The organism is Duganella qianjiadongensis, assembly GCF_009857915.1.
GTDB lineage: Bacteria > Pseudomonadota > Gammaproteobacteria > Burkholderiales > Burkholderiaceae_D > Rugamonas > Rugamonas qianjiadongensis.
This window is the reverse complement of the sequence record NZ_WWCM01000001.1, coordinates 226937-284607: the sequence shown is the minus strand read 5'-3', so window position 1 is coordinate 284607 and position 57671 is coordinate 226937. Positions and strand designations below refer to the sequence as shown.

The 57671-nt window shown below is 60.1% G+C and carries 48 protein-coding genes, 1 pseudogene and 1 riboswitch (2 of these 50 running past the window's edge); of the genes and pseudogenes, 34 read left to right on the top strand and 15 right to left on the bottom strand.

Features of this window, described 5'->3' with window-relative positions; translation table 11 throughout:
• The 9 genes from GTP27_RS01285 to GTP27_RS01245 form a co-directional block, all read left to right on the top strand.
• Positions 1-285, top strand: the 3' portion of a protein-coding gene (locus GTP27_RS01285; protein WP_161037380.1) for a rhodanese-like domain-containing protein. 147 nt of this gene lie to the left of the window's left edge; 285 of the gene's 432 nt are visible here — the last part of the coding sequence; its start codon lies off the left edge, out of view; its stop codon occupies positions 283-285.
• 3 nt (positions 286-288) lie between these two features.
• Positions 289-1212 carry a serine O-acetyltransferase EpsC gene (gene epsC, locus GTP27_RS01280; protein WP_161037379.1) on the top strand — a complete coding sequence of 308 codons (924 nt, stop codon included), beginning with the start codon at positions 289-291 and terminating at the stop codon, positions 1210-1212.
• Entirely contained in the window at positions 1209-1466 is a 258-nt protein-coding gene (locus GTP27_RS01275; protein WP_161037378.1) for a helix-turn-helix domain-containing protein, read from the top strand. The genes epsC and GTP27_RS01275 overlap by 4 nt, the downstream gene beginning before the upstream one ends.
• Positions 1467-1544: 78 nt before the next feature.
• Positions 1545-2477, top strand: coding sequence for a family 2A encapsulin nanocompartment shell protein (locus GTP27_RS01270; protein WP_161037377.1), 933 nt, complete (start codon positions 1545-1547; stop codon positions 2475-2477).
• On the top strand, positions 2474-4222 hold the full coding sequence (locus GTP27_RS01265; RefSeq protein ID WP_161037376.1) for a family 2A encapsulin nanocompartment cargo protein cysteine desulfurase: 1749 nt from the start codon (positions 2474-2476) through the stop codon (positions 4220-4222). The genes GTP27_RS01270 and GTP27_RS01265 overlap by 4 nt, the downstream gene beginning before the upstream one ends.
• Before the next feature lie 261 nt (positions 4223-4483).
• Positions 4484-4996, top strand: a complete 513-nt coding sequence (locus GTP27_RS01260; RefSeq protein ID WP_202416470.1) for a rhodanese-like domain-containing protein — start codon at positions 4484-4486, stop codon at positions 4994-4996.
• Between the two features lie 12 nt (positions 4997-5008).
• Complete coding sequence (locus GTP27_RS01255) at positions 5009-5500, top strand: DUF6644 family protein (RefSeq protein WP_161037375.1); 492 nt, start codon at positions 5009-5011, stop codon at positions 5498-5500.
• Positions 5501-5531: 31 nt separating this feature from the next.
• Positions 5532-6005 (top strand): DUF6644 family protein, encoded by a 474-nt coding sequence (locus tag GTP27_RS01250; protein WP_161037374.1) that lies wholly within the window; start codon positions 5532-5534, stop codon positions 6003-6005.
• Between the two features lie 9 nt (positions 6006-6014).
• Entirely contained in the window at positions 6015-6617 is a 603-nt protein-coding gene (locus GTP27_RS01245; RefSeq protein ID WP_229633280.1) for a cytochrome c, read from the top strand.
• Here the strand turns inward: GTP27_RS01245 and GTP27_RS01240 are convergent.
• From GTP27_RS01240 to GTP27_RS01220, 5 genes are read right to left on the bottom strand one after another with little or no spacing between them, the layout of a single operon-like run.
• Positions 6607-7743, bottom strand: a complete 1137-nt coding sequence (locus GTP27_RS01240; protein ID WP_161037373.1) for an amidohydrolase family protein — start codon at positions 7741-7743, stop codon at positions 6607-6609. The genes GTP27_RS01245 and GTP27_RS01240 overlap by 11 nt on opposite strands.
• 10 nt (positions 7744-7753) lie before the next feature.
• Positions 7754-10369 (bottom strand): TonB-dependent receptor plug domain-containing protein, encoded by a 2616-nt coding sequence (locus GTP27_RS01235; RefSeq protein ID WP_161037372.1) that lies wholly within the window; start codon positions 10367-10369, stop codon positions 7754-7756.
• Positions 10370-10412: 43 nt separating this feature from the next.
• Entirely contained in the window at positions 10413-11366 is a 954-nt protein-coding gene (locus GTP27_RS01230) for a hypothetical protein (protein WP_161037371.1), read from the bottom strand.
• Positions 11363-12160 (bottom strand): hypothetical protein, encoded by a 798-nt coding sequence (locus tag GTP27_RS01225; protein WP_161037370.1) that lies wholly within the window; start codon positions 12158-12160, stop codon positions 11363-11365. The genes GTP27_RS01230 and GTP27_RS01225 overlap by 4 nt, the downstream gene beginning before the upstream one ends.
• Positions 12157-12585, bottom strand: coding sequence for a DUF6152 family protein (locus tag GTP27_RS01220; RefSeq protein ID WP_229633278.1), 429 nt, complete (start codon positions 12583-12585; stop codon positions 12157-12159). The genes GTP27_RS01225 and GTP27_RS01220 overlap by 4 nt, the downstream gene beginning before the upstream one ends.
• A gap of 327 nt (positions 12586-12912) precedes the next feature.
• On the opposite strand from GTP27_RS01220, the gene GTP27_RS01215 reads away from it, so the two are divergent.
• Positions 12913-14964, top strand: coding sequence for a TonB-dependent receptor (locus GTP27_RS01215; RefSeq protein ID WP_161037369.1), 2052 nt, complete (start codon positions 12913-12915; stop codon positions 14962-14964).
• Positions 14965-15178: 214 nt separating this feature from the next.
• Here the strand turns inward: GTP27_RS01215 and GTP27_RS01210 are convergent, their stop codons facing one another.
• Positions 15179-16801 carry a hypothetical protein gene (locus tag GTP27_RS01210; RefSeq protein WP_161037368.1) on the bottom strand — a complete coding sequence of 541 codons (1623 nt, stop codon included), beginning with the start codon at positions 16799-16801 and terminating at the stop codon, positions 15179-15181.
• Positions 16802-17626: 825 nt separating this feature from the next.
• Here GTP27_RS01210 and GTP27_RS01205 point away from each other — a divergent pair.
• Positions 17627-20380 carry a TonB-dependent receptor domain-containing protein gene (locus GTP27_RS01205; RefSeq protein ID WP_161037367.1) on the top strand — a complete coding sequence of 918 codons (2754 nt, stop codon included), beginning with the start codon at positions 17627-17629 and terminating at the stop codon, positions 20378-20380.
• A 129-nt stretch (positions 20381-20509) separates the two neighbouring features.
• A riboswitch (yybP-ykoY riboswitch) is annotated at positions 20510-20683 on the top strand.
• Positions 20684-20687: 4 nt separating this feature from the next.
• Positions 20688-21266 (top strand): TMEM165/GDT1 family protein, encoded by a 579-nt coding sequence (locus GTP27_RS01200; RefSeq protein ID WP_161037366.1) that lies wholly within the window; start codon positions 20688-20690, stop codon positions 21264-21266.
• 65 nt (positions 21267-21331) lie between these two features.
• On the opposite strand, the gene GTP27_RS01195 is transcribed toward GTP27_RS01200, so the two are convergent.
• On the bottom strand, positions 21332-21682 hold the full coding sequence (locus GTP27_RS01195) for a DUF3147 family protein (protein ID WP_161037365.1): 351 nt from the start codon (positions 21680-21682) through the stop codon (positions 21332-21334).
• Between the two features lie 48 nt (positions 21683-21730).
• On the bottom strand, positions 21731-22165 hold the full coding sequence (locus GTP27_RS01190; RefSeq protein ID WP_161037364.1) for an EamA family transporter: 435 nt from the start codon (positions 22163-22165) through the stop codon (positions 21731-21733).
• Between the two features lie 376 nt (positions 22166-22541).
• Here GTP27_RS01190 and GTP27_RS01185 point away from each other — a divergent pair, with 376 nt between their 5' ends.
• From GTP27_RS01185 to GTP27_RS01135, 11 genes are all read left to right on the top strand, one after another.
• Positions 22542-23666: a YjhT family mutarotase gene (locus GTP27_RS01185; protein ID WP_161037363.1), complete on the top strand. Its 1125-nt coding sequence runs from the start codon at positions 22542-22544 to the stop codon at positions 23664-23666.
• A 12-nt stretch (positions 23667-23678) separates the two neighbouring features.
• Entirely contained in the window at positions 23679-24377 is a 699-nt protein-coding gene (locus tag GTP27_RS01180; RefSeq protein WP_161037362.1) for a FadR/GntR family transcriptional regulator, read from the top strand.
• Between the two features lie 95 nt (positions 24378-24472).
• Entirely contained in the window at positions 24473-26029 is a 1557-nt protein-coding gene (locus tag GTP27_RS01175; protein ID WP_161037361.1) for an ABC transporter substrate-binding protein, read from the top strand.
• Positions 26030-26132: 103 nt separating this feature from the next.
• Positions 26133-27086, top strand: a complete 954-nt coding sequence (locus tag GTP27_RS01170; RefSeq protein WP_161037360.1) for an ABC transporter permease — start codon at positions 26133-26135, stop codon at positions 27084-27086.
• 33 nt (positions 27087-27119) lie between these two features.
• Positions 27120-27977, top strand: coding sequence for an ABC transporter permease (locus tag GTP27_RS01165; protein WP_161037359.1), 858 nt, complete (start codon positions 27120-27122; stop codon positions 27975-27977).
• 5 nt (positions 27978-27982) lie between these two features.
• Positions 27983-28903, top strand: coding sequence for a dihydrodipicolinate synthase family protein (locus GTP27_RS01160; protein ID WP_161037358.1), 921 nt, complete (start codon positions 27983-27985; stop codon positions 28901-28903).
• A 20-nt stretch (positions 28904-28923) separates the two neighbouring features.
• Positions 28924-29907, top strand: a complete 984-nt coding sequence (locus GTP27_RS01155) for an ABC transporter ATP-binding protein (protein ID WP_161037357.1) — start codon at positions 28924-28926, stop codon at positions 29905-29907.
• A 20-nt stretch (positions 29908-29927) separates the two neighbouring features.
• Positions 29928-30953: an ABC transporter ATP-binding protein gene (locus tag GTP27_RS01150; protein ID WP_161037356.1), complete on the top strand. Its 1026-nt coding sequence runs from the start codon at positions 29928-29930 to the stop codon at positions 30951-30953.
• Between the two features lie 6 nt (positions 30954-30959).
• The gene (locus tag GTP27_RS01145) at positions 30960-31646 is read left to right on the top strand and encodes an N-acetylmannosamine-6-phosphate 2-epimerase (protein ID WP_161037355.1); all 687 of its coding nucleotides are present in this window, start codon (positions 30960-30962) and stop codon (positions 31644-31646) included.
• A gap of 1 nt (position 31647) precedes the next feature.
• Positions 31648-32532, top strand: a complete 885-nt coding sequence (locus GTP27_RS01140) for an ROK family protein (protein WP_161037354.1) — start codon at positions 31648-31650, stop codon at positions 32530-32532.
• Between the two features lies 1 nt (position 32533).
• Entirely contained in the window at positions 32534-33625 is a 1092-nt protein-coding gene (locus GTP27_RS01135) for a sialate O-acetylesterase (protein ID WP_161037353.1), read from the top strand.
• 28 nt (positions 33626-33653) lie between these two features.
• Here the strand turns inward: GTP27_RS01135 and GTP27_RS01130 are convergent, their stop codons facing one another.
• Positions 33654-34802, bottom strand: a complete 1149-nt coding sequence (locus GTP27_RS01130) for an N-acetylneuraminate epimerase (protein WP_161037352.1) — start codon at positions 34800-34802, stop codon at positions 33654-33656.
• A gap of 346 nt (positions 34803-35148) precedes the next feature.
• On the opposite strand from GTP27_RS01130, the gene GTP27_RS01125 reads away from it, so the two are divergent.
• On the top strand, positions 35149-38109 hold the full coding sequence (locus GTP27_RS01125) for a TonB-dependent receptor domain-containing protein (RefSeq protein ID WP_161037351.1): 2961 nt from the start codon (positions 35149-35151) through the stop codon (positions 38107-38109).
• Between the two features lie 64 nt (positions 38110-38173).
• Positions 38174-38434 (top strand): annotated as a pseudogene (locus tag GTP27_RS01120) (transposase); the annotation flags it as partial.
• Positions 38435-38602: 168 nt separating this feature from the next.
• Here GTP27_RS01120 and GTP27_RS01115 read toward each other — a convergent pair.
• Positions 38603-39460, bottom strand: coding sequence for a substrate-binding periplasmic protein (locus GTP27_RS01115; RefSeq protein ID WP_161037349.1), 858 nt, complete (start codon positions 39458-39460; stop codon positions 38603-38605).
• A 233-nt stretch (positions 39461-39693) separates the two neighbouring features.
• On the opposite strand from GTP27_RS01115, the gene GTP27_RS01110 reads away from it, so the two are divergent.
• Complete coding sequence (locus GTP27_RS01110) at positions 39694-40389, top strand: SDR family oxidoreductase (protein WP_202416469.1); 696 nt, start codon at positions 39694-39696, stop codon at positions 40387-40389.
• Between the two features lie 3 nt (positions 40390-40392).
• Here GTP27_RS01110 and GTP27_RS01105 read toward each other — a convergent pair whose 3' ends face one another.
• The 5 genes from GTP27_RS01105 to GTP27_RS01085 all read right to left on the bottom strand — a co-directional run bounded on the left by GTP27_RS01105 (position 40393) and on the right by GTP27_RS01085 (position 46341).
• Positions 40393-40635, bottom strand: a complete 243-nt coding sequence (locus GTP27_RS01105) for a TIGR02450 family Trp-rich protein (protein ID WP_161037347.1) — start codon at positions 40633-40635, stop codon at positions 40393-40395.
• Positions 40636-40663: 28 nt separating this feature from the next.
• The gene (locus GTP27_RS01100; RefSeq protein WP_161037346.1) at positions 40664-41668 is read right to left on the bottom strand and encodes a sensor domain-containing diguanylate cyclase; all 1005 of its coding nucleotides are present in this window, start codon (positions 41666-41668) and stop codon (positions 40664-40666) included.
• Positions 41669-41677: 9 nt separating this feature from the next.
• A complete protein-coding gene (locus GTP27_RS01095; RefSeq protein WP_161037345.1) occupies positions 41678-43234 on the bottom strand; it encodes a S10 family peptidase in 1557 nt (518 codons plus the stop codon).
• Positions 43235-43362: 128 nt separating this feature from the next.
• Positions 43363-43599: a hypothetical protein gene (locus GTP27_RS01090; protein ID WP_202416468.1), complete on the bottom strand. Its 237-nt coding sequence runs from the start codon at positions 43597-43599 to the stop codon at positions 43363-43365.
• A gap of 255 nt (positions 43600-43854) precedes the next feature.
• On the bottom strand, positions 43855-46341 hold the full coding sequence (locus tag GTP27_RS01085) for a TonB-dependent receptor (protein ID WP_161037344.1): 2487 nt from the start codon (positions 46339-46341) through the stop codon (positions 43855-43857).
• 236 nt (positions 46342-46577) lie between these two features.
• On the opposite strand from GTP27_RS01085, the gene GTP27_RS01080 reads away from it, so the two are divergent.
• The 8 genes from GTP27_RS01080 to GTP27_RS23985 all read left to right on the top strand — a co-directional run.
• Complete coding sequence (locus GTP27_RS01080; protein ID WP_229633276.1) at positions 46578-47579, top strand: LacI family DNA-binding transcriptional regulator; 1002 nt, start codon at positions 46578-46580, stop codon at positions 47577-47579.
• Between the two features lie 85 nt (positions 47580-47664).
• Positions 47665-49989 carry a glycoside hydrolase family 65 protein gene (locus tag GTP27_RS01075; RefSeq protein WP_371865871.1) on the top strand — a complete coding sequence of 775 codons (2325 nt, stop codon included), beginning with the start codon at positions 47665-47667 and terminating at the stop codon, positions 49987-49989.
• Positions 49986-50627, top strand: coding sequence for a beta-phosphoglucomutase (gene pgmB / locus GTP27_RS01070; RefSeq protein WP_161037342.1), 642 nt, complete (start codon positions 49986-49988; stop codon positions 50625-50627). Before GTP27_RS01075 ends, pgmB begins: the two co-directional genes overlap by 4 nt.
• A gap of 36 nt (positions 50628-50663) precedes the next feature.
• Positions 50664-51929: an MFS transporter gene (locus GTP27_RS01065; protein ID WP_161037341.1), complete on the top strand. Its 1266-nt coding sequence runs from the start codon at positions 50664-50666 to the stop codon at positions 51927-51929.
• Positions 51930-51939: 10 nt separating this feature from the next.
• On the top strand, positions 51940-52950 hold the full coding sequence (locus tag GTP27_RS01060) for a substrate-binding domain-containing protein (protein ID WP_161037340.1): 1011 nt from the start codon (positions 51940-51942) through the stop codon (positions 52948-52950).
• A gap of 208 nt (positions 52951-53158) precedes the next feature.
• Positions 53159-54547: a branched-chain amino acid transporter BcaP gene (gene bcaP / locus GTP27_RS01055; protein ID WP_161037339.1), complete on the top strand. Its 1389-nt coding sequence runs from the start codon at positions 53159-53161 to the stop codon at positions 54545-54547.
• 204 nt (positions 54548-54751) lie between these two features.
• On the top strand, positions 54752-56977 hold the full coding sequence (locus tag GTP27_RS01050) for a formylglycine-generating enzyme family protein (RefSeq protein WP_229633274.1): 2226 nt from the start codon (positions 54752-54754) through the stop codon (positions 56975-56977).
• Between the two features lie 237 nt (positions 56978-57214).
• Positions 57215-57671: the 5' portion of a methyl-accepting chemotaxis protein gene (locus GTP27_RS23985; RefSeq protein ID WP_161037338.1), read on the top strand. Its footprint extends 1172 nt past the window's final position; the window shows 457 of its 1629 coding nt (coding positions 1-457); its start codon is at positions 57215-57217; its stop codon lies off the right edge, out of view.

Genomic DNA, 57671 nt, shown 5'->3' with positions numbered 1-57671 from the left:
GTGCCCGAGTCGCTGCACGTGCCGTGGGCGACGGGCACGGCCCTGACGCGCAATCCCCGCTTTGTGCGCGAACTGGAAGCCCGTATCGGCGGCAAGGATGCCGTTGCCCTGCTGTTGTGCCGCAGCGGCAAGCGCTCGGCGCTGGCGGCGGAAGCCGCTGCCAAGGCGGGCTTTACGGCCGTGTTCAATGTGCTGGAAGGTTTCGAAGGCGAGATTGACGATCTGCAGCAGCGCGGCAAGTCGGACGGCTGGCGCTTGCGCGGTCTGCCATGGGTACAGGATTAAAGCATGGCGACATTTGATATCAGCGGTATCGTGCAGGCCTTGCACGAGGCGCGCCATCACTGGCGCCGGATCCAGAGCCGTAGCAACGAGCCGGGCAACCGCGAGTTCCCCTCGCGCAATGCGCTGTCGGCCATCATCGAGAATCTCAAAGGGGTGTTATTCCCCATGCGGCTGGGTCCGCCTGATCTGCGTCAGGAAAGTGAAGACTTTCACGTTGCCCATACGCTCGATGACGCGCTGCATGCGCTGCTGCAGCAGGTCAAGCGCGAACTGGCCTACAACGCCACGCTGGTGGCCGGTGAACCGGTCGATGTCGATCAGCAAGCGCTGACGGCGGTCCGCAGCTTTGCGGCGGCCTTGCCCGCTATCCGCACGCTGCTCGATAGTGATGTGCTGGCGGCCTATCAGGGCGACCCTGCTGCGCGCAGCGTGGATGAAGTGCTGCTGTGCTATCCCGGTGTGCTGGCCATGATCCACTACCGGCTGGCGCACCAGTTATACGAACTGGGTCTGCCGCTGCTGGCACGCATTGTGGCCGAACTGGCCCATAGCGCGACCGGCATCGATATCCATCCCGGTGCCCGCATCGGCGCGGGCTTCTTCATCGACCATGGTACCGGCGTGGTGATCGGCGAAACGGCTGTGATCGGTGAACGGGTACGCGTGTATCAGGCGGTCACGCTGGGCGCCAAGCGTTTCCCGGCCGATGCGGACGGAAATTTGCAGAAGGGCCAGCCCCGTCATCCCGTAGTCGAAGACGATGTGGTGATCTATGCCGGCGCCACCATACTCGGCCGTATCACGCTGGGTAAAGGGGCGGTAATCGGCGGCAATGTCTGGCTCACCCATGATGTGCCGCCCGGCGGCCGCGTGGCACAGGCGGAATCGCGCGAAGGGGCGCTGGCAAACGGGATTGCGACGGCATGAGTACGACCCATAGCGGCCCTTGCGCGCTGGTCGGCAGCTTTGGCCGCAGCGTGCGCGCATTGCGCGAGGCACTGGGCTGGTCGCAGGAGCGGCTGGCCGAGAATTCCAATCTGAACCGTTCGTATATCGGTGAAATCGAGCGGGGTGTGGTGATCGCTTCCCTGCAGACGGTGGAAAAGCTGGCGGCGGCGTTGCAGGTCACGCCTGCCGACTTGCTGGCCCATGGCGCCAGCCGGGAAGGGCAGCAGGCCTGATGGCTATAGCCTGTTGAGGCGTGTTGTGCTGCGCCGCAAACTGTAATTGTTTATTAACTCAATGTGATAGGAGTAAAGATGTCAGCAACTGTAGGCGGAACCACGGCGCTGGGCGATAACGCAGCGCGGCAATTAGCCAATGCAAGCAAGACTGCGCCGCAGCTAGAAACCATCAGCCCGCGCTGGCTAACCCATCTGCTGCAGTGGGTGCCGGTGGAAGCCGGTATCTACCGCCTCAACAAGGTGAAGAATCCGGAAGCGATCAAGGTCACCTGCACTGCGCGGCAGGCCGAGAACCAGCTGCCGCGTACCTATGTCGATTATGAGGAGCATCCGCGCGAATACTTCCTCAATGCCGTCTCGACCATTCTGGATGTGCATACCCGGGTGTCCGACCTGTATAGCAGCCCGCATGACCAGATCAAGGAACAGCTGCGCCTGACTATCGAGACCATCAAGGAAAATCAGGAATCCGAACTGATTAACAATCCTGATTACGGTTTGCTGTCGCAGGTGACGGACGAGCAGCGCATCTTCCCGCTGACGGGAGCGCCCACGCCCGACGATCTGGACGAACTGCTGACCAAGGTGTGGAAAGAGCCCGCGTTCTTCCTCGCCCACCCGCTGGCGATTGCCGCCTTCGGCCGCGAAGCAACGCGCCGTGGCACCCCGCCGCCTACCATCAGCCTGTTCGGTTCGCAGTTCATTACCTGGCGCGGCGTGCCGCTGATCCCGTCCGATAAAGTGCCGGTGGCTGATGGCAAATCCAAGATACTGCTGCTGCGCGTGGGCGACAAGCGTCAGGGCGTGGTGGGGCTGTATCAGCCTGGCCTGCCCGGCGAGCAGAGCCCCGGCCTGTCGGTACGCTTCATGGGCATCAACAACCATGCGATTTCGTCCTATCTGATTTCGCTTTACTGCTCGCTGGCGGTACTGACCAATGATGCGCTGGCCGTGCTTGATGACGTCGAGATCGGCAAATACCACGATTATCCAGATACCTATAAATGAGCGATCCAACGTCCAATTTGCCGGAACCTTCCGGCGCGCCGTTCGATACGGCGCTACTGACGCGGCTCGCCAATGAACTGTTCAGTGCGGGCCCGTTCAAGACGCCACTTGGTGTGCCGGGCGTGCAGGGGCCTGCCAACGTGGCACCGGCAGGCTCGCCGCTGGCCAGTCCTGCCGGTCTGGGGCCGTCGGTGCCGGGTACGCCGATACCGCAGGGGCAGATACCGGGTACCAACCTGATCCCGGCGTCGCCTAGCCAGCTGCCGTCGCTGGCCAACCGGATTCCGGCGCTGGCGCCATCGGCGCAGGCCGGTAACGGTGTGCCGGACAAGGTGTTCAGTACGGTGCCTGCGTACGAGCCCCGTAGCGGCAGTGCCGTGCTGGGCGTGCCGGCGCTGGAGCTGGGTGGTGCGCGCCAGCTTGATGCGCCGTCGTACTACTTCCTCAGCGACTGGCACAGTCCTGATCCGGCATCTGCTGCGGCAGCACGTCCGGCGCCCGGCTCGCCCGTGCTACAGGCGCAGACGGCGGCGCCGCCGTTCGATGTGCATGCGGTGCGGCGCGACTTCCCGATACTGCAGGAGCGCGTCAACGGGCGCCAGCTGGTGTGGTTCGATAATGCCGCGACGACCCACAAGCCGCGCTCGGTGATCGAGCGTATCAGCTACTTCTACCAGCATGAGAACTCGAATATCCATCGCGCTGCGCATGAACTGGCGGCACGCGCCACCGATGCCTACGAGGGTGCGCGCGAGCGGGTGCGTGGCTTCCTCAATGCGCCCGATGTGCGGGAAGTGATTTTCGTGCGCGGCACCACCGAAGCGATCAATCTGGTGGCCAAGAGCTGGGGCGCGCAGCATGTGGGCGAGGGCGACGAGATCATCGTCTCGCATCTCGAGCACCACGCCAACATCGTGCCGTGGCAGCAGCTGGCCAAGGCCAAGGGCGCGGTACTGCGGGTGATACCGGTCGACGACAACGGTCAGGTGCTGCTGGACGAGTACCGCAAGCTGCTCAATAGCCGCACCAGGCTGGTGTCGGTAACGCAGGTTTCGAATGCGCTGGGGACGGTCACGCCAGTCAAGGAAATCGTCGCGCTGGCACACAGCGTGGGCGCGCGGGCACTGGTCGACGGGGCCCAGTCGGTATCGCACATGAAGGTCGATGTGCAGGATATCGGTGCGGACTTCTTCGTCTTCTCCGGTCACAAAGTGTTCGGTCCGACCGGCATCGGTGCCCTGTGGGCCAAGCGCGAAGTGCTGGAGGATATGCCGCCATGGCAGGGGGGCGGCAATATGATCGCTGACGTGACGTTCGAGAAGACCGTGTATCAGCCTATACCCAACAAGTTCGAAGCGGGTACCGGCAATATCGCCGATGCAGTGGGGCTGGGCGCTGCGATCGATTATGTGAACCGGATCGGTCTCGATGCGATAGCCCGCTACGAGCACGAGCTGCTGGTGTACGGTAGCTATCAGTTGCAGCAGATCCGTGGTCTGCGCCTGATCGGCACGGCGCCAGACAAGGCCAGTGTGATGTCGTTCGTTCTGGATGGCTATACCACCGAGCAGGTGGGCAAGGCGCTCAACGAAGAAGGCATCGCGGTGCGTACCGGCCACCACTGCGCCCAGCCTATTCTGCGCCGCTTTGGCGTCGAGACGACGGTGCGGCCTTCGCTGGCGTTTTACAACACCTATGAGGAGATCGACCGGCTGGTGGCGGTGGTGCGCAAGCTGGCGCACTAGTCCGGTAATTTGAGGTAAAGGACAGGCCCGTCACCGATCGTGGTGGCGGGCCTGTTTTTTATTCCACACAGAGCATGTTGTGCTGTTGATTTTGCAGCAAGGCGAGCCGCCGTCTGCTGGTTTTCCAACATGCGGACTTGCTGCTGGTCTGGCTAAATTTGGCACTTCGCCCGCCATTAAAGGCTTTCTACATATTTTCCGGAGACGGGCATGCAAATTGCGAACTAGAGATTTAGTTCAACTCGAAGAAGGTCTCTCATCATGAAAACTATTTCCCTCCTGCTGGCGCTTGCCGTCAGTGTTCCCGCCTTTGGTCAGCAAGCGTGGACGCATACCACCAAGCAGTTGCAGCGTAGCGAAGTTGATGCGCTACTGGCCCAGCCGGAGAAAGTGCTGATACTCGATGTGCGCCGTCCCGACGAAGTCACGGCTAAGGGTAGCTTCCCCGTCTATCTGAGCGTGCAGGCCAAGGACGTCGAACAGCAGCTGCCGTTCATCCCGAAAGATAGACTGATCATCACGGTGTCCAACCATGCCCATCGTGCCGGTGCGGTCGGTGATCTGCTGCTGGCGAAAGGCTATCAGGTCGCCGGCGCCACCGGCTCGGAAGATTACGAAGCACAGGGCGGGACGATCAAGCGGATTACGCCTCCTGCTGCACCAGTCGCCGCGGCGCCTGCTGCATCGGCTGCAGCACCGCGCACTGCATCGACTACAGATATCGATGCCGCCACTACTGCGCTGGCGCTATCGGCGCTGGCGGCGCTGCCCTGAGGTGAGATAGCTATGACTTTATTCGATATCGTCCACCTGATCCAGGAATCCGACAGCAGCACAGCGTTGCGCGAGTCGCAATATGCTTTTCCTTTGCTGGAGGCATTTCATTTGCTGGGGCTGGCCGTGTCGTTCGGCCTGATACTGCTGACGGATTTGCGCCTGACAGGGCTGCTGCTGAAGCGCATCCCGCTGGCGGATCTGTTGAACCAGCTGCGCTATTACATCTTTGGCGGCTTTGCGCTGACCTTTATTAGCGGTGGGCTGCTGTTCTGGGCCGAAGCGGAAACGCTGTACAGCAATCTGCCATTCTGGTTGAAAGTGGGATGCATGGTGCTGGCCTGCCTGAATGCGCTGTATTTCGAAGTGAAGTGGGGCCACCGCGCCAGCCAGTGGGCACATCAGGCCGTGCTGCCGCGCGCAGCGACGCGCGCCGGCTGGATTTCGCTGAGCTTCTGGACACTGGCCACCGTATTCGGCCGCTCGATTCCTTATTACCTCTAATTACCCCTAATTTTTACGAAGCATAACGACGATGACGTTTGTACAAATCCTTGGCTGGGTTCAGGACAGCTATCTGATTACGCAACTGCGTGGCGCTAATCATCTGGTGATCGAAATTACCGAAGTGCTGCATGTAATGGGACTGGTGAGTTTTCTTGCTGCCCTCGTGCTGGTAAATCTGCGTCTGCTGGGCTTGGGCCTGCGGGCGGTGCCGCATCCGCAGATCGCCGCGGCGGTTGCTCCGCTGCTCTGGGGCGGGCTGACCCTCACTGTGCTGACGGGGACGACGCTGTTCCTGTCCGGCCCCGTGCGGTATTTCTATAACAGTGCCTTCGTGCCGAAAATGCTGCTGCTGGGGCTAGCCCTGCTGGTGCAGCTGACGCTATATCGCAAAGTGACGCGCGCAGAGCAGGTGGCGCCGTGGCTGGCGCAGGGTAGTGCGGCGCTGTCGCTGTCGCTGTGGTTGGGAGTAGGTCTGTTTGGCCGCGCTATCGGCTATGTTTAAAGGAAAATTATGAAGTTGAAGTTAGTGGCAAATCTGCTTACCGTGCTGGCCATGCCAGCGTTGTTAAGTGCGTGTAATCAGGCAGCGCAGTCTGCTCCGCCGTCAGCAGCGGCCTTCCATCCCGATGCCTCGATACAGGAAGTGATGGCACATATCGTCGATCCGGCCGCCGATGCGATCTGGGCATCGGTCAAGAGCGAGACCACGGCGCAGGGCCTGAAAGAGTACCAGCCGAATACCGAGTCGGAATGGCTGGAAGTACGCCACCACACGATCAGTCTGGCGGAAGCTGCCAATCTGCTGCTGGTGCCGGGACGTCCGGTCAGTCATACCAAGCAGCTGGAAGATGCCCATGTGCCGGGTATCCTGACAGTAGAACAGGTGCGTAGCAAGATTGATCAGGATCCGGCGAAATTTGCTGCAGCGGCGCGCGAACTGCAATTGGCCGCGCAGGAGGCGACTGCCGCAGTCGATGGCAAGAATGCTGCCAGGCTGATGGCGGCGGGCGAGAAAATTGATGCCGCCTGCGAGCGTTGCCACAGGACTTACTGGTATCCGAATACGGAGCAGCCGAAATGGCCTGCTCCGCTCAAACCGGACGCTAAACCGTAATCCCTTTGCGTGCCAGCAGCTGACGGCTGTTGTCGATGTAGATCTGCTGACGCTGGGCCGGCGTCAGCACCTGATCCAGCGTGGCCAGTCCCGGCGCCGAATCGCCCCGATCACCCCCACCTACACCATAATCGGTGCCGAACAGGATGCGGTCAGCACCGAGCTTCTCAATCGCCAGCTTGACCCATGCACCATTGCGCGAATACGGCCCCGGATCGAGGTAGAGCCGGCGCAGACGCGCGAGCGGATCGTTCACACCCGCCTTATGGGCCGCTGGTACCAGCGTATCGATCAGATAGGGCAGGAAGCCGCCCAGCATGATGACTTCGACCGAAACATCGGGATAGGGATCAAGGAAGTCGGTCAGCCCCAGCGTGACGGCGCCCTGTGCCAGATGGCTGTTGCTGATGATGCTCCAGCGCGCGTATTCCGTATCGCTCGGGATGATCATGGGTGGCTGGCCGGGCAGCAGGGCACTGGCCGGTGCACGGTGGATGAAGAAGTGGCTGCCCAGGCTCTGTGCGGTGGCAAATAGCGGCGCCAGCGTCCGCGCGCTGTCCAGTGTAGCAAACGCATTGAGCGGCAAGGAGCCGCCGATCAGCCCCAGTTCCTGATGGGCGCGGCGCAGTTCCAGCGCGGCCCACTGCGGATCGGCCGCCGGTAGCGCCGCCACCGCCAGAAAGCGGCCCGGATAACGTCTAACTATGCCGGCCAGTTCGTCGTTGACGGCGCGGAACAGGGGACGCAGTTGTTCCAGCGGCAGGGTAGCATCGAAGCCTAGCGCCACAGTATGGGTGAGCAGCTGGCGGCTAATCCCCAGCTGGTCCATGTGACGCAGGCGTGCGGCGATATCCGATGCGCTGAAGGGGGAGGGTTTGCCGCCTGCGAACGAGGCGGTATCGAGATTTTCCATCACACTGATGCCATCGCCGGTGTCGAATACGCGCGGTGCCGTCTGGCGCTGGCGTAGGAAGCTGATTTCGGCGTTGGTAACGAAGTGCGCGTGCCAGTCCACCAGCACGCGCGCCGCTGGCAAACTGGCACTACTGGCGCGGACTGCCGCCGGTGCAGCGGCCATCATGGCCAGTGCACCGGCGCCGCGCAGGAAGCTGCGGCGATCCGTCATGGAGACTCCTTTACAGTTTGTAGCTCAGACCTGCATACACGAAGCGGCCGGAAGCCCCGTTCGGTGCAATGAAGGAGTAGGGGTTGATACCGCTGGCGCGGTTATTGGTCAGGTATTTGTCGGGATAGCGGTTGAACGCATTCTGCACATTCAGGTCCAGCTTCCAGTTCTTATTCAGTGCATAGGCGACACTGAAGTCGACATAGGTCTCGGGCGAGAATACCTGATCGATATTGCCGTTGGGCGAAGCCACGCCGGCCACGTCGCCGACGTTGTAGCGGTAGCGGCCGTAGCGGGTTACCGTGCTATCGGTGGTCCACGCACCAGTGCTATAGCGCGCGCCCAGTACCAGCTTGTTTTTTGGCGTGCCCGTCTCGGCATCGCGCACTTTGGCATTGCTGACAGCGAGGATCTGGCTGCCGCCTATGCTGACGAATCGATGCACGTTCGAGACGCTGGTATTGAGCAGACTCAGTGCTGCACTCAGTTCCAGCTGGCCGCTACCTGCGCTCAGGTGATGTTTGCCGATGATGTCCAGACCATCCGTGCGGCTATCCCACCCATTGGTGTAGTAGGACGCCTGCGTGAAGCCGGGCAGACCGGCCGCATTGAACGCGCTGGTGACGGTCGTGCCCTGCAGCGTCTCGGTCTGGATGATGACGTCGCGTACTTTAAGGCGGTAGGCGTCCACCGTTAGCGAGCTGGTGTCGGCCGGACGCCAGACGGCGCCGAGCGAATAGGTACGCGATCTTTCCGGATCGAGTGCGCGCGCGCCGAAGGCCAGAGCGGCGGGATCGTCCGGCCGGAACTGGCGCGTCTGACCCGGCGTCAGCGTGCCGCTGCCGGAATTCGACCAGTTGCTGGTGGTGCCCGTGCTCTGGAAGCCCAGTGCTGCCAGACTCGGCGCGTGGAAGCCCGAGCTAACGGTGCCGCGCAGAGCAAGCGCCGGCGTGAAATCATAGCGGCTATTGAGCTTGAAATTGCTGGTGCCGCCGAAATCGGAATAGTGTTCGTAGCGGCCGGTGGCGCCTACCAGCCACTGGCGGTTCAGACGTGCATCCAGTCCGGCATAGCCGCCGGCCACATTGCGGCTGACCTGGTAGGCGTCCTGCGGCTTGATGCCGGAAGTGGAAGAACCACTGATAGGAATACGCGTGGTGTCGCCGGCAAAGGCGGTGCCGGGGTAGAGCGAACCGACGGTCTTGCCAGCCAGCGGGCCACCTGTGTAGCCGGCTGCATCACCGAGGTCGCCGGTACGCCAGCGTTCATGGCGCGCCAGCAGGCCGGCCGAGATATTCAGGCCATCCTGCAGACCTTCCACATTCAGCACGTTGCTATAGTCGGCCGTGAGGCTGGTGGTATCGCTTTTCCACGAGCCCAGGTAGAAGTGGGTGGGGCTGCTGGCGCCATACGACGGGTTGGCGCTATTGTAGGTGTCGCGCGCCGTTTCGTTGGCGCCGTAGCTGAGGGCCAGATCGAACTGGCCGGCGCTCTCTGCATCGAAGCGCACACCGCCGACCACGGCGGCATCTTTGGCGTGGTAGCTCATCCAAGGCTGATAGCCATTCGGGTACAAGCCCAGCACATCGTTTTCGCCCAGTTTGGTGCCATCGGTTACTGTGGGATTACTGGTAATGGCTTTGACCACGCGTTCCGGATTAACCCAGTTATGCGACTCCTTGTCCGAATAGTTGGCCCAGCCGTAGGCGACCACTTTGGCGCTCAGTGGCAGTTCGGCATTGGCCAGCGCGCTCCAGTTGTCGCGCGAAGCCTGGCCCCACTGGCCATATTTCTTATCGTAGCTATCGTTGCGCGGGTCGCCGTTGGGGAACAGCTGGCGCCAGTCGGCCGCGCTGCGGTCGACATTGCTGTTCTTCAGCCGGTCGATGCTGAAGTTGGCAAAGCCGTCCTGCCCCAGCTTGACGCCGCTCCAGCCATTGACTGCCGTGGTATGGCCGCCGCCATCGCTATAGCCGCCACCGTGGGCGGACAGTTCGCCGCCGCTGCCGTTCTCGCGCAGGACGATGTTGATCACGCCAGCGATAGCGTCGGAGCCATACTGGGCGGCCGCGCCGTCCCGCAGCACTTCGACCCGCAACACGGCGCTCAGGGGGATGGTATTCAGGTCCACCACCGTGGCCGCTAGCCACGGATCCGTACCGGATAACTGGGCCGAGGCGTTACGGCGTTTGCCGTTCACCAGCACCAGAGTGTAGGCGGGGCTGACGCCGCGTAGCGACGCCGAGCGCACGCCCTGGCCTTTGACGGCGTTCTGGCCTTGCGGGAAATTGAACGAAGGGTGCAGTCGCGACAGGGCCTGATTCAGCGAAACGGCGCCGGTCTCCTTGATCTGCTGGGGCGTAATCACGTCGATAGGCGAGGAGCTGGTCAGCACGGTGGCATCGTGGCGGATCGAGCCGAGTACCACCACGCTGTCGACGATGCCGGAGACGCCATCGGCGCCGGCGGCGAGGGCGCCACTCTGGTCGCCACTATCGGCGAGGTTGGCAGCGCTTTCAGCTGCGGAGGATGGCAGCTCGGCTGCGCTGGCATGGAGCGCGGCGCCGCTGAAGGCGAGGGTCACCAGCGTGGCGATCAGGGTGCGGCGGGGAAGTGGTCTATTCATAAGGTATTCCGTCTTTATTTCAGTTTAATGGTGGGGGCCGGGTTTAACGTGGCGGTGGAGTGACTGCCACATGGCCAAAGCCGATATTGTTTTCGGTGCAGATGCGTTCATCACGTTCGATGACCTGCTGTTTGCCGGCCAGATTGGTGGCGACCTCGTAATGCCAGCCGTCGACGGCGTCCTTTTCGGTACGGCGTTTGGCCGGTATCGTGGCCGTCCATGGCCGCGTGTACACAGTGGGGTCATCGAAGGTGGCGACGTAGTTATAGCGCTTGCCGTCGTTGGAGAAGATGTAGCGTTCCGTGATGCGCACGTTCTCGCTGGCGAATTCACCGGTGCGGCCAAACAGCGCTTTGCTGTTATTGTTGGTGACATCGACCACCAGCGTATTGCCCTCCCAGTGACCGCGCGAGTCAGCGTTCCACAGCTTGATATTGGCTGGCAAGTGCGGCTTACCATCGAGGTGGATAATGCGCGTGCCCGAGTTGAACAGGAAGACCACGTAGCCGGGGAACTGGCGGATTTCATAGCCGTGCCAGATGAAGGACTTGGGTACTCCGGCTGGTGCGCAGCGTGCCAGTGGCTCGATGTACTGAGGCTCGGTAGGGTTGTGGAAGTTCTTCAGGAAGTTCTCCTGAGCTGCCTTGGCCCATGGCTGGAACGGCACCTGTCCGTCGGCAGGATCGGTGACGCGGCTGGGTGCGCGCTCCGCACGCGGCCCCAGCGGTTTGCGTGGTGGTGCCGGGTCGCCCGGGATGCCGCCTTGCGGATCAGTCCAGTTATTATGGTTGGCCACCGTGTTGGACCAGTGGCCCTCCACATCGGGCTGGCCATCGGCGAGGCGCTTGCCGGTCCATTTGCCGGATTCGATCGCCTCATAGCTCGCTTCGAAACGGATGCGGTCAGTGCCGGCCAGCGGCCTGGCCTTGTTTTGCTGGGCATGCACGGTAGGCGCGACGGCTAACAGCAGGGTCAGCGCAGTAGTGATAGTTTTCATGGCGTTCCTGTTGGCTGGCTTGGGGCTGGCTGGGTCGCGGCCGCTGGTGGTTTGGGCGGATAGTATTGTTCGTATTCGAGCGTGTAGCGGTAGTCTTCGATCAGCTGGAAGTCCTTCTCGCGGTGGCGGTGCAGGAGCACGCTGAGGTCCCATGGGCGGGCGAACACTTCGGGGTCTTCTACCCGCGCGCTGTATTCGATGGTGTTGGCGTCGAGGTACTTCCAGCGCTCCACTACGTGCAGCGCTTCGCTGTGGTAGTTGCCGGCGCGGTCGAACCAGGTTTCGTCATTGAAGCCGGCGACATCGACGACGAGGGTGTCGCCATCCCAGCGGCCGCGCGAATCACCGAGCCAGAACTGGTTGCGGTCACCGCCGGGGTGGTCTGTGCCGTTGGTGTGGATGGTGCGGACCGAATGGCCGAACTGGTGGACCAGCGTCAGATCACGCTGGCGCTGGAATATCTGGAACGGTTCGGGATAGTAGATCCCGCGCGGTACCCCCAGCGTCCAGCCCTTCAGGCGGGGATCATCCTTGTCGCGATTGGCGAAGTTCTTTTTTTTCTGTTCCAGCGCAGCGGGTAGATAGGGCAGCACATGGCCTACTACCACACCGGCACCGGGTGGTGCATCGATGCGGGCAGCGTGTGGTTCCAGATCGTATTCGGCGGCGCTGGTGGTTTGCCAGATGCCGGAGAAGTCTGGTCTGCCATTGGCAAGACGGGGAATCTTATCGGCGCCGAATGCGGAGCCGGTCAGCGCTGCCAGTAAAGTGAACAGTGTCAGGGATCGGATCATGGACGCGGTGCCTCGCTAGTCGGGGCATCCTGCGCGCCGCCAGTCTGGATGGTACGGCCATCGGCCAGCGTGACGAAGACGCTGTAGCCAAAGGCTTCGCCGTTCTTGGAGCGGAAGCCGCGGATGCGTACTGGCTGACCTATTTTGAGGTCACTCTTGGCCAGTCCCGCATTGGCGAGCGAGTTAGGCGCGCCAAATTCCACACCCCAGTTGGTGACTTTTCCATCCGGACCCGTGACATCAAAATATAGCCAGCTATGGGGATTGACCCACTTGGCTTTGGTAATGGTGCCGGACAGGTCAAGCGGCTGCTTGGCATCGAATTCGGCAGCGAAGGCGTGGTGCGCCTGCGCTGGCGCAACGCTGATGAGGGTGACACTGCTGGCCGCAATTGCGATGAGCCAGCGCGACAGATTGATGTTCATTTCTTCTCCCGACAGTTAAAAAGGACTTGCATGTCGCTATGTTTCGCAAGCCCTGTGCCTGCCGCAGATAGGCCCGTAAAAATTTACTCAAGTGCTTGTTTTTAAGGGAGAGTCTTGCGTGGGAGGCAAAAGGGAGGAACGATGTGTGCTGCTGCAAAATCAGCAGCACTGTTGAGCATGCAGCAGAACTGTTGATTTCGAATGCGCCCTTATGCCATAAGGCATATATAGGCATGCCGAGGAAGTATTTATTGAACCTGACGGGGCGACCATAGAATTCTGTGCACTGTCTTTCGACGATACTTTCCAAGGTTACGCATGTTTTCTATGAGCTCCCGTTGCGCTCTGTGGCTGGCATTGCCGGCGCTACTTTTGCTGTATCCGAGGGCGCATGCCGAACCGGCCGGACTGCTCACCGTAACAGTCGAAGCATCGCGCACCAGTCAGCTAGGGCTGGCCGATTCTGCCAATCAGGGCAGTATCACCGGACGTGAACTGGAGTTGCGTACCGTGTACCGTCCGGCCGAGATACTGGAAGCTACTCCGGGGCTGATCGTTGGTCAGCATAGTGGTGAAGGTAAAGCGAGCCAGTATTATCTGCGTGGCTTTAATCTCGACCACGGAACCGATCTGGCCACCTTCGTGGACGACATGCCCGTCAATCAGCGCAGCCACGCGCACGGACAGGGCTGGACCGATCTGAATTTTCTGATCCCGGAACTGGTGGGGCGGATGGACTATAGCAAGGGGCCGTATTCGGCCCGACTGGGCGACTTTGCTTCTGCCGGTAGCGTGACGGTGAACTACGCTAACCGGCTGCCGGACAACATCGCGACGCTGAGTGGCGGGCAGCATGGTTACGGTCGTGCGGCTTTGGCGGCATCGACCAGTCTTGCCAGCGGCAGCCTGCTGTATGCGCTGGAATCGGTGCATAACAATGGACCCTATACGCGTGGCGATAACTACCGCAAAGTGAATGGTGTGCTGCGCTACTCCGAGGGGCAGCCCAGCAATGGCTGGAGCGTGACGGCCATGGCGTATCGTGGACGCTGGAATTCGACCGACCAGATTCCGCTGCGTGCGGTGCAGGATGGCAGCATCGGGCGCTTTGATGCGATCGATAATACCGATGGTGGCAATTCTTCCCGCGCCAGCTTGTCAGCGACGTGGCGCAACACGACAGCCCAAGCAGCAAGCAAGCTGAATGCTTACGTGATTCGTAACCGGCTTGATCTGTTTTCCGACTTCACTTACTTCATGGAAGATCCGGTCAACGGTGACCAGTTCGGTCAGCCGGACCGGCGCGTGAGCAGTGGCTTCGGCGCCAGCCATACATGGCGTGATGTTCTACTGCTGGGACAGGCTAGCGACTGGACTCTAGGGGCGACAGGGCAGAACGATAATGTGTTCAACGGACTCAATCACACGCGCGCGCAGCAGGTGCTGTCCGCTACGCGCAAAGACCATATCATCGAGAGTAGTGCGGCGCTGTATCTGGAAAATGCCACACGCTGGTCTGATCGCCTGCGCTCGGTGGCAGGGCTGCGGACCGATCGCTATCGCTACGATGTCAGCAGTAATCTGGCGCCGAATAGTGGTGTCGCCAGCGCAGGACTGCTGAGCCCCTCGCTGAGCCTGATTTTCAGTCCGCTGGAGCAGACCGAGCTGTATTTGAATCTGGGCAAAGGTTTTCACAGCAATGATGCAAGGGGTACCGTGGCGACCTTGGATGTCAGGACGGGTGAGGCGCTGGCGCCGGTGCCGGGGCTGGTGCAATCGCGAGGGCAGGAAGTGGGATTACGTACCGAGCTGATTCCGCGCATGCAGACTGCGCTCTCGCTGTACCGGCTGGACTTTGATTCGGAACTGACCTACATCGGCGATTCCGGCACCACCGAGGCAGGCCGGCCCAGCCGGCGCTATGGCATCGAGCTATCCAACTACTATAAAGTGCTGCCCTGGCTGTCGATCGATGTCGATGCAGCCTATGCCCATGCCCGTTCGCGCGATCATGACGCGCTGGCTGGCGATTACATCGAAGATGCCGTGGAAGGCGTCGGTCAGCTGGCGCTTACCGTCGATAAACTCGGTCCCTGGTCAGGCGCTGTGCGGGTGCGCTACTTTGGTCCGCGGCCCCTCACATCCGATAACCGCGTGCGCTCGCGTTCGTCGTTCACCCTGAACGGCCATGTAGCGTATCAGCTCGCCCCCAAGCTGCGTCTGTCGCTGGAAGCCTTCAACATCGCTAACCGCAAGGTGTCTGCAATCGACTACTACTATAGTTCGCAGCTGCGCGGCGAGGCAGCACCTGTCGATGATGTACATTTTCATCCAAGCGAATCACGCTCACTACGTGCCACCCTGATTGCCAATTGGTAGGTGGAGCATGATCTGGCCGGAGCGAGGTGGAAGTGCTGGTGTATGTTCATCCGTAAGCAGTTGCAGCGCTTAGGTGTTCGCGCCAGCGCTCTCGTTAAAGAAAGACAGCCGTGCTGCCGCCATAATGCCAGCCTGCTGCAGGCTATCCGGATAGTTGCAGGCTTGTAGAGGTTGTGGCGGGCCAAGCTTGGCCGCTGGCAAGCCTGGCGCCCGTCTATCGCCCCCTGCGCGGCGCAACGTTATCGAAGTGCGTCATAAACTCCTGATATTCCTGCTGGGTTTCGGGCTGGTCCAGCTCGTTGGCGCGCTGGGCGATATTGCCTTTGATGGCATTTCGGGCATAGGTGAAATCGTCGTTATCTGCGCGCGGTACGTAATGCGCTTTCAGTTCGCCGACGCTCATTGCTGCAAAGAGCGCCGTATAGTGGACTACATCTTTCGGACGCGTAAACACGGCTTCGCGCATGATGGTGCCGATAGCCTGCATGGCGAGTTGCTCCGCGGTGACGCCTTCGACAGCATGGTGCCGGCAGAGGGCCAGCAGATTTTGTAAGGTCAGCTGCGCTGGCGCGTTGATGTCGGCCAGACGCAGGTGCGCCTGCACGGCGCTATGTGCATCGCCTACCTGATTCATTTTTTTTTCGGCGGCGATATCACACACCAGACGACGCACCGGATTTCTCGCTTCATCCATAGGCTTGCGCTCATACGTCCAGTTATCGATGACGTATTCCAGATCAGCCAGGCTAAGCTTTTTCAGTTCCGCGGTCAGGGTGTCCAGTTGCGAGGTTTTGTTGTCCTTGCTCCAGCCAGACCAGTGCGCAAAGTCGCCTTTCTGGCCCGCGAGCGGGGGATTAGCCAGATAGTCGCTTTTCTCAAGCTTGCCCCAGTGCGTGCGCATGATGCGGTTCAAGTCGTCAAGCCGGTTGATGAGTACCGCTTCAGGGTGGGTAGCGCGCGCAGATAGGGGGCGCCCCTGGCCGAGCCAGCTATTGAATTTGGCCAAGGCCTGATTCACGATGACCAGCGCCTGCGACTTCTGCGGATTGCGTGCCATGACCACCCGCAGTGCATCCGTAATGGCGCCACGTAGCGGCTGTTGCATCGTATCGATGGCCGCTTTAGTGGCGGGCCAGGCGGCCAGCATGGCATGCAGTTTCTGTATCGGCTGCTCCGCCAGCACTTGGCAGAGCAGCAGCTTCTGATCCTTGCCTTCGTGCTCCCAGCGCAAGCCTTGGGTGGCCGGCGCCAGTTCTGCCAGCTGTCTATCCAGTTGCTGTAATTGTTCGTGGGACATCATGTCGACATCAGCATCGAGACGCAAGAGCGGGATGAAGTCGGCCAGCAATTCGGTGCCGGCGGCGACTTTGGCCATGGTGTCGCGGTATTTCAGATGGCTGACCATATAGTCGCGGATAAAATGCTGCTCATTCGAGGCACTTGCATCCCAGGTGCTGACCATGGTTTTCAGATGGTGGGTGTCGGCTTGATGGATCCAGGCGCGTATCTTGTCGGTTTGCGATTCGAGAGCGAAATTACAGCTCTTCGCCTTGCCTCGGGCTTTCATCGTGTAACGGGTGAAGGTGGCATCGAGCTCGTGCAATGTGGTGGTGAACTCTGCATCGATGGCGGACTTTTTGCCTTCCATATCCCGTAGAGCCCGAAATTGGCCAGCCACCTCGGCCGGTGTGGCAGCTACCACAGTGACGCGCTGCTTCAAGGCCGGGGCGGTTGATGGACCAGCCGAACTGTGCGAACTGCGTCGTCCCTCAGGCGCAGCCACAGTTGCCTGCAGTTTGGTTTTTCCTTTAGCTGAGCCGGTCAGCGTTGGATGCAACTCGGTTAGCGTAGGCTGGAAAATAGCACGTAGAATTTGCATGTCTGCTCCTGACGGGGGAATGGCTACATTTCCTTATGGGTAACCAGGAGCGGGATTTTGTTCGCGCAGATGATGCCCAGCTGTCATCTGTCGCCGCCAGCCGGAAAATCCGTGCATCGGTACAGGGAGACGCCGACCCACTGCGCATTCGGCTTTGTATTTATTGCTGGGTACCCAGCTGCCATGACAGTTGCTGGCGGCGCCGGATCATTGACCGCAGATGTAAAAAAATGTTACCGTAATTTAAATGTTAAATTGGCACTGAAATATGACCGCAGCATGGCCGTCAATTTGTAAAAAAATGTGACAGAAATGACTGCATTGCCAAGTTGTGCCATCCCTTTCCGACTGATTTTCACCTCGCCACTAAATTTATTCACAAAAATATGTTTTATTAGTGAATAAAATTCCGCCATCCAGACCGAAATCGCTTCGTCCGGCATTTTTCTTAGATCATCCTTAAAGTTGCGCGCTTTTTACATAAATAGCGCTCTTTTGTTGTTTTCTATCTTGATGTCAGAACGTCCATTGACGCTCGAATTTGTCATATGTTGTCATATGACATCAGCTGGTGTGGCGTACGCCCCACAAGCTGTGGGACTCAAAAAATAGATTGGCCTTAAAAAGAGAGCGAAGTACTGGTTCAGGTTGAAGTGGTGGTTGTCGGCAAGACGCTGTGCCCTTTCTGAATTAACACGTAGCAAATCAGGGTAGCCAACGTTCCGTGGCGCGCCAGAGTTTCTGGCGTGGCCGTAATCCATCCATTCTTCAATCGGGAATTTCATGACCAAAGAAACCATAATCGCGCGCTCGCTGCGCCTGGCGTTCTCCGGCGCTGTCGCATTCGGCACTATCGCCGCACAGGCGCAAACCAACGATGCTCCTATGCAGCGCGTGGAAATCACTGGCTCCTCGATCAAACGCGCACAAGCGGAAGGTGCACTGCCAGTACAGACCGTGACCCACGAAGACATCGCCAAGATGGGCGTGACCAACACCGAAGCGCTGCTGCAGCAAGTGACCGCGATCTCGGCAGTGGGCGGCGTTCCCAGCGCCACCGGCGTGGGTTCCTCGACCTACGGCGAAGCCACCGTATCGCTGCGCGGCATAGGCGGCAGCAAGACCCTGATCCTGGTGAACGGCCGCCGTCTGGCCAACTATGCCACCGACGGCACCGCTGTCGACATCAATGCCATCCCGCTGGCAGCCGTGGACCACGTGGAAGTGCTGAAAGACGGCGCTTCGGGCGTGTACGGTTCCGACGCCATCGGCGGCGTGATCAACTTCATCCTGCGTAACAACTTCAACGGTGTTGAGGCGACTGCCTACGCCTCGGGCACCAAGGATGGCGGCGGCCTGACCAAGAAGGCTTCCGTGATCGCCGGCTGGGGTGACTTCGACGAGGACCGCTACAACATTACCGTGGCAGCCGACGTAGCGAAAGACACCACCATCTACGGCTCGCAGCGCAGCTACGCCAAGAACAGCTGGAACAACAATGGCCTGCGCGAGCAGAGCGCGACGCCTAGCGGCGCCATCACCAGTTTCATCCCGAATACCACCCCGAACCAGTTCGGCGTGATCCCGAACACGCTGGCAGCGCTGGGCAAAGGACTGGGCAACCCGCTGGCGCCCAACAACTGCGCAGCCAACGGCAGCGAATACGACGCCAATCTGGGCACCTGCCGCTTCAACTCGGCACCCTACGTTGGTCTGGTACCGCAAACCGAACGCGCCAATCTGTCGGCTTCGTTCCGCTTCAAGCTGAACGAGAACAATGAACTGTTCGTGGAAGGCTTCCACTCGCAGCAGAAGACCGACAATAACTCGCAGCCTTCGCCATACAGCAATTCCTTCCTGTCGACCGACAGCGCCTTCGCTGCAGCTAATGTGTACCCGTCGATCATCGTATCGCCGAGCAGCCCTTACTATCCGGCTGCCTGGCTGGCTGCCAACGCTCCGGCCCAGTCCGGCAAGCCCATCAGCGTGAGCTACCGCGCTTTCGACGCCGGCAACCGCTCGACCGAAGACATGGCCAAACTGTCGCATCTGGTGATCGGCATGCGCGGCGTGGTCAAGGGTTTTGATTACGACGTGGCCTACACCCACAACTCGAGCGACGTAAGCGAGAGCACCCAGCAGGGTTACTCGAATCAGGTGGCGCTGGTCAAGCTGCTGAGCAACAACCCAGCCTTCAACCCGTGGGCCCAGTACCAGTCGCCGGAGCTGGCCAAGCAGATTTACGCCACCAACTACGTCGGCCAGATGATCCACTCGACGCTGACCAATGACGCGCTGACCGCGCGCATTTCGGGCGACCTGTACCAGCTGCCAGCCGGCATGGCCAAGTTCGCACTGGGCGCAGCGGCCACCAGCGAAAAACTGGACCTGAATCCATCGGCTGCCTACCAGTCGGGCGACATCTCCGGCTATGGCGGCCAGGTGTTGCCACTGTCGGCTTCGCGTTCGTATCAGGCGATCTTCGGCGAACTGAATGTGCCTATCGTCCAGCATCTGGAATCGGATCTGGCCCTGCGTACCGACCGTTATCCGAACGCCACCTCGACCAATCCCAAGGTCAGCTTCCGTTATCAGCCGCTGTCGCAGTTGCTGGTGCGCGCTTCCTACGGCCGCGGCTTCCGCGTGGGTGCTCTGCCTGAGCTGAACAACCCGCAGACCGTGGCCACCACGGCGACCTTCACCGATCCGGTGAGCGGCACCAGCGGCCAGTTCAACCAGACCGTTGGCGGCAATGCGAAACTGAAGCCGGAGAAATCGGAGCAGTCCTCGCTGGGCCTGGTGATCGATCCGGTACAAGGCCTGTCGATCGCGGTGGACTACTGGAAGATCAATGTCAACAACCTGATCACCACCCTGAGCCCGGAGTTCATCGTGGAAAAGGCGGCCGCTGGCGACAGCAACTACACGGGTCTGGTGCAGCGTGATGCAGGGGGCAACATCACCAACATCTACGCCACCAACCTGAATGCCGGTTCGCTGAAAACCGAAGGTATCGACATCGACGCCCGCTGGACCATTGCCAAGACGGCCAACTACGGCACCTTCTCGACCCGCCTGAACGGCACCTACACCACTAAGTTCGACGAGAAGCTGCCAGACGGCACCGTGCAGCAGAGCGTGGCACGCACCATTGACGCCAATGGCAACCCGCTGAACGCCGTGGCCAACGGCGGCGTGATCTTCCGCTGGAAACATCAGTGGACCATGGACTGGAAATACCAGAAGTGGGGTGTGAACCTGACCCAGAACTTCCAGTCGGGCTACTGGGATGCAGCCCGTGCTGATTCCGCGACCGGCACCGACGCCGTGCACGTGGGCGCTTTCTCGACCTGGGATGCGCAGGCTTCGTACAGCGGCTTCAAGAACCTGCAGATCCGTGCAGGCGTGAAGAACCTGTTCAACCGCAAACCGCCGGAAGTTATCACTCTGGGTAATTACTTCCAGGGTGGCTACGATCCTAGCTACTACGACGCCCACGGCACCACCGGCTACGTCAGCGCAACTTACAAGTTCTGATCGTTTCGTCGAGCGGTAACTAAAAACCCCCGCATGTGCTGCATGCGGGGGTTTTTTTCGGGCAAGGCCGAGGCTGGATGTGGCAAGACTGCCGCCGCTGTGGCAGCTGCTGCCGATAGATGATAGAATCTCGCTGTCATTGGGGAGTAGCCTCTCTTCAACCTGAAGAGGTGTACGTCAACATACTTGGCCAGCAGGCCATGGCGTATGCGGTTCCCGAGCTTGGCAAGACCTTTGACCACTACGCCTCCGATTAGGCCGGGGATGCGTCGTGGTCAATCGTCATGTGTCCGGCCTGGGAATACTTATGGAATCTCTACTTGTCTCAACCGGAGTTGTTGCCCTTGCCGAAATCGGCGATAAGACGCAACTGCTGGCATTTATCCTCGCTGCCCGCTTCAAAAAACCGCTGCCCATCATCTGCGGCATTCTGGCAGCAACCATCGTCAACCACGGCTTGGCTGGCGCACTCGGCGCCTGGATTACCGCTTTGCTCAGTCCGGATATGCTGCGCTGGATACTGGGCATTTCCTTTATCGCGATGGCCGTCTGGACACTGATTCCAGATAAGATCGAAGATGAAGAAACCCGCATTGCAAGCAAGCTGGGCGTGTTCGGCGCGACACTGGTAACGTTTTTCCTTGCCGAGATGGGCGACAAGACGCAGATCGCCACCGTTGCTCTGGCGGCCCATTATGCTGCTCCGCTGATGGTGGTGGCGGGAACCACGCTAGGCATGCTGATCGCCGATGTTCCTGCCGTGTTCGTCGGGGATAAGCTATCCTCGCGCATCCCGATGCGGCTGGTTCACTCGATAGCTGCGGCAGTCTTTGCCTGCCTTGGCGTCGCAACCCTGCTGGGCGCCGGTTCGGGACTGGGGCTTTAAGTCTAAGGTCTGTGCCTGTCTGCTATGACGGTCCGCCTGCAGGGGCGGACCGATATCCGCGACTTCTATAGCAGTTCGATACCCAGACGCCGTACCAGCAGCGCGAACAGGCCAAACGACAGCAGTGTAATCAGGACGCAGCTTGCCAGCGCCCACCAGAAACCCAGCCGCGCGAGCAGGGAGGGAAAAGCCAGAAACATGGGTAGGGTGGGCACTACATACCAGAAGGTGTACCACGCATGATTGGCGATCTTCTGCTGGCTCTGGCCTTCTAGCTGTAGCCAGATCAGCGCCAGTAGGGTTACCAGCGGCAGCGCTGCGATGAATCCTCCCAGCCGGTCGCTACGCTTGGCGAGCTCCGACACCAGCACGACAACGGCGGAAGTCGCCAGATATTTGGTAATTAACCAGGTCATCCTGTCTCCTTCGATTGAGATATATTGTTTATATTAAAAAGGCAGAAGTCAGCGCTTGAATGCAAACAGCAGCACGCCGCCGGAAATCATCAGGATGCCGCACCATTCCCGCAATGAAAGGCGTTCGCCCAGAAAGGTGAAGGCGAAGATCGCCACCAGTACCAGGCTGAGTTTGTCCACTGGCGCCACCTGCGAAGCGGCGCCCATCTTAAGCGCGCGGAAGTAGCACACCCACGAAGCGCCGGTCGCCAGACCCGACAGGCCGAGAAACAGCCAGGTCCTGAGTGGCAGCTTGAGCGGATTGCTCCATTTTCCGGCGTAGGTAATAAAGGCCGACAGAACAACGATGACAATTGCTGTGCGGATCAGGGTGGCCAGGTCGGAATCAATATTCTGCACGCCTAACTTGGCGAAGATGGCCGTCAGCGCCGCAAAGACGGCAGACAGCAGCGCCCAATACAGCCATGCCGAAGAATGGACCATTGTTCTTCCTTTCAATTGAGTGAGCTTTTATTGTAGGGGAATGAGCACGATAACAGTCAAAGCGCACTGTTGATTCCTGTTCGTGACATCGAGGCAGAGTGAAAAATCGCGCTCGCTGGCATCTACCTTTGTATTCTGCGTGCCGGCGAGGCCGATGTCGATGCATGGTCCGCGTCAGGCTCGGGTCCAGGCCTGCTTTGACAGCCAGAAAGTCCGCCCCCGTCTCGTTAGGCCCTGCTGCAAGCGTAAATGCCCAATAAATAATCATGGTAAGATATTTGACATCTGACATCTGCAATGCTACGATCTAGTCATTGCAGTGTGACATTCTCGCAAGTTGTCTGGGTCATGGTCGTTACTTTCTTCTGGGTTGCTGGTGGATATACTGGATCACACATCGCTTGAAAATGGCAGTCCGCCGCGCGATTTTGCGTGGCCGGATTTTCCGCTGGTGCTGAAAGAGGCGGTGGGCGTGCGCATAGGTCATATGCTGTTTGCGGGCTTAGGCTCGGCCGGTCGCGGATGGTTCGCGCTAGATCTGCGCGCCACCGTCAAAGCGTGGCAGATTCGTGCTTTGTTTCCCTTTTCTGCACGTAATGGTGCCGTGGCCGCCGCCGCTAATGGCAAAATCTATGTATTTGGCGGCAGTGGCCGTCTGATGGAACAACACAGTCTGCATCAGTTCGACAGCATTGCTTGCTATGATCCGCAGACCGATGGCTGGTACGAACTGGATAGTCGGTTGCCGGTAGGCATGTTGGGGGCTGCTGCTGCCACGGTGGGCACTTCCATCTATATTTTCGGAGGCTACAACAAGCAGCAGTTCGATACGCTATTCCGTGACTGCGAAGCTGCGTGCGCGGAGCAGCAAGCCGAGATATTGCATGCGTTTATGGACCGCAAAGCGGAGGATTTCGGCTGGAATGACCATGTGTGGCGATTCGACACGGACGATCATAGCTGGCACGATCTGGGTAAAGTCGCCTATGCGCCCAATTGCGGCAGCGGCATCATCGCTGACGGAGCGGAGATCTGGCTGGCCAGTGGTGAAGTCAAACCCGGCTTGCGTACTGCCGGTGTCCGCCATGTGTCGGTGGAAGACGGCCAGTTGCACTGGCATGCGGCACAGGAGCTGCCCGCGCTGGAGCAGGCGCAGGAGGGCGTTGCAGCGGCGTTTGCGGGCAAGTGCGGCAGCGTGAAGCTGCTCGCGGGTGGTAGTAATTTCGTCGGCGCGCGCCACAACTATGCGTCGGGCAAGCTGTATGCGCATCAGGGTTTAAGCAAGCTGTGGCGCGATGAGATCTATGTACTGAGTAAGGGCAAATGGGAACTGGCGGGGCGCTTGCCGCAAGGCCGCGCAAACGGACTGGCTTTTGAAATCGAGCAGGGGCTGTTGCTGGTGGGGGGCGATACGCAAAACGGACAGCCCTGTCTGGCGACCTGGCTGCTATCGTATCGGGATGGCAGCGGTATAACAATTAGTAGTGGTAATTTGAAATAGGAAAGCATCATCATGTCGAAAAAAATTCCGGCGTATCGTCTGGCACAAACGGAGATCAAGCAGTTTATCGAGCGCCAGGGCCTGAAACCGGGCGACGGCTTGCCGCCCGAAGGCCTGCTGGCGGACGATCTCGGTATCAGCCGTCCGTCGCTACGCGAGGGCGTCAAGTCGCTGGAGTCGCTGGGCATACTGGAAGCGCGGCATGGCGAAGGCATTTACGTCAAGGCTTTCTCGTTCGATTCTATTCTGGAAAATCTGCCTTACTCCATGGTGGCCGACGATGCCCAGGTGACGGACCTACTTTACGTGCGGACCTATCTGGAACTGGGCGCGATCCCCTCGGTGGTCAGAACCATACAGCCGGAGAACATCGAGAAGCTGCGCGCGCTGGCGGAAGCCATGCTGAGCAAGGCACAGGAAAACCAGACTTTCTTCGATGAAGACCGGGCTTTCCATGCCGAGATGTATCGCTGCATGGATAACAATTTCCTGCTTTCGCTGATCGATCTGTTCTGGCGGATATTCAACAACCTGCTGCAGAACTCCGGCGAACTGGCGGTTGATCAGTGGCAGCTGGAAAACTCGGCGCGTGACCACATGGCCATCGTCGAAATGCTGGAGAAGAAAGACAAGGCAGGCCTGATGTGGGCCCATGCCAAGCACTTCGAGTCGATAGCCAAGCGCTATCCCCAGGCTGCCATACAAATCTAAGCCCTAAGACATCTGTGTGATTTCCCGTCTGCGCTCTTCCGGGCGCAGCGCAGGGCGGCGCTCGCCCTGAAAAAAGAGAAAAACGAGGAGAACCGATGGTTATCAAGAAGAACGCCAGTTCTATCCTGTGTTCGGCAGCCTTGACGGTGATGCTGGGGCTGGCTATGAGCGCTGCGGCTGGCGAGCAGAAATTGACTGGCGCTTTTGATGTCGGCTCCGCTGGCAATGCGCAGAAATTCAATCCGCTCACGGCACCGGCTGGCTTCAGCTTCTATAACAAATACTTCGGCACGCTGGCGCTCTACGATGTCGGGCTGCAGAAGATCGGGGGCGATCTGGCGCAGAGCTGGGCATATGCCAAGGATGGCAAGAGCCTGACCCTCCATTTGCGTCAGGACGTGAAATGGCACGATGGCAAACCCTTCACGGCGGCCGACGTCAAGTTCACGCTGGAGCTGGTTAAAAATCCCGCCATGGCCAGCGTGTTCTCGTCGCGGCTGAAGGACGTCAGTGCTATCCGTGTACTGGATGCACATACCGTGCTGATCGAACTGGCACAGATGGATGCGACGCTACCGGACGCGTTCACTAGCATCATGATGTTGCCGTCCCACTTGCTGTCGCATATCCCGGCAGGTGAGCTGCGCAGTTCGAACTGGTGGAAGGCGCCGGTCGGCACGGGGCCATTCAAATGGACCCGCTACGTGCCCGATCAATTCGTCGAGCTCGCTGCCAACCCTGATTTTTACCGTGGCAAGCCCATGCTGGCCAAGCTGGTCAACCGCTATTTCAAGGACGCTAGCGCTGCCAGCATCGCCCTGCAGGCCGGGGAAATCCAGTTCAGCAGCATGACGCTGGATCAGGTGAGAGAGAACCAGAGCACGCGCGCAGTGGATGTGATTGCCGGACCTTCGCATGTGCTCAACTATATCGGTTTTAACAACAGCGATCCCCGTTTCAAGGATGTGCGCGTACGGCAGGCAATACTGCTGGCTATCGACCGTAAAGCCATCATCCGCAGTATCTACAACAACACGGCGATTCTGGGCAATTGCGTGCTGACCTTGCCGCAATACGTACCGGCAGATATCAATCCCTACGAAACCAGCGTCAGCAAAGCCAGAGCTTTGCTCAAGGCGGCAGGATGGCATCAGACGGAAGCGCTGGAGATGCTGACCTATTACAACGATCAGGCCAGCAAGGATGTGGTGACGGTGCTGCAGGCCATGCTGGCGCAAGTGGGCATCAGCATCCGGCCGCGCTTTGTCGACGGCCCCACTTTCGGCACGCTGGTCGATGCCAACAAGTTCAGTCTGGTGTATGCGGGCGGCGGCAACGGGCCCGACCCCGGCACGCTGATCCCGCTGATGCAGTCTTCCTATGCGCCGCCCCGAGGCGTGAACCGCATGCGCGTCAATCTGCCCGAGCTGGACCAGCTGTTCAGCGCGGCACAGCAGGAAACCGATGATGCCAGACGCACCGCGCTGTATCAGCAGATGTGCCGCCTCACCAACGCCCAGCTGCCATGGATACCGTTGTGGGTAGGCGAGCGCTTCGGCGGTTTCGCTAGGAACGTGCAGAACGTGATCTGGACGCCTTCGCCGGGCGGTGGGCGTTATCAGGATTTCCCTGAACGCTGGTCGATCAGGTAAGCGGGGCAGTTGCAGCCTGTCGGCTGCCTGCTGATGCGGTCACATCTTCGAAGCAAGTCTCACCATGATGAGGCAGCGCGGCGCAAGCCGGGCTGCATGGAAAATGCTGAAATACATAATCAATCGTCTGCTGATCAACATCCCCACCTTGCTGGCCATACTGGTGACGGTGTTTGTGCTGATTAACCTGGCCCCCGGGGATCCGGTCGATGCCTTTGTTCCACCCAATACGGCCCTGACCGAGCAGCAGAAGGCAGTGCTGCGCCATGAGCTGGGGCTGGACCAGAGCGCGCCGCTACGCTTCATCAAATGGGTGGGGCAGGTGGCGCGCGGCGATCTCGGCTATCGCTACAAGGATGGTGCCCTAGTCCTGGACGAAATCACCAGCCGCGTAGGGCCGACACTGCTGCTGGCCAGCGCCGGACTGACAGTGGGTTCGGTGCTGGGCATTATGCTGGGCATTTTTTCTGCACGCCGCTACAACACCCCTAGCGACCACGCGCTATCGGTGGCAGCCTATCTGGCCATTTCCACGCCGGCCTTCCTGCTCGGCATCCTCGGCATGTATCTGTTTTCGTTGAAGCTGGGCTGGTTCCCTACTGGCGGCTATTCCGCGCCCGCTGAAAAAGGCCTGCTGCAGACGCTGCGTTACCTCGCGCTGCCGGCGGCAGTGCTGTCGGTGCAGTTCATCGCCATCCTGATGCGCTATACCCGTGCCGGCCTGCTGGAAGTGATGCATCAGGACTTTGTGCGCACGGCGCGGGCCAAGGGCCTGTCGGCAGGCGCTGTCACGCTGCGCCATGCCTTCCCCAATGCACTGGTGCCCATCGTGACGGTTATTGGCGCCAACTTCGGCGCGCTCATCGGCGGTGCCGTGTTTGTGGAAACGGTGTTTTCTTGGCCGGGTCTGGGCATGCTGTTTTTGGATGGCATCGAGAGCCGCGACTATCCCCTCATCATGGGTATCGCCCTGTTTATGGGGATCGCGATCCTGCTGGTGAATATGCTCACCGACATCCTCTATTCGTGGATAGATCCGCGCATCGCTCTGAAATAGTCATCTTGTCTAACGTACTACGGACCTATCGTTATGAGTCATTCCAGTCTCGGCGCAGCAGCGTGCAAGAAATTCACATCCAGCAAAGTGGCAGTGTTCGGCCTCGTGGTGTTCCTGTCCATCAGCCTGCTATGCCTGTTTTCACGCCAGCTATTTTCCTTCGATCCGAATGCGATCGATCTCGATGCCACGCTGTTGCCACCGTCGGCGCTGCACTGGCTGGGCACCGACCAGATCGGGCGCGACATGCTGGCCCGCACGTTCGCCGCTGGCCGCATCTCGCTGCTAGTTGGCCTTGCCAGCGTGCTGCTGGCGGTGCTGATCGGCACTGTGCTGGGGGCGCTGGCCGGTTATTTCGGCGGCTGGGTCGACAATCTCATCATGCGGCTGGTCGATATGGTGATGACTTTTCCGCCGATTATCGTGCTGATGACGCTGGCCGCCGTGATCGGCTCCGGCACCGGCAAGACGGTGATCGTGATCGGTCTTCTGTCGTGGCCGCTGGTGTGCCGGCTGGTCCGGGCCCGCATCCTCAGCGTGCGCGAGATGGAGTTTGTGGCGGCCGCCAGAACGCTGGGGGCTGGGCATGGCTACATTCTGTTCAAGCACTGCCTGCCCAACACGATGGATGTGCTGGTGGTGTTTTCTTCGCTTGGTTTTGTCTCGGCCATCATGGCTGAAGCGGGGCTGAGTTTTCTTGGCCTGGGCGTGCAGTTGCCGGACGCAAGCTGGGGCAGCCTGATCAGCATAGCCCGCGAAGCTTCCGTGCTCAGGCAATACCCGTGGATCTGGCTGCCATCGGGTGTGTTTATCGTGCTTACTGCACTCTCGGCCAATTTTATCGGCGATGGTTTGCGCCTCATATTTGACCCTAAAACGAATAAGGAATAAATAGTATGTCCAATTTTACCTTGCACGGCATCGTACCTCCCGTCGTTACGCCTCTGACTAAGGACTATCAGGTAGACGAAAAAAGCCTGCGTAAAGTGATACGCCATCTGATCGATGGCGGTGTGCATGGCCTGTTCCTGCTCGGTTCTACTTCGGAGTGCGTATTCCTGAACGCGAAGCAGCGCGCAGAAGTGATCAGCATTGCGCTGGACGAAGCGGCAGGCAAGGTGCCATCCGTGTGCGGCACCATGGACCCTACCACGGATCGCGTAATCGACAATGCCAAGCAGGCCAAGGCGCTGGGGGTGGACGGACTGGTGGTGACGTCGCAGTTCTACACCCGTTCCAGCCAGAACGAGACCATCGATCACTTCAGCATGATCCAGGATGCCGTCAACTTGCCGATACTGGCCTACGATATTCCGGTCTGCACCAATCTGAAACTGTCGCGCGAAACCCTGCGCGAGATGTATGACCGCAAGCTGATCTGCGCCGTCAAAGACAGCAGCGGCGATATCGAAAACATGCGCATGCTGGGGCTGGATTTTGCCAACGAGCCGGATTTCGCCATCCTGAGCGGCTCCGAGACGGTGGTCGATTACGCGCTGCTGGGCGGTGCGCACGGCAACGTTCCCGGTCTGGGCAATGTCGATCCGGCCGGTTATGTGCGCCTGTACAACGCTGCCAGGGCCGGTGACTGGGTCGCCGCCCGCAAGGAGCAGGAACGTCTGATCCGTCTGTTCCAGATCGTGTTCCAGGGCGTGCCGCATACCAGTCCGAATGCCTCCGGCGTGGGTGGCTTTAAGACCGCCATGCATCTGATGGGTCTGATCGAACATCGCCATATGAGCCGTCCCAACCGTGTGCTGCCGGATGCTGCTGTAGCCAAAGTGAAAGAGATTCTGATCGCCGCCGGGCTGCTGTAATGGATCAAGAGGCCAGCACCATGAACAGTGCGGATGTGATACTCGATGTGAAGGGACTCACCACATCGTTCCAGACGGCGGGCGGCTGCGTCAAGGCCGTCAACGATCTGAGCTTTACGCTCAGGCGCGGCGAGACGCTGGCCATCGTCGGGGAATCCGGCTGCGGCAAATCGGTCACTTCGTTTTCTCTCATGCGGCTGCTGTCGCGGCAGGCGCAGATACAGGGCGAAGCGTGGCTGACCGGGCGCGATGGCGAGCGGCTGAATCTGCTCGCTCTGTCCGAGACGGAGATGGAGCAAGTGCGGGGCAGGCAGCTAGGCATGATCTTTCAGGAGCCCATGACCTCGCTAAATCCCTTGCAGCAGGTGGGGGAGCAGATCGCCGAAGCGATGCTCACGCACAAGCTTTGCGACAGGAAGCAGGCGCGCCAGCGTGCACTGGAACTGCTCACGCTGGTCGGCATTTCGGCTCCGGAAATCCGTGCCCAGCAATACCCGCATCAGATGTCGGGCGGCATGCGCCAGCGCGTAATGATCGCCATCGCGCTGGCCTGCAAGCCGCAGGTGCTGATCGCCGATGAACCGACCACTGCGCTGGACGTGACGATACAGGCGCAGATTCTGCGGCTGATGCGCAAGCTGCAAGGCGAAGTGGGCATGGGCATGCTGTTTATCACGCACGACATGGGGGTGGTGGCGCAGATCGCCGACCGGGTGGCCGTGATGTATGGCGGCCAGCTGGTGGAAATGGCAGATACGCGCACGCTGTTCCGCCGTCCGCTGCATCCCTATACGCAGGGGCTGCTGGCCTCCGTGCCCCGGCCGGGGCAGAGCGGTCGTCTGGCCGGCATACCGGGGCAGGTGGAAACCGTGTACGGCCCGCATCTGGGCTGCCGCTTCGTCAACCGTTGTGCCCAGGCACGCGAGGTGTGTCGCGTCGATAGGCCTGTGTTGTTTGTCCATCCGGCGCAGCAGCTGGTGCGTTGTCACTTCGCTGGCCTATAGGCCCTCATTACGGGAGCGATATGCATACATTGTCAGAAAAATACTCGGTTGCCGCGGACAGCGCGGATGCGATACTCAGTTTTGCCAGGGTCGGCATTACCTTCCAGACCAGAACCGGCATGTTTGGCCCGTCGCGCCTGCTGCGCGCGGTGCAGGACGTTTCCTTCGATCTGATGCGCGGCGAGGTGCTGGGCATCGTGGGCGAATCCGGCAGCGGCAAGTCCACGCTGGCGCGGCTGGCCATGCGCTTGCTGCAGCCCACGTCGGGCGAGATCCTGTACGAGGGTAAGCCCATCAGCACTTATCAGGGCGCGCAGCTGAAACAGCTGCGCAGCGATGTGCAGATGGTGTTTCAGGACCCGAATGCCAGTCTGAATCCCCGCTTGACCATAGAACAGAGTCTGCTGGAACCCTTTATTCTGCATGGCCGTGGCGACAGGCAGGAGCGCGATGCGGAAATCCGCCGTCTGCTGGGCGTGGTCGGCTTGCCCGTTACGGTGCTGCAGCGCTATCCGCATGAAATGTCGGGTGGCCAGAAGCAGCGCGTGGTGATTGCGCGGGCACTGGCGCTCAAACCCAAGGTGCTGATTGCCGACGAAGCGGTGGCGGCGCTCGATGCCTCGGTCAAGGCGCAGATCATCAATCTGCTGCTCGATCTGCAGCGCGAATATCAGCTGTCGATCATCTTCATCTCGCACGATCTGCCCATGGTGCAAGCGATGTGCGACCGCGTGATGGTGCTGTATCTGGGCCGGCTGATGGAATATGCGCCACGCTCGGTGATCGCGCAGGGTGGGCGGCATCCGTACACGCGTGCCCTGTGGCGCAGTTCACCGGCTGCCGACCCCGATTGCCGTCTGGAAGAGCAGGAAATGCTGGCCGGAGAAATTCCCAGTCCGCTCAATCCGCCCGACGGCTGTGTATTCCATACCCGCTGCCCTCAAGCTGTGACGCGCTGCAAGCAGGTGGTACCTGCGCTGACTAGACTCAACCCGCAGCACGGCGGGGCCTGCATTCTTTTCGAGAACCCGAGCGAGATTAACTAGATTCCCATGAAATTATCCCAACTTAAAAATGCACTGGTGGTTTCCTGTCAGCCTGTACCGGGCAGCACGATGGACCGGCAGGACATCATCGTTGCCATGGCAGGTGCTGCGGTAGCTGCGGGCGCTGGCGGCTTGCGCATCGAAGGCGCGGAGCATGTGCGCGCCGTGGTGCAGGCGCTGCCCCATGTGCCGGTGATCGGCATCGTCAAGCGCGATCTGGACGATACGCCGGTGCGCATCACGCCGTATCTGGCAGATGTGCAGGCGCTGATAGCTGCGGGCGCTGCCGTGATTGCGTTCGATGGAACGCAGCGCTCGCGTCCGGTCGCCGTGGCGGATTTGCTCGCCGCGACCCATGCAGCGGGCCGTCTGGCCATGGCCGACTGTTCGACGCTGGAAGATGGTCTGGCCTGTCTGGCGCTGGGCTGCGACCTGATAGGGACGACTTTGTCCGGCTATACCGAAGAAACCGCCGGCCTGCCGCAAGACCAGCCGAATCTGCCGCTGATAGCGGAGCTGAGCGCTGCCGGTGCAGCGGTGATGGCCGAGGGCCGCATCCGTACTGCGGCCGATGCAGCGGCGGCGCTGGGCGCTGGGGCGTACTGTGTGACGGTAGGCTCGGCGATTACGCGCATCGAACATATTACCGAGTGGTTCATCAGCGCGATGAATCAGGCCATCAAAAAGGACTGAGATGCTGCTGGCATTTGATATAGGTGGCACGAAAGTGGCCTGTGCAAGGGTGGAGGGCGGCGTGATACGCGAACGGCGCCAGTACCCGATGGCCTACGAGCCTGCCGGTTTCGCGGAGGTGATCGACCAACTGACGGCAGGCTGGGCGGCGCCTTCCCGCGTGGCCGTCTGTACCACCGGCTATATTGACGGGGGACGGGTGCACTCGGTGAATCTCGACATCATCCGATTCTGGGACGGTTTTGCGCTGGCGGAAATGTTGCAGGCCCGCTTTGCCTGTCCCGTCGATCTGATTAACGATGGACAGGCTGCTGGCTGGGGCGAGTATGTGGCGCGGCGCGCTCGGGGCCTTGCCCCGGCTAACCTGCTGTTCATGACGCTGTCCACGGGCGTGGGTGGCGGGCTGGTACTCGATCATCGCTTGCGGCGAGGTCCGCATGGGCTGGCGGCACACGTGGGCCATGCCGGTGTGCGCTTGATGGCGCTCGATGGCGTAACGGCTTGCGGCTGCGGCCGCTCCGGTTGTCTGGAAATGATCGCCTCCGGTACCGCGCTGGCGCGGCAGGCAGGGGCTTTATTCGGCAGACCGGTCAGCAGCGCAGAGCTGTTTGCGCTGGCTGCCACCGAGCTCAGGGCCGAGCGCATCATCGTCCATGCGGCGCAGGCCGTGGCGGAGGCGATCGCCGGCTTCCATATGATCGTCGACCTGCAGGAGGTCGTCATAGGCGGCAGTGTGGGGCTCGCCAGCGGCATGTTGGAGCGCATCCGTGCGGCGCTGCATGATATGCCGTTGCGGGCCGCGCCGCTGCTGAGCGCTGCGTGTCAGGGCGGCGATGCCGGCCTCACCGGCGTCATTGCCCTCGATAACGAAAGGCAGGAGAAATAACATGAGTGCACCGCAGGAAGTGAGACGCTGGTATGTGCTGGTGATCGCTGGCCAGTCGAATGCGCAGGGGTTTGGCGAAGCCATGCCGGAACCCGATGATCTGCAAGTGTCGCAGCGCATCAAGCAGCTGGGACGCTACCGTGGCATACGGCCGGATGGCCAGTATGAGGACCGCTGGAATCAGCTGGTCGAGCCCAGCCATGCCCTGGATGACGTCAAGGATATGCGCTTCTGTAATCTGACGGGCAATACGGATCTGCGCCGTTCGGGCACGGTTGGCCCCGGCCTCTTCATCGCCCGCCGCCTGCTGCCCCTGCTGCCGGACGATGCGGGCATATTGCTGCTGCCACAGGCCCATGGTGGCGCTGGCATGAACTACGGCGATCCCGGCAGCTATATTGCCGCCGCGGCCTGCGGCCCGCTGGAGCAGCCGGGCGCCAGCATCGGACGGTGCGTAGCGAATTACGCCGATCTGGCGCCCAGCAACACGCAGGGAGCCATGCTGTGGTGGGGCGTACAGGGGGCTGCGGCGCCGCTGTACCGCGATCTGCGTGATCGTCTGCGCTTTGCGCTCAGCGCCAATCCCGACAACCGGCTGCTGGGATTTGTCTGGGTGCAGGGGGAGTCCGATGCGCATGCTGGCGAGCCGTATGCATCGTCGCATTGCGCCAGTTTCGGGACGATGGTGGATACGTTGGGACAGGAGCTGGCAGACCTCAGGCCGCAATTCCTTGCTGGTGCATGGGAGCAGGTTCCGTGGATCAATGTGCTGGCTACCCACTGGTGGGACGAGGCTATTGCCCCCCACAGGAAGGTGATCGATGGTTATCGCCTGCTGATGCGGCAGCGGCCACGGCAGATGTGTTTGCTGGATGTTCGCCTAACCGAGCAGGGAACGACGATGGAGACTAACCAGACCCATTTTGTTGCGCCGCATAGTGAGGGCTATCCGTCTGTTCCCGCTAGCCTGGTCACGGACGGACGTTCCTGCGAGCCTGAGATGATACATATACACCTTTCATCGGGTGCCTACCGTGGCGAAGTATCGCGCCGCATAGCACAGGCATTGCAGCAGCGCTGTTTTGACGACTAAGCCAATTGCAGTGCGCCAGCCGGCAGGGCTAGTCGATGATCTCGACACTGCTACCGTTCCAGCGCAGCAGGAACACTGCCTTGCTGGCCGCGCCGCCCTGCAGTTCGCCGCCTATTACCAGCACGCCTTCTGCGAGCTGCACATAGCTGCCGTAGCCCATGGCCACGGGCAGCTTTCCGGCGCTCATCCATTGATCGCCGACTCTGGCATAGATGTCGGCACGCCAGCTCTTGCTCAGGCCCTTGTGCGCGTACAGCTGGCCATGGTTGTACTGCTGCCACGCACCGGCGAAGCTGGCGCCGCCGGCTGCGAGCAGAACCCCATTGCTGTAGCCGGCATATGCGCCGGCAATGCCTTCCTGTATCGTGCTACCGGCAGGCGGCGGCATGCTCGCCGGCGTCTGCCATGCGAGCTGTTCGCCGTTGATGGTCAGGTGCTTGACCTGGGGCGTACGCAGCCCCGGCTTGATCTCGCCGCCCACCAGCGTGATCGTGTTGCCCTCCACGGCAATGGCACTGCCAGCGGTTGCAGGGGAGGGATCGAGGCCCAGATTACGCCACTGGTTGTGCGCCGGGTTGTAGCTCAATATCTGTGCAGTGAACAGATAGTCCTGCGGACGGCGGCTGAAATAGTGTTCGTTGACGGCGTCCTGAGCGGCCTTGCCCGCAGCCTTGGCATTGACGTAGTCGACGAAGTAGCCGTCGAAGACAGCTTTGTTGACGCCACCGAAGAAGAGGATGTTTTCACCGTCCAGCGTTGTCGCAGCAGCGCCCAGCCCGCCCATAGGCGAGCGCGTCGCCAGCTGGCTCCAGAGCTTGCTGACGGTATCGTACTTCCAGACGGTATCGAACATCATCAGCTTTTCGTCCGCCGGATCAGCCTTGCCCTGACCGTTGAAGACGTAAATGCAGGTGCCTATGGCGACCGCATTGGCGTTATCTCTCGGCTGGCCGGGGAAGGGCGCAAGCGCTTCCCATTGCGCATTGGCGTTCGATAAGTCGAGTGCAAACCATGCCCCGCCTGCCGTGCCCAGACCTGCATATATCCGGCTGCCTATTTTGGCCGCTACAGTCATTTTGGCGGCGACGGGAAAATCCGCGTAGCGCGGGGCCGCCACTGTGTTTGCGGCCGCGCACAGGGCCAGAACAAGGGGAAGCTTGCAGAGCTGTTTTTTCATAGTTAGACCGGGGCGGCTCGAAAAATTGAAAGCGGGGCCGCGACGCAGACAGCGTTCTATGCAAAAAAACTTGCACAAGCGGTATGTTAGCGCGGAATCTATTGCCCCGAAGTACAAGTTAGGTAGATTGGATGGTGTAATGATATAAGATATCTGAACTGTTGTGTTGGGCGTATAGGGTACGGTTTTTAGCTTTTCTCAGCTAAATTTTCCCGATATTGCCCAGTAAGCAGAGTGAAATGTCCGATTTCGGCAACAATTTCATCAATAATTCGTTTGCATATCGCAGAAGTTTAAATTACGATTTGGCAGTCAGATATCTGACATCAAACAAAAGGGAGATGTTATGAAGTTTTCTAAGATTAAGGGGCCGAAGCCGTACAAGTCCCATCCGCGCTGGTCGTCTGCGGCCCTGATCGCCTGTCCTGCATTGCTGATGGCTGCGCCAGTGACCAGCTACGCTCAGGCTGGTCAGGATGTCAAAGCAGCGGTAGGCGAGAATGAACAGGAAGTCAAAGTACAGGTAGTGACGGTGACCGGCTCTAACATCCGTCAGGCACAAAACTCGGTTTCGTCTTCGCCTATCACGGAAGTTGGCGAAAATCTCATCAAGGGTACTGCGTCGATCTCGATCGGCGATACGCTGAACGGCATTCCATCGATTACTTCCGGCATCTCCACTTCGTCCAACAATACCTCGGTGGGTGGCGATGCTGCCAACGTCGGCGTGGCCACGACTTCGCTGCGCAATCTGGGTTCGGCCCGTACGCTGGTGCTGGTCAATGGCCGCCGCTACGTTTCCGGCGTTTCGGCTAATACCGGCTATGGGGTGGACCTGAACAGCATCCCGACGTCTATCATCCGCCGCGTCGATGTGCTGACGGGTGGCCAGTCGGCTATTTACGGCTCGGACGCAATTGCCGGTGTGGTCAACATCATCACCAAGAAAGACTTCAGCGGTCTGGAAGTGAATGCCTTTGGCGGCGGCGCTGAAGCGGGCGGTGCAGGGCGCAAGAATTTCGATCTGACCTACGGCCAGAATTTTGAGTCGGGCAATGCCTGGATTTCCGTTGGACAGTCGCGCCAGGAAGCACTGCGCTCGTCCGAGCGGGCTTTCTCGGCCTATGAACTGGCTTATATCGATGCCAATAAAGATGGCATCCGCGAAGCCGTGGCACGGCGTAACGGACCGGCTCACGTACCCGGTGCCGCCCTGATTGCGCCTAACGGCCTGTCAATTTTCGGCAATGGCGCGCCATTCAATACCAGCCAGCCGTTGCTGAACGACCAGTTTGTTCCGCAGAGCAGCGCCGACTGGGACAACCAGAATAATCGCCGCTTCCTGGTGCCGCCCTACCAGCGCAATTATGTGGCGTCCGGTCTGAACTTCGACCTGAGCGCCACGTCGCATGCCGATATCGAACTCAACTACACCGGCACGACTTCGTCGGTGGCACTGGAGCCGGCGCCGGTGTCCGTGGTCGGTGATATCTTCCGCGTGCCGACCGGCGGCAAGACCGGTATCGATGTGGCTACCAGCCCCTACTTTGTGGGCAGCAGTGCGGGCAGCCAGCTGGCTGCGGCACTCGGTTCGAATACCTCGCTCGATCGCGTGCAGACCTTCAAGCGGCTGACCGAACTGGGCGACCGCACTGTCTCCAACCAGCGCCATACCTTCCGCCTTGCTGCAGGCCTGACCAATGATCTGAGCGATACGCTGTCGCTCAAATCGAGCGCGGTGTACGGTGTGACGCTGGAGAGCCAGAATAATACGGGTGACTTCAGCATTCCGAATTTCCGTAATGCCGTTACCATCGCCCCTGACGGCAAGGGCGGCTACCAGTGTGCCGATCCGATTGCACGTCTGGAAGGCTGCGTGCCGATCAATCCGTTCGGCACGGTCGATAGTCTGGCTGGCAAGGCCGGCATTACCGGCTTCTCGCCGAATGCCATCAAGTATCTGAAGATTGCTACGGGCCAGACCGGTGAAATCAAGCAGACCGTGCTCAATAGTGTGCTGTCGGGTTCGCTGCCATATGCCATCGTGGACAAACAGCCGCTCAGCTTCGCTGCCGGTGTGGAATACCGCAAGGAGCAGGCTGAAGAAACGCCGGATGCCTACCGTCAGCAAGGCCTGTCGCGCGACTTGCAGGTGTCGGCCATTGCCGGCCAGTTCAACGTCAAGGAAGCGTTTGCCGAAATCGAAGCGCCGGTGGCACGCTGGCTGATCGTCGATCTGGCAGCACGTCTGGGTTCGTATTCCACCATCGGCACGGCGCCGACCTACCGTCTGGGGATCAATGCGCCGGTGATGGATGCGCTGCGTCTGCGTGGTAGCTGGTCGCGTTCGGTACGTGCGCCAAATATCAACGATCTGTTCTCCAATGGTTCGACGTCGACGGCGCCTACCAATACCGATGTCTGCAACGGCGTCACGGCTAGCACCAGCGGCAATCTGGCGCAGAACTGCCGCTCGATTCCGGCTATTGCCCGCCGTATCGCTGCTAACGGCATCTATACGCTGGTGGCGTCGGAAGCGAACAATACCCGTCTGCTGCAAGCCGGTTCGCCCACGCTGCGTGAAGAGACGGCCAATTCCGTCACGCTGGGTGCCGTATTTACGCCGGTGCGCGGGCTGTCGTTCTCGGCGGACTACTACGATATCGCGATCAAGAACGGCATTACGCGTGATGCGGCCGACGTGTACGTGAAGCGCTGCTACAGCGTGGCACCGGCCGGGTTCGATCCTAGCTGTGGTGGCAATCTGGTGCGCGATCTCAATGATGGCCCTATCCTGAATGTGAGCTCGCCACTGATCAACGCCGCCAATATCACCACGCGCGGGGTGGATCTGGAAGTTGATTACGCGCGGCCTAATCTGACTGTTGCGGCCTATGCCAACTATCTGAACCGCTACGATGTGACCAATTCCAGCGGTGCGGTAGAGAAGTTCGTCCAGCGTCCGCAGTTCCCCAAGTGGCGCTTGTCGCTCAATGGCACCTACAACTTCAGCAAGCAGTTCGACCTGTTCTCGCAAGTGCGCTACCGCAGCGCGACCAAGGCCTTCCTGGAAGCGAACAACCTGTCGCCGGAACTGAACAAGCTTGATGCCGCGACCTATGTGGATGTAAGGCTGAATTACCGTCTGTCGGAAGCGACGCATGTGTATGTAGGGGTGAATAACCTGACCGACGTGCAGCCTGACCTCAATCCGCGTGATCCCGCCACCGGTACCAATACCGAACCGCGTGCCTACGATGTGATCGGACGCCAGTACTTTGTGGGTCTGAAGTCGAAGTTCAAGTAAGCGCTGTGCAAGGGCGGAGCTGCGCGGCTCCGCCCCTGTCCAACGCAAGGCAGGGAGGCTGGTTGTGAAGAGAAGCAGATTTACCGAGCAGCAGATCAGCGAGACGCTCCGGCAGGCGGAAGCGGGAACGCCGGTGGAACAGGTGTGCAGAATGATGGGCATTTCCGACACCACGTTCTATAACTGGCGCAAGCGTTACCGCGGCATGCAGCTATCTGCCATTCAGCGGCTCAGGCAGCTGGAGGAAGAGAACGCCCAATTGAAACGACTGGTCGCCGAGCTTGCGCTCGATAAGGTCATCTTGCAGGATGTGCTGGCCAGGAAAATCAGCAGTATGCCCGCCGGCACCCATTGAGGAACCGGGCGGCCTATCGTCATCGCTGCCCGACATGTCCGGCTCGGCCGGTTTTGATGCAGATGCAATTTATCGCGCCGCACGCTGGCCACGCTGCACATCGCCGCTGCTGGGCACCCAGCAGGGCGCCATCCGCGCTCAATCAGAAGTATTCCCGCGTAAATAGCAAACCTCAGGCACCGCACGGCTGTTCAGGTTCTGATGGCCTTCTTCAAAATTCTCGCCTGAAGGAAGATCCTGCAGATTTTGCAGGTATGACTTGACCAGATACGCGAGCTGGCCCGTATTGTTCAATTTCTTTATCGAGTAATTGAGCCGCCTGATCAGATTTTCGTGAATGCTATTTTTTTTAAATGCGATATAGGTGCTGTTGCTAAACACGGGAATGCGGGAGATCGCCAGATCATCGAACTCGCCTTTTGCCATAATGCTGGCGCCTACGTCCCGGATGGTGATTAATGCATCGATGCGCCCGAGTTTCAGTTTTTTAAAATTGGTCAGATCGGAATTCACGGCTTCAACTGAAAAGAATTTATTATTTATCAGCTCGTCGAGTTTCTCTCCGTAACTCCATCCTTGCACCACGCCGATTCGCTTCCCTTGCAAGTCGGCCAAAGTCTGGAAGTCATGCTGCTTTTTGCGGTTGAAGTAAATGACATTATTTTCCACATAAATGGCATCGGTGTAGTCGTACTTCGCCATCCGCTCTGGCGTTTTGAGTATGCCGCCTGCGCCCCAGACACCAAGGTCTAGCTTGGCTAGCACACGACGGAAAGGCGCAGGGTAGCCAATAATGGGCTGACCAGCATCCTGAAAAATAGCCCCGGTGATGAGGGGGTAGATCCCTGACGGACAGCCATTCTTCATATCAAAAAAAGGCGGCGAGCCGATATCGAAGCCCAGCGTCAGTGCGGAGTTTTCGGCGTTTGCGATATTGCTGGCGCAAGCCGCCCAGGCTGATAGCACCGTAAAAATAAGGGATCTCAGCTTGACCATAGTCGATGACTTCCTCGCTGGATTTTGCTGGCGGAGATGCGCAGCTTACTACTGCTGCACCAGAAACTTATCACATCTGCGCTCTGCCAGCAGTTTGAACAGCTGTTTCTGGCATGGCTGCTGCTGTTCGCCGATTGCGCTGCGGCGACGCTAAAGTAACACATTACTGCTAATCTGCCACAGTACGGACAGTGGCACAGTTATACTCGGGGAATCAGATGAAAGGCGTCGGCATGCAGAATTTTCCCCATCAGTTTCGTGCACTCGTGATCGGTTCTAGCGGAGCCATGGGTGCCGCGCTGGTGGCAGCACTGGAACAGCAAGCCCGTTGCAGCACGGTGATAGGATTGCATCGCCATTCGACACCGCGGATCGATTTTGCCGATGAGACCACGATTGCCGAAGCGGCCGCAACGCTTTCATCCACCGCGCGCTTTCATCTCATTATCAATGCCACCGGCATCCTGCATCAGGCGGGGATGATGCCGGAGAAGCGGCTGGCCGATCTCAATTATGCTCACCTGCAGACGATTTTTCAGGTCAATACGCTGGGGCCGGCGCTGGTGTTACGGCACTTCGCGCCTTTGCTCGACCCTGAGCGGGGTGTGATGGCGCTGCTGTCGGCCAAGGTGGGCAGCATAGGCGATAACCGCCTCGGCGGCTGGTATGGCTATCGTGCTTCCAAGGCTGCGCTGAATATGCTGGTCAAGACGGCGGCCATCGAACTGGCGCGCAGCAACAAGCAGAGCGTGCTGGTGGCGCTGCATCCGGGCACGGTGAACTCGGCACTGTCACGGCCGTTTCGGGGCGAACAGATAGGCCGTCCCGCCGCCGACGTGGCAGCAGACCTGTTGCAGGTGATCGATGGTCTGACTGCGGCCGACAGTGGTAGTTTCCGCTCGTATAAGGGCGAAATATTGCCCTGGTAGAGGCTAGCGCCAGCCCTGTTGCCAGACATCCTCATCGTTGAGCTCGCGCCAGTGCAGATTGAAACTGCGCCGTGTCAGTACGGCTTCGAGCGTGATCAGATCGATTGCGGCGTCCGGATACGGTGGTGTTATGAGGGCCGTCACGATGAAGTGTTTTTCGCGGTTCACAGGGGTGAGCGCCGTCCATTTGCTGTGCAGCAGTTTGGCCGGATTCAGGCGCAAGGCATTGTGTGGTGGTGTGGGCATGGCGGTCATCTGCAGCGCTGGGAGAGTGTTATGGTAAGGCAGGCACGAACATGCGGAAGGTATTCTTGCCGGCCCGCTTGGCCTGATACATGGCGGTGTCGGCCGAGCGGCACAGATGATCGAAATTCTGCTGATCATCAGTCATCAGCGTAGCGCCTATGCTGACGGTATTGCTGCACTGAATACTGCCTAGCGTGTAGGGTAAGGCGAGCGAGGCCATGATCTTTTCCGCGACCGCCCCGATGGTGAGTGCTGCCTCGGCCGGATCGGTACCGAGGTTTTCCAGCATGACGACAAATTCGTCACCGGAAATGCGCGCTACGCTATCGGTTTCTCTCACGGCAGCGCGCAGGCGGGCGGCGAGCTGCTTGAGCAGGAGATCGCCGGCCAGATGCCCGTGCTGGTCATTGATGGCCTTGAAATTGTCCGAATCGATAAACAGCAGCGCGCCGATCTGCCGCGTTCTTCTGGCCAGCAGCAGGGCGCGGTCGACGTGATCGATCAGCAGGCGGCGGTTGGGCAGGCGGGTCAGGGCGTCCGTCATGGCCATATCGTGCAGGTGACTGTTCAGATGTTCCAGTTGTGCCTTCTGCGCTGCCAGTTCGAGGTTGAGACGTTTGAGCTCTTCTTCCTGATGACGCCTTGCGTGGATGTTGTAGGTGACGCCGATCAGGTGCTTGGTGGCGGGATATCCCGCGCCTCGGACAATTTTCCCGCTATTGGCATACCAGATCCACGCGCCGGACTTGGCACGGATGCGGAATTCGCACTGGTATTTGGCGGTCTTGCCGCTGGCATGATCCTCGATGGCCGTTTTCATCCGCGCCACATCATCCGGATGGATGATGGCAAAGATATTGTCCATGTAATCGCCGGCCTCCTGTTCGGTATAACCGAGTTCGGCGTAAATTTTGGTGGCTTTGCGCGTCACCTGACCGCTGACCAGTTCGTTTTCCCAGACGTCCAGATCCGCGGCCTCCATGACCACTTCGAGGAAGGCTACACGTGACAACGGGTCGATATGATTCTTCATCGCGATCAGCTAGCGGCTGTTGGCATCCACGAAGCCCGCCAGCGCGCGCTTGAACTTGATCATCGAAGCGGGGTGTACATACATCATGTGGCCCGCTTCGTAGTAGTCGACGCCGATGTTGTTGCGCAGTTCGGGCGTCAGATCCAGATGGTCGAGTACATATTCCACCGTGCCATAGGGGCAGGCCAGATCGTAGTAGCCGGTAGCGATCAGCACTTTCATCTTCGGATTGAGTTTCATGCTCCAGGCCAGATCCACACTGGTATTGGGCTGGGTGACCCGGTCGCCGACATCAGGCTGGGCATGCCGGAAGTCCCAGTCCTTGCCGACGTCGCCGCTGAAGGCGTATTCACGCTCGGCATCGACTTTCAATTCACGCCGGTAATAGTCGTTGAAGCTGGCAACGAAGGCAGGAGCAATTGCCGAGACATACGCATCGTGCTTCATCGACTCGGCCAGCGGGCTCAGTATCTCGCCCTGATAGCGGCTGTCGATGCGGGCCACCACGCGTCCCGTCGTGCGCTTGAGTTCCTGCACGAAATGGCCTTCATCGATGCGCAAGTTGGCGCGTTCCCAGTATTGCTCGCTGATGCCCGTGTAGCGGGCCAGTCCGCGCAGCACCTGCTGGCGTTCTTCCGCACTGGCGCGCCTGCCCTTGAACAGCACCGGTGCATAGACGTCGCGCGCAAAAGCTTCCACTTCGCGCAGGAAGGGCTGCAGTTCGGCCGGGCGATAGGCCAGCGCGTGGTGATACCACGCCGTGGCCGCATAGGTCGAAAGGAAGTTGACATACACCGTGTCGAGCTGCGACTCGGAGGCGCCGGCGGAATAATCGAGGAAAGGCGAGACCAGAATGATGCCATTGAGGGCCAGATTCTTCTTGCTCAGCAGTTCGTAAGCTACGCCGGCCGTACGCATGCCGCCATAACTTTCGCCGAGTACGAATTTGGGCGAGGACCAGCGTTTGTTCTGGCTGACGTATTTGACGATGAAGTCGGCGACCGACTTGATATCCTGATCGACGCCCCAGAATTCCTTGCCTTCGCCTTTGCCGACGGGGCGCGAATAGCCGGTGCCGACGGGATCGATCATGACGATATCGGCCTGATCGAGTATGGTGTACTCATTGTCGACGGTGAGGAAGGGGCCGCGCGTATTAGCTTCCAGATCTTGCACCACGGTGCGCTTGGGCCCCATGATGCCCATATGCAGCCACGCGGACGAAGAGCCGGGACCGCCGTTGTAGGCAAACACGATGGGGCGCAGGCGCTGTTCATCGTCTTTGCCATCTCTGACGTAGGCGGTGTAGCCGAACAGGGCGATAGGCTCGTCCTTGTCATTCTTCATCAGCATGGTGCCGGCGCTGGCAGTGTAGCTGAATGTTTTGCCGGCAAGGCTGATCTGGTGCTTGCTGGTCCAGACTTTGGCTTCGGGGAGTTTGTCTTCGGCCTTGCTGGCAGGCGATGGCGTCGTGGCAGCATCACCGGCGGAGGCGGGGTGCAGTGTGCCGCTGGCCAGCAGGGCAGCGGTGGTGATGAATTGAAGCAGTTTGATCGACGATTTCATGCAGGCTCCGGCGCTACAAAGCAGAGCTGCAATGCTGACACGAAAGTATCTTAATTGCAATTATTGACTGCTTTGTTGTACCGGCCTGACAAAAAAATCCTGCTGCGGTCCAGCGCGACGCCAGATGCCTATGGAAGTGCCAGTTCCAAACCGAGTGTCTTGCTAGCGATAAAGGTCAACAGCAGCAGACCTGCCAGCAGTAGCACGAATCCCAGCGCGACGATGGCGCTGACGCGCAGCACGGAGCGTGCAGGGCGATCGGGATGCTTTTTGCCCTGATCGTAGTGCCACTTGATGGCGTAGAACATGCCTATGCCCAGTACGACAATTTTGAAGGTAAAGAAGACGATAGGTACCCATTCCATGATTTCAGCTATTTCCAGACGATAGTCAGAGTTCCATACTACCTAAAAGCAATTTCCATACATCGGGACAAAATGTCCCAGTTGCATCCAATGCAAGGTGCATTCTTCTGGCGGCGGTCGCCAGACTGGTTGTAAGCTCGCGCTCCAGCTGGCGCGCTGACCGCGTGTTGATCCGGCCTATGGTCTGATGACCGGCGCGATGCAAAAAAAAAGGCAAGGCCCGCGGGCCCTGCCTGTCAAGAGGGGAGAGTTTGCTTAGAAGCGATACAGCAGCGAGGCTTCCCAGGTACGGCCGAACAGCGGACGGGCATTGATCGGACCCGTGCCGCCCGTGGTCAGGCGCGAGTTGCCTTCGGTCAGGCCCAGCGTGTTGCCCAGATTGGTGCCAGCCAGACGGACTTCGATTTTTTCACCCAGCGAGAACAGCACGCCTGCGTCCAGCGTGTGGTAGGCCGGCAGATACTGCTGGTTAGCCTGATCGGCCCAGCGTTCGCCGATCGAGGTGTAGGTGCCGTACAGCTTGGCCGAGTTGCCATCGCCGAAAGGTATGCGATAGGTCGGCGTGAAGCGGAACTGCAGCTTGGGCTGGCGCTGCACGGTTTTGCCGGCCGTGTCAGGATTGTCGCGGTATTCCGATTTCTGGTAGTCGCCGCTCAGTGCCAGTTGCAGGTTTTCGATAGGGCGCACGGCCAGTTCGAATTCCACGCCATTGCCTTTGGAACCGCTGATCGAGTGCAGCTCGCGGCCATCGGCCAGCACCTGCGAGAAGGCAATACCGTCGAACTCCGTGTGGAAGGCGTTGATATAGGCGCTGTACATCGAGGTAGCAGTTTTGAAGCCGATTTCGTACTGGCTTACTTTCGGCGTCGGCAGGATGTTGCGGTCATCCACCGCCTGCTGGCTACCGGCGCCGCGCAGATCGTCAAACGCGATGAAGGTATGGCCGCGGTTGGCACGGGCAAATACCGCCGTATCCTTGGCCAGCTTGTAGTTACCGCCTATGGTGTAGGAGTTGGCGCTATCGCTGCGGCTCAGATAGGTATTCGAACCGCTAGGCATGGAAGTACCATTGTTATACACGGTGAGCGGATTGTTGTCGGTATCGGCCGTAGTCAGATTGGAAATCGTGCCGCTGATCTTCTGCTGCTCGTGACGCATACCGAAGTCGATCTTGATGCGCTCGTCCACTTTCCATTCGTCCGAAATGAAGGCGGCAGTGTTGCGGCCATCATACGAAGCGACGGGCGCGTAGAACACATTGCCGTCAGTGCCGTTCTTCGACACCACCACGCCGTTGTTGAGGGTGACGTTGATCAGGCTGGCCTGTGGCACAGCCGTCATCAGGTGGCTGTTACCGAGGTACCAGACATCGTGCGAGGAGTAGTCGGCAAAGTAGCCGCCTACCGTGACGGTATTATCCTTGCCGATTTCCTTGCTCACGCGCAGTTCGTCGGTGAAGGATTTGAGCTGCTTCTCGACCGACCACAGGCCTGCCTGCACCACCTGCTGGCTGCCATCGACGGCACCGCCATGGACGTAGGTCGCGCTGCCGGCCGTTGCCAGCTTGCCGCCGGCTGCGGCCAGCACGGCGGCGTTGCTGTTGGCGCTGGCAATCGCTGCTTTCAGATAGTCGTTCATGGACAGCGGGTTGTTACCGGTGAACATGGCGTTGGTATTGAGGTCGCCGTCAAAGCGGTTGAATTTGTTGGACACGCTCCATTCGCCCACTTTCTGGTCGAAGTTGGCGCCGAACACCGTGGCTTTCAGGCCGCGGCCATCGGCCAGATCGCGCGTCAGGGTTTTGCCCGGCGCCGCTTCGATGGTGAAGTTGCGCATTTCGCCGCTCATCAGGGTGCCCGTCAGTGCGTTAAAGCCGGGGAACTGGCTGATGGTATGGCCGCCATCGCTGGAGATCAGCGGCACGCCCGTGTAGAAGGCGTTTTTGTCATCGGTATTGCGGGCGTACAGGGTCAGCTTGCCGTCTTCCAGCTTGCGGGTCAGGGTGGCGCTCAGCTGGTGGCCGTCATCAGCGGGGAAACCGGCATCGCGCACACCGTCGGTCTTGCGGTAGAAGCCGCCGACGGAACCGTACCAGCCATCGCTGATTTTACCGCTATAGAACATGTCAACGCGGCGCAGGCTGCCCGTGCCGGTGGTAAAACGTACCGAGCCTTCCGGCGTGTCGCCGCCTTCCTTGAGCAGGAAGTTCATGGTGGCGCCGGGCTGGGCGTTGGACCAGATGGTGGATGGGCCGCCGCGCAGTACTTCGACCCGTTCTACCGTGTCATCGAGGCGGAAGGCCGAGGAGCCTTCGAAGAAGGACAGGGTAGGTGGCGGGTAGATAGGGTTGCCCATCAGCTGGACCGAAACGAAGGGCGAATCGCTGCCCGAGGGGAAGCCGCGCACTTCGATATTGGCGCCGGACTGGCCGCCGGTCGATTCGGCATACACGCCCGGCACAATTTTCATGATGTCGGCGGTGCTGCTGGGAGCAGCCTGTTTCAGCTGTTCTTCGTTGGCGGTGGTGATGGAGAAGGCCGAGTCAACCTTGCGCACGCCCCGTGCCGAGGCGACGCCGGTAACGACTACCTGCTGGACTTCCTTGGCCAGTTCTTTGCTGGCGACGCTGACGGCTTCGCTGCTGGCTTCGGGGGCGCTCTGGGCCTGGGCGGCGCTCTGGTTGATCAGGGTGAGGACGGCAACCGTGACTGCCGATAACAAGAACGGATTCTGGCTTTTCATGTCGTGTGTACTTTCTTTATGGTGTAAATCGTCTCCTGGACGGTGCGCCACCAGCCTGTACTGCCTCCGGTAGTTCCATCCCCATCTTCGCAAAAATATTGAAGATGTGGCATTGAAACAAGAAATGTTATCGATGTCAATTGAAATGTTATCGATGTCATTTTTCGTGACAAACAAAAAAATTCTGTCATAATGCGTTCGACCTGTGATTTTTTAACCACTAACGAAGTCTGCCCTTGAAAAAGCCTGCCGCCCGCAAATCCGACGCTGCCCTGACCATGGAAGATCTGGCCAAACTGGCCGGCGTGTCCAAGATCACGGTATCGCGTGCACTGCGCGATAGTCCGCTGGTGACGCCCGAGACGCGCGAAAAGATCCGCACACTGGCCAGCGAGCAGGGTTACCGCTTCAATGTCAGTGCGCGCAATCTGCGCATGGGCCGCAGCTATTCGGTGGCAGTGGTGGTGGAAATGACGCCGGTGCGGGGCCGCCCCATGTCGGACCCGTATCCGCTGGAACTGCTGGGCGGGATAACGCAGGAGCTGACCACGGCTGGCTATAGCGTGGTGCTCACTTCCAAGCAGTTGATGAATACCGCGCCCGTGCAGGGCGCCGACGGCCTGATACTGCTGGGGCAGGGCTCGCATGGCGAAGCCGTGCGCACCCTGCAGCAGACCGGCATGCCGCTGGTGGTGTGGGGCGCGCCGGAGCCGGAAACAGATTACATCGTGGTGGGCTCGGATAACCGCAAAGGCGGCATTTCGGCCGCCGAGCGCTTCATTGCGCAGGGCCGGCAGAAACTGGTGTTTCTGGGCGATGTAGACCACGCCGAGGTGCAGGAGCGCTGCGCCGGGTTTATCGATGCCATGGCCGGCCGGGCCACCGTGCACATCATCCGGCCCAAAGCGTTTACCTTCGAGGCGGGCTTCGACAGTATTTCGGCGCTGCTCAAGAAGAAGGGCGCCAGTTTCGACGGCGTGTTTGCCGCCAGCGACCTGCTGGCCATGGGCGCTATCCGCGCGCTGGCCGAGAAAAACCTGCGCGTGCCGGAGAACGTTTCCGTGATCGGCTATGACGACACGCCCGGCGCGGCCAGTTTCGTGCCGCCACTGACCAGCGTGCACCAGTATCTGCGTGATGGCGGCGTGCTGCTGGCCAAGAAGATGCTGGGCCTGATCGAAGGCGAGGCGGTGGCATCGGAAATGCTGCCGACCACGCTGATGGTACGCGCCACCTAATTCCCATTTTTAGCTGAAAACCTCTGATAAATCTGTATTTTTCAAAATCCAAACCGCTTTGAATCGTATTTTTAAGGAAAACGCTGTGCCTCCACATACTTATCCGCTGGAACCCTGGTGCTTACGCGAGACCCGTTTCGATCCTGCCAGTCATTTTCTTGCCGAGACCTTGTTTGCACTCGGTAATGGCTACATCGGCCTGCGCGGTACGGGCGAGGAAGGCTATACGGGGCCGGCCGGTACTTCGCTGGACGGCACTTATCTCAACGGTTTTTACGAGTCGGAGCCGATCCGCTATCCGGAAGCGGCGTACGGACTGGCGCGCAGCAACCAGTTCATGCTGAATGTGCCGAATGCCAAAGGGATTGCACTGTGGCTGGAAGATGAACCGTTCGATCTGCTGACCGGCACGCTGCAGCAGTACGAGCGACTGCTGGATTTCCGCACCGGCGTGCTAAGCCGCAGCATGGAATGGACTTCGCCACAGGGGCGCAAGCTGCGCTGGCAGAGCCGCCGCGTGGTGAGCTTCGAGAACAAGCATCTGTATGCGATCGAAGTGGTGCTCACGCCGCTGAACTTCAGCGGCAATCTGCGACTGGTCACCACGCTCGATGGCGCGGTGAGCAACCAGCAGGCCGGTGACGATCCGCGCGTGGGTTCGGCCGTCTTGGGCCAGTCGCTGCAGACGGTGGGCTATGCACAGAATGTGGGCTATGCCGCACTGGTACAGCGTACCCATAACAGCGGCTTTACGCTGGTGAGCGCGACCGACAGTGTGCTCGAAGGCGCCGAAGCGACACTGGAAATCGGCCGCAGCGAACAGGCGCTGAGCCAGATCTACGCGTTCAGCGCTAGCGCAGGCCAGAGCGTCACGCTGACCAAATATGCCTGCTACTTCTCCTCGCGCGACTATGCCGAGGGCGAACTGTCGCAGCGCGCCGCCGATACGCTGGCGCAGGCGCGGGCCGCCGGTTTCACGGCCCTGCAACTGGGCCAGCAGCAGTATCTGGCGGCGTTCTGGCAGCAGGCCGACGTGCAGATCGCCGGCGACGACGCGCTGCAGCAGGGCATGCACTTCAACCAGTTCCACCTGTTGCAGTCGGTGGGGCGCGACGGCAAGACCAATATCGCCGCCAAAGGCGTGACGGGCGAAGGCTACGAAGGCCATTATTTCTGGGATACGGAGATCTATATCTTCCCGTTTTTCCTGTACAGCAAACCGGAAATCGCCCGCAAGCTGCTCGAATACCGCTATGCCGGTCTGGCCCAGGCGCGCAAGCGGGCGCGCCAGATGTCCCATGCCAAGGGCGCGCTGTACCCGTGGCGCACCATCGCCGGCGAGGAGTGCTCGGCGTATTTCCCCGCCGGAACGGCGCAGTATCACATCAATGCCGATATCGCGTACTCCATCAAGCAGTATATGGAAGCCACCGATGACCGCGACTATCTGCTGCAGTATGGCGCCGAGATCGTGCTGGAAACGGCACGTATCTGGATGGGACTGGGCCACTACGACCGTCACGGCGCCTACTGCATCAATCAGGTGACGGGGCCGGACGAATACACGGCGCTGGTCAATAACAATTACTACACCAACGCGATGGCGCAGATGCACCTGCATTTTGCGGCCGATATCGTGGCCGATCTACAGCAGCGGGATGCGGCAGCGCTGGCGCGCATTGCAGCCGCCATGGATCTGGGTGCAGACGAAGCCGCCCAGTGGCGCGCTGCTGCCACGCAGATGAAGCTGCCCTACGATACGGCGCTGCAGATACATGCGCAGGATGACAGCTTCCTCGACAAGAAAGTGTGGGACTTTGCCAGCACACCGGCAGAAAACTATCCGCTGCTGCTCAACTACCACCCGCTGGTGATCTACCGCCATCAGGTGTGCAAACAGGCCGACGTGGTGCTGGCATTGCTGCTGCTGTCCGGCCAGTTCAGTCTGGAAGATAAACGGCGCGACTTCGACTACTACGAGGCCGTGACCACCCACGATTCCTCGCTGTCGTCCTGCATCTTCAGCATCATCGCGGCCGAAGTGGGCTATGCCGACAAAGCCTACGACTATTTCATGGAAACGGCGCGGCTGGATCTGGATAACACCCACGGCAATACCCACTACGGCGTGCACACTGCCGCCATGGCCGGTACGTGGCTGGGCGTGGCCTACGGTTTCGGCGGGATGCGGGTAGAGCAGGGCATGTTGCGCTTTGCTCCCACGCTGCCGCAGCAGTGGCAGCACTACAGCTTCAACGTCCAGTTCCGCGCTGCGCAGCTGGGCGTGAGCGTCAGCGCAGGGCGGGTGGAATATCTGCTGCTTCGCGGCGATGCACTGACTATCCGCCATGGTGGCGAAACGCTGGTGCTGAACCGCCAGCACCCAATGATTTCAAGGAGCCTGGCATGAGCCGTTTTAAAGCAGTGATTTTCGATCTCGACGGTGTGCTGACCGATACCGCGCACTACCACTATCTGGCGTGGAAGCGGCTGGCCGAATCGCTGCAACTGCCGTTCGATCAGGCTTACAACGAACAGCTCAAAGGCATAGACCGTATGGGCTCGCTGGAGCTGATACTGGCGCAAGGGCGGCGCAGCTATACCGCGCAGGAGAAGCTGGCGCTGGCCGAACAGAAGAACCAGCACTACCAGACCCTGATTGCCGACATGACGCCGGCTGATCTGCTGCCCGGCGCGGTGGCGGCGCTGCAGCGCGTGCGTGCTGCAGGCCTGGGCATAGCGCTGGCATCGGTCAGCAAGAATGCGGCAACGGTGCTGGAGCGGCTGGGCATTACCGGCCACTTCGATTATGTGGTGGATGCCGCAGCTATCGCACGCGGCAAGCCCGATCCGGAAATCTTCCTGACGGCAGCGCAGGCGCTGGGTGTCGCACCGGCCGACTGCCTGGGGGTGGAAGATGCGGTGGCCGGCGTGGCAGCCATCAAGGCGGCGGGCATGACGGCACTGGGCATAGGCCATCCCTTCGTGCTGACCCGGGCCGATGTGGTCATCACCAGTCTGGCCGACTTTAATCTGGCCGCCTACTAAAATACAGTAAAACTATAAAAAAACTCCGGAGACAGTATGCAGCAGCGCCGCATTTACTTAACGCTTTTCCTCACCTACTTTGTGTTTGCCATCCTGCTCAATAGCGTAGGTACGGTGATACTGCAGGTGATTAACAACTACGGTGTGAGCAAATCCGCCGCCAGCGTGCTGGAGGGCTACAAGGATCTGCCTATCGCGCTGGTGTCGTTTCTGCTGGCGTCCTTCCTGCCCCGCTGGGGCTACCGCAAGGCCATCCTGAGCGGGCTGGCGCTGGTGACGGCGGCCTGCCTGTGCATGCCGCTGCTGCCTGCGTTTGCCACGGCCAAGCTGCTGTTCTTCTGCGTCGGCGTGGCGTTTGCTCTGGTCAAAGTCTCGGTGTATTCGACGCTCGGTCTGGTGGCCGCTGACGCGCGCCAGCATGCCAGCAGCATGAATCTGCTGGAAGGCTGCTTCATGCTGGGCGTACTCAGTGCCTACTGGGTGTTCGGCTACTTTATCGACGATGCCCATGCCCAGTCGAATCGCTGGCTGCAGGTGTACTGGCTGCTGGCCGTGCTGTGCGCGCTGAACTTCCTGACTGTGCTGGGCACGCCTTTCCCGCAGCAGGAGCCGCTTGCACGCGGCGCCAGTCTGGCGCAGGAATTTGCCGATATGCTCAAGCTGTTCTTCAAGCCGCTGGTGTGCGTGTTCATTATTACCGCCTTCCTGTATGTGCTGATCGAACAGAGCATAGGCACGTGGCTGCCCACGTTTAACAATGAAATCCTGCACCTGCCGGCGGCCATGAGCGTACAGGTCACCAGCATCTTTGCCGCTTGTCTGGCCGTGGGGCGGCTGTCGGCCGGTGTGCTGATGCGCAAGCTGAACTGGTATCCGGTCATGAATGCCTGCGTGCTGGGCATGGCGGCCATGGTGCTGCTGGCGCTGCCGCTGACCCAGCAAGTTGATGCCAGCGCGGCGCCAGGCTGGTCGAACGCGCCGCTGGCCGCTTTCCTGTTCCCCATGATAGGGCTGTTCATGGCGCCTATCTACCCGGGCATTAACTCGGTGATGCTGAGTTCTCTGCCACGCCATCAGCATTCGGCCATGACGGGGCTGCTGGTGATTTTCTCCGCACTGGGCGGCACCACCGGCTCGCTGATCACCGGCTATGTATTCGGCCACTTCAGCGGTCATTACGCGTTTTACCTCACGCTGCTGCCGATCAGCGTGATTCTGCTGATGCTGTTCCTGTTCCGCCGCGCCGTGCAGCGCAGTGGTGGCGGACTGGATGGCTCCGTTATAATCGGCGCTTCCCATTAAAGTCAGCGTCATGAATCTGGAGCGTCTCGCCAATCTGCTCGGCATGTCCAAGACCACGGTGAGCCGTGCCCTCAATGGCTATCCCGAAGTGAGCGAGCGCACCCGCGAGCGCGTACTGCAGGCAGCACGCGACAACGGCTATCAGGCCAATCCCATGGCGCGTTCGCTGGCGCTGGGGCGCAGCAATGTATTCGGCATCATCTATCCCTTGCAGCCCGCCGATCTGGGCGATGCCATGTTCCTCGATGTGGTGGCCGGCATGTCGGCAGCGCTGGAGCAGGAGGGCAAAAGCCTGATCATCGCGCCCGTCTCGCAGGCGGCGGAACTGGCCACCTATCAGCAGTTCGTGCGCGGCCGCCGCGTCGATGGTCTGATCGTCAGCCGCACGCAGGTGCAGGACGAGCGTATCGCTTTTCTCAGCAAGGCACGCTTCCCCTTTATTGCGCATGGCCGTACCGAACACCACGCACCGTATGCGTGGTTCGATTACGATAATGCGGCCGGTATCGGCCTCGCCATGCAGCGTCTGCTGGGGCTGGGCCACCGGCGACTGGGGCTGATCAGCGCACCTTTGCTGCTGAATTTCGCCCGTCAGCGCAAGGATGCTTTCGTCGCTGCCATGGCCGATGCAGGACTGGCGCTCGACACCCGCTATCTGATCGCCGATACGCTGGACCGGCGCAGCGGCTATCAGGCCATGCAGCAGCTGCTGGCCTGCCAGTCCCGACCGACTGCCGTGATCGTCGATAACCATCTGTCCGGCGTGGGCGCCGTGCGTGCCCTGCTCGATGCCGGCGTACGCATAGGCGAAGAAATCTCCGTGATCGTCTGGGGCCGCATGGAAGATACGCTGGCCGGTATCGCCGTCAGCACCATCGACCAGCCTGACGCCGCTCGCGCCGGCGCGCGCATGGTGCAGATGCTGCAGGCGCTGGTGGAGGGGACGCCCGCAGCCAGCCTGCAGGAACTGTGGCAGCCCGCGCTGATCGAAGGTGCCACGCTGGGGCCGCCTGCCAGCTAGGCGCAGGCCCTATGGACTGCCTCTGCCCACCTGGTGGGGCTATCGGGGTGTTCGCCCGATTCCTCCTCTACTGGGGCTGCATAGGTTTTAGGCATATTCACTGCGACTTGTGGCATACTGCCGCGCTTTGACGTTTACGTAATGTCAAATTGCTGTAGGGCATGATCTGCCTGGGCGGCCAATTCAAATAATAGTGGAGGATGGAGTAGTGAGTCTCTTTAGAACCAAGGATTTCGATGCCATGCGCACGGCCAGTTCGCATGGCGGCCTGAAAAAAGTACTGGGTCCGGTGGACCTGATCCTGATGGGCATAGGCGCGATTGTCGGTACCGGCATTTTCGTCCTGACCGGCAGCGGTGCATCCACCGCCGGCCCTGCGCTGGCCCTGTCGTTTGTGGTGGCAGCCTTTGCCTGCGGCTTTGCCGCGCTGTGCTACGCCGAATTTGCTTCCATCCTGCCGGTAGCGGGCGGTATCTATACCTATAGCTATGCGATTCTGGGCGAACTGGTAGCGTGGATGATAGGCTGGGACCTGATCCTCGAATACGGTCTGGTGACGTCGGCCGTGTCGGTGGGCTGGTCCGGCTACTTCCAGTCGCTGCTGGGCGGCTTCGGCCTGCAGATACCGGTGGCGCTGTCCGCCGCACCGGGTGCGCTGCCGGGCGTGACCACCTTCTTCAATCTGCCGGCCTTCCTGATCATGATGACGCTGACCGTGATGCTCTCGCTGGGCGTGCGCGAATCGACCCGCATCAACAACGTGATGGTGGTGGTGAAAATCGGCGTGGTCCTGCTGTTCATACTGGTTGGTGCGCACCATGTAGCGCCGGCTAACTGGCATCCGTTCATGCCGTTCGGCGTGAATGGGGTGATGAGCGCTGCGGCGCTGGTGTTCTTTGCCTTTATCGGCTTCGACGCGGTGACCACGGCGGCCGAAGAGGTCAAAAATCCGAAACGCGATCTGCCGATCGGCATTATCGGCTCGCTGGCCATCTGCACCGTGCTGTACGTGGTGGTGTCGGCCATCATGACCGGCATCGTGCCGTTCGCCCAGTTCAAGGGCATCGACCATCCCGTTTCGCTGGCGCTGCAGTTTGCCGGTGAAAACTGGTTTGCCGGTTTCGTCGACCTGGGCGCCATCCTCGGCATGAGCACCGTGATACTGGTGATGGCCTTCGGCCAGAGCCGCGTGCTGTATGCCATGTCGCGCGACGGCCTGCTGCCGAAAAAACTGTCGGCCCTGAACGGCGCCGGTACGCCTATCGTGGCGACCTGGCTGGTGGGTATCGTGTTCGGCCTGCTGGGCGCACTGGTGCCGCTGCAGGTGCTGGGCGAACTGGCCAATATCGGCACGCTGGCAGCATTCTGTCTGGTGTCGCTGGCCGTGATCATCCTGCGCAAACGCCGTCCCGAGCTGCACCGTGCCTTCCGCTGCCCCGGCGTGCCGGTCATTCCTGCGCTGGCCATTCTGTTCTGCGGCGCGCTGATGGCCTTCCTGAGCGCGATCACGTGGATCGCTTTCCTGATCTGGCTGGCGATCGGTCTGGTGGTGTACTTTAGCTATGCACGCCATCATTCGCTGCTGAACCAGCAGTAAGCAGGGCTGGCCGGGCCTATACTGCCCGCCGCCGTATTTGCCTCACTTGCAAAACCCGCTACGGCGGGTTTTGTCGTTTCTGCGCGTGAGCGCGCGACTAAACAAATGCCGCCAGGTTGAAAAAGATCTAATTTCCCCCGTGTTTGGCTAGAATAGGCGGCATCTGCCTTGATGCCACGGCACCCATAGTGCCGCTACGTCCACATGAAAAAAACCAGCCTCCGGCGCCTGACCTATCGGCCTATCCTGCGTACTCTGCTGCTAGCCCTGATGGGGGCCGGTAGCGCATTAGCAGTGCATGCCGCCGAGGTGCCGGCCATAGCGCTGCGCGGCAGCCAGATTCTCGGTCCGGCCCAGCAGGACTTGGGCGAGGCGGACTGGCTGGCGCGGCTGAATAACTGGAAGCGCGATACGCAGGGCCAGTATCCGGCGTGGCTGCAGGCCATGCAGCAGTGGCGCAATAGCCAGCGCGCCGGCATGGCGTATGACGATGCCCAGTACCGCCGGCCCGAACTGCGCTGGACTCAGCGCGATTTTGTACAGACGCAGGCCATGGTGGAAGACCGCTATCTGTACGATCCCGCTACGCGGCACTACACGGCTAAGCGATTTCTGGACGACCTGCGGCAGCGCTATGGCGGCATAGACAGCGTGCTGCTATGGCCGGTGTATCCCAACATCGGCATCGACGACCGTAACCAGTGGGATATGCTGCGCGATATGCCGGGCGGCGTGGCGGGCGTGCGCGGGCTGATCAGGGATTTTCATGCGCAGGGCGTCAAAGTATTTTTCCCTACCATGCCATGGGATACGGGTACGCGCGACGTGGGCACCAGCATGCACGTGGCCACCACGGCGCTGATGGCCGAGCTGGGTGCCGACGGCATTAATGGCGATACCATGGATGGCCTGCCGCTCGAATATCGGCAGGCTGCCGATGCCAGCGGCCGTGCCCTCTCGCTGGAGCCGGAACTGAATTTCAGGGATGAGCGCATGCTGGCCTATAACCAGCAGAGCTGGGGCTACTGGGCCCAGTCGCTGGTGCCCATGGTGAGCAAATGGAAGTGGCTGGAGCCGCGCCACATGGTGCACGTGTGCGACCGCTGGGCTACTGATCGCAGCACTCTGCTGCAGGATGCCTTCTTTAACGGTAGCGGTATCCAGAGCTGGGAAAATGTCTGGGGCTGGTGGAATCAGCTCACCCCGCGCGACGGCGAGGCGCTACGCCGCATCGCCACGATCTACCGCGCCTTCCCCGAACACATGGTCAGTGTGGCCTGGCAGCCGCATGTGCAGACCCTGCATTACGGCGTGTATGCCAGCGCCTTCCCGCTGAGCGACAGTACGCTGTGGACCATCATTAACCGCACCGACTGGCAGATCAGCGAGCCGGTGCTGCGCCTGCCGCACCAGAGCGGCCAGCGCTATTTCGATCTGTGGCAGGGCAGGGAACTGCAGCCCCGTATCGTTGATGGGGCGGCTGAACTGAGCGTGACACTGGAGCCGCATGGTTACGGCGCCATTCTGCGCCTGCGCGCGGGTGCCAGCATGGCCAGCCTGCCAGCAAGCTTGCAGACGCTGGCGCAGCAGGCGCGCAAACCGCTGGCGGCGTATGCGGCCAACTGGCAGCCGCTGGCACAGCAGATGGTGGCCATAGCGCCTACCCGCGCGGCGCGCAGTGCGCCGGACGGCATGGTGGAAATTCCTGCCGCCCAGTTCAGCTTCAAGGTGCACGGCCTCGAAATCGAAGGCGAGAACAAGCCGGGGCTGGATGTACAGTATCCGTGGGAAGCGGTGGCGCGGCGCCACCATCTGCATAGCCTTGCGATCAGGCGCTTCTACATCGACCGCTATCCCGTCACCAATGCCCAGTATCTGGCTTTTGTGCGGGCCAGCGGCTACCAGCCAGCAGATCGCCATAATTATCTGCGCCACTGGGTCGATGGCGCGCCGCGTGCCGGTGACGAGCAGCGTCCCGTGGTCTGGGTGTCGCTGGAAGATGCGCGTGCCTATCTGCGCTGGGCCGGCAAGCGCCTGCCGCATGAATGGGAATGGCAGTATGCGGCGCAGGGGACCGATGGCCGCCTCTACCCGTGGGGGAATAGCTGGGATGGCACCATGGTGCAGGCGCCCGAGCAGGGCCGCAGCCTGACGGCAGCAGCCGTGGTGGGCCAGCATCCGCAGGCAGCCAGTCCGTTCGGCGTGCAGGATCTGGTGGGCAGTGTATGGCAATGGACCAGTGAATTTGCCGATGAACACACGCGTGCTGCCGTGCTGCGCGGCGGCAGCTATTACCAGCCGCAGAATTCCGACTGGTACTTCCCGCAAGCCTACCGGCTGGACGAACACGGCAAGTATCTGCTGATGGCGCCCGCCAAAGACAGGGCCGGCACCATGGGCTTGCGCGGTGTGCAGGACGCGGCGGACTGAATCGGCGTGCTGGGTTGCCATACTGGCCAGCGGTTCTGCAGTGCGTCGCAATGCGCGGCTGTGCTGGCAGTGGCGACGGATAGCGCGCTGCGCCACGCCTGCTCACATTCAAATGAATTTATCAAATAAATTATTAATGCCATTTATTTGCTGTATTTGCACAAATCAATTATAATTTCCCAATGGTAATGTATTAGATTTTCTTAACTAACAATCAGTGCTGTACGAAAGAACGCCATGAAAGCTATCGGTAACCTGACTGTAGGCCAGCGCATAACGCTGCTAATCGCGATCTTTGTGGCAGGCTTCCTGTTGTTCGGGGGGACCGCGCGCTCTACTCTCAAAGAACTGGAAGTTAATGGCCCGCTGTATAACCGCATCGTGCAGGGCAAGGACTTGCTGGCCGATGTATTGCCGCCGCCCGAATATGTGATTGAAGCCTATCTCGCTGCGACCGAACTGCGTGGCGCAGCCGAGAGCGAACGGGGCGCGCTGGTCGACAAACTGCGCGCGGGGCAGAAGGAATTCAGCGAGCGCAAACAGTACTGGGAAAAGGCCAAGCTCGATGCCGCACTGGCTGATCTGGTGCTGCATCAATCGAGTGCGCCGGCCGAGGCCTTCTTCGCCATGGCTCTGGGCGAATTCGTGCCGGCGTTGCAGCGTGGCGACAATGTGGCGGCGGAACAGGTGTACC

Bases quoted from the DNA above. Each gene is read 5' to 3' on its own strand.
- GTP27_RS01225 (WP_161037370.1), bottom strand. From the start codon at position 12,160: ATGATCCGATCCCTGACACTGTTCACTTTACTGGCAGCGCTGACCGGC.
- epsC (WP_161037379.1), top strand. From the start codon at position 289: ATGGCGACATTTGATATCAGCGGTATCGTGCAGGCCTTGCACGAGGCG.
- GTP27_RS01105 (WP_161037347.1), bottom strand. From the start codon at position 40,635: ATGCCCACACCACCACACAATGCCTTGCGCCTGAATCCGGCCAAACTG.
- GTP27_RS01065 (WP_161037341.1), top strand. From the start codon at position 50,664: ATGCAGCAGCGCCGCATTTACTTAACGCTTTTCCTCACCTACTTTGTG.
- GTP27_RS01165 (WP_161037359.1), top strand. From the start codon at position 27,120: ATGAGTCATTCCAGTCTCGGCGCAGCAGCGTGCAAGAAATTCACATCC.
- GTP27_RS01125 (WP_161037351.1), top strand. From the start codon at position 35,149: ATGAAGTTTTCTAAGATTAAGGGGCCGAAGCCGTACAAGTCCCATCCG.
- GTP27_RS01050 (WP_229633274.1), top strand. From the start codon at position 54,752: ATGAAAAAAACCAGCCTCCGGCGCCTGACCTATCGGCCTATCCTGCGT.
- GTP27_RS01090 (WP_202416468.1), bottom strand. From the start codon at position 43,599: ATGGAATGGGTACCTATCGTCTTCTTTACCTTCAAAATTGTCGTACTG.
- GTP27_RS01170 (WP_161037360.1), top strand. From the start codon at position 26,133: ATGCTGAAATACATAATCAATCGTCTGCTGATCAACATCCCCACCTTG.
- GTP27_RS01195 (WP_161037365.1), bottom strand. From the start codon at position 21,682: ATGACCTGGTTAATTACCAAATATCTGGCGACTTCCGCCGTTGTCGTG.
- GTP27_RS01260 (WP_202416470.1), top strand. From the start codon at position 4,484: ATGAAAACTATTTCCCTCCTGCTGGCGCTTGCCGTCAGTGTTCCCGCC.
- GTP27_RS01095 (WP_161037345.1), bottom strand. From the start codon at position 43,234: ATGAAATCGTCGATCAAACTGCTTCAATTCATCACCACCGCTGCCCTG.
- GTP27_RS01085 (WP_161037344.1), bottom strand. From the start codon at position 46,341: ATGAAAAGCCAGAATCCGTTCTTGTTATCGGCAGTCACGGTTGCCGTC.
- GTP27_RS01130 (WP_161037352.1), bottom strand. From the start codon at position 34,802: ATGAAAAAACAGCTCTGCAAGCTTCCCCTTGTTCTGGCCCTGTGCGCG.
- GTP27_RS01235 (WP_161037372.1), bottom strand. From the start codon at position 10,369: ATGAATAGACCACTTCCCCGCCGCACCCTGATCGCCACGCTGGTGACC.
- GTP27_RS01160 (WP_161037358.1), top strand. From the start codon at position 27,983: ATGTCCAATTTTACCTTGCACGGCATCGTACCTCCCGTCGTTACGCCT.
- GTP27_RS01220 (WP_229633278.1), bottom strand. From the start codon at position 12,585: ATGAACATCAATCTGTCGCGCTGGCTCATCGCAATTGCGGCCAGCAGT.
- GTP27_RS01255 (WP_161037375.1), top strand. From the start codon at position 5,009: ATGACTTTATTCGATATCGTCCACCTGATCCAGGAATCCGACAGCAGC.
- GTP27_RS01270 (WP_161037377.1), top strand. From the start codon at position 1,545: ATGTCAGCAACTGTAGGCGGAACCACGGCGCTGGGCGATAACGCAGCG.
- GTP27_RS01100 (WP_161037346.1), bottom strand. From the start codon at position 41,668: ATGAAGAATCATATCGACCCGTTGTCACGTGTAGCCTTCCTCGAAGTG.
- GTP27_RS01175 (WP_161037361.1), top strand. From the start codon at position 24,473: ATGGTTATCAAGAAGAACGCCAGTTCTATCCTGTGTTCGGCAGCCTTG.
- GTP27_RS01060 (WP_161037340.1), top strand. From the start codon at position 51,940: ATGAATCTGGAGCGTCTCGCCAATCTGCTCGGCATGTCCAAGACCACG.
- GTP27_RS01245 (WP_229633280.1), top strand. From the start codon at position 6,015: ATGAAGTTGAAGTTAGTGGCAAATCTGCTTACCGTGCTGGCCATGCCA.
- GTP27_RS01215 (WP_161037369.1), top strand. From the start codon at position 12,913: ATGAGCTCCCGTTGCGCTCTGTGGCTGGCATTGCCGGCGCTACTTTTG.
- GTP27_RS01140 (WP_161037354.1), top strand. From the start codon at position 31,648: ATGCTGCTGGCATTTGATATAGGTGGCACGAAAGTGGCCTGTGCAAGG.
- pgmB (WP_161037342.1), top strand. From the start codon at position 49,986: ATGAGCCGTTTTAAAGCAGTGATTTTCGATCTCGACGGTGTGCTGACC.
- GTP27_RS01265 (WP_161037376.1), top strand. From the start codon at position 2,474: ATGAGCGATCCAACGTCCAATTTGCCGGAACCTTCCGGCGCGCCGTTC.
- GTP27_RS01115 (WP_161037349.1), bottom strand. From the start codon at position 39,460: ATGGTCAAGCTGAGATCCCTTATTTTTACGGTGCTATCAGCCTGGGCG.
- GTP27_RS01240 (WP_161037373.1), bottom strand. From the start codon at position 7,743: ATGACGGATCGCCGCAGCTTCCTGCGCGGCGCCGGTGCACTGGCCATG.
- GTP27_RS01230 (WP_161037371.1), bottom strand. From the start codon at position 11,366: ATGAAAACTATCACTACTGCGCTGACCCTGCTGTTAGCCGTCGCGCCT.
- GTP27_RS01250 (WP_161037374.1), top strand. From the start codon at position 5,532: ATGACGTTTGTACAAATCCTTGGCTGGGTTCAGGACAGCTATCTGATT.
- GTP27_RS01135 (WP_161037353.1), top strand. From the start codon at position 32,534: ATGAGTGCACCGCAGGAAGTGAGACGCTGGTATGTGCTGGTGATCGCT.
- GTP27_RS01205 (WP_161037367.1), top strand. From the start codon at position 17,627: ATGACCAAAGAAACCATAATCGCGCGCTCGCTGCGCCTGGCGTTCTCC.
- GTP27_RS01200 (WP_161037366.1), top strand. From the start codon at position 20,688: ATGGAATCTCTACTTGTCTCAACCGGAGTTGTTGCCCTTGCCGAAATC.
- GTP27_RS01145 (WP_161037355.1), top strand. From the start codon at position 30,960: ATGAAATTATCCCAACTTAAAAATGCACTGGTGGTTTCCTGTCAGCCT.
- GTP27_RS01180 (WP_161037362.1), top strand. From the start codon at position 23,679: ATGTCGAAAAAAATTCCGGCGTATCGTCTGGCACAAACGGAGATCAAG.
- GTP27_RS01150 (WP_161037356.1), top strand. From the start codon at position 29,928: ATGCATACATTGTCAGAAAAATACTCGGTTGCCGCGGACAGCGCGGAT.
- GTP27_RS01110 (WP_202416469.1), top strand. From the start codon at position 39,694: ATGCAGAATTTTCCCCATCAGTTTCGTGCACTCGTGATCGGTTCTAGC.
- GTP27_RS01190 (WP_161037364.1), bottom strand. From the start codon at position 22,165: ATGGTCCATTCTTCGGCATGGCTGTATTGGGCGCTGCTGTCTGCCGTC.
- GTP27_RS01275 (WP_161037378.1), top strand. From the start codon at position 1,209: ATGAGTACGACCCATAGCGGCCCTTGCGCGCTGGTCGGCAGCTTTGGC.
- GTP27_RS01155 (WP_161037357.1), top strand. From the start codon at position 28,924: ATGAACAGTGCGGATGTGATACTCGATGTGAAGGGACTCACCACATCG.